Below are 56,185 nucleotides of genomic sequence, written 5' to 3' on the forward strand. Positions count from 1 at the left end.
CGAGCACTTTCCCACCATCCACGCGCGCTGCCTGGAGCTGGGCATCGATATCACCGGCGAGCCCATTCCGGTGGTGCCTGCCGCGCATTACACCTGCGGCGGCGTGGTGACCGACACCAGCGGTCGCACCGACGTGGTCAACCTGTACGCCGTCGGCGAGACCGGTTGCACCGGGCTGCACGGCGCCAATCGCCTCGCTTCGAATTCGCTGCTGGAGTGCATCGTCATCGGCCAGGCGGCGGCGGCCGACATCGCGTCGAAGGACCGGGCCGACTGCCCCGACCTGCCCCTGCCGCCCTGGGACGAAAGCCGCGTCAGCGATGCCGACGAAGAGGTGGTGGTGTCCCACAACTGGGACGAACTGCGCCGGATGATGTGGAACTACGTCGGCATCGTGCGCACCAGCAAGCGGCTGGAACGGGCCCAGCATCGGATCCGGCTGCTGCGCGAGGAGATCGCAGAGTACTACGCGCACTTCCGCGTGAGCCGCGATCTGCTCGAGCTGCGCAATCTGGTCGAGGTAGCGGCGATGATCGTCGACAGCGCCTACGCCCGTCACGAAAGCCGCGGCCTGCATTTCAGCCGAGACTACCCGCAGACGCTGCCCAAGGCCCTGCCGACGGTGCTGCAGCCGGCCGACCACCGCCGTCAGCCGGGCCGCGGCTGACGGCGTCAGCCGACGATCCGCAGCGAATAGTCGGTGGCGCGCACGTCCTTGGTCAGCGCGCCGACCGAGATGCGATCGACGCCAGTTTCGGCGAAGCGGCGAATGGTGTTGGCATTGACGCCGCCCGACACTTCCAGCACCGCCCTGCCCGCGTTGACGCGCACCGCCTCGAGCATCATCGGCTCGGTGAAATTGTCCAGCAGTACCGACACCGCACCGGCGTCGAGCGCTTCCTGCAGTTCCGTCAGCGACTCGACTTCGACCTGCACCGGCGCGCCGTTGCCCAGCGCCTGGGCCGCGCGCAGCGCCGCCGTGATGCCCCCTGCAGCGGCGATATGATTTTCCTTGATCAGGATGCCGTCGTAGAGCGCGAGCCGCTGGTTCTCGCCACCGCCCACGCGCACCGCGTACTTCTGCGCCAGCCGCAAGCCCGGCAGCGTCTTGCGGGTATCGAGCACGCGCGCGCGGGTGCCCTCGACCAGATCGGCATAGCGGCGCGTCGCCGTGGCGACGCCCGACAGCAGCTGCAGGAAATTCAGCGACGGCCGCTCCGCCGTCAGCAGCGACCGGGCCGGTCCGTCGATCTCGCACACCACCGAATCCGGCGCCATGCGCGCGCCCTCTTGCTGCCGCCAATGCACCTGCAGCGAAGGATCGACGGCATGCATGCAGGCCTCGAACCACGGCTGGCCGCACAGCACCGCTTCCTCGCGCACGATCACGCGGGCATGCGCGGTCTTGTCGGCCGGCACCAGCAGGCCGGTCAGGTCGCCGCTGCCAACGTCCTCGGCAATCGCGGCACTGACGTTCTGCTGCAGCGCGTTCACCAGCGCCGGGCCATAGCTGTCGAAGATGGGATTGACGCTCATGCCGGTCCGATTCCCTGGAACAGTGCCTGCTCTGCCGCCAGATCGGCCACCGGACGCACCCTCGCCTTCTCGCGTGCGGCGAAGTCGAGCATCCGGTCGATGCAGGTATAGGCGCGCTGCCCGATCCGCGCATCGACATGGATCTCGTTGCGGCCCGTCTCCAGCACCTCGGCGAGATTGGTCAGTGCGTTCATCGCCATCCAGGGGCAATGCGCGCAGCTCTTGCAGGTGGCGCTGTTGCCGGCCGTCGGCGCCTCGATGAAGCGCTTGCCCGGGGCGGCCATCCGCATCTTGTGCAGGATGCCGTTGTCGGTGGCGACGATGAACTCGTCGGCATCCAGCTGCTGCGCGGCGGCGATCAGCTGCGAGGTCGAGCCGACCACATCGGCCAGCGCCACCACGTTGGCCGGCGATTCCGGATGCACGAGGATCTTCGCGCGCGGATGCTCCTCGCGCAGCAGATCGAGCTCGACACCCTTGAACTCGTCATGCACCAGGCACGAGCCCTGCCACAGCAGCATGTCGGCCCCGGTCTGGCGCTGGATATAGCTGCCCAAATGCTTGTCCGGCGCCCACAGGATCTTCTCGCCCCGCGCATGCAGGTGCTCGACGATCTTCAGGCCGATGCTGGAAGTCACCATCCAGTCCGCGCGCGCCTTCACCGCGGCGCTGGTATTGGCATAGACCACCACGGTACGGTCGGGATGCGCATCGCAGAACGCGTTGAATTCGTCCGCCGGGCAACCCAGATCGAGCGAGCAGGTGGCATCCAGGTCCGGCATCAGGATGGTCTTCTCGGGGCTCAGGATCTTGGCGGTTTCGCCCATGAAGCGCACGCCCGCCACCACCAGCGTCTGCGCCGGATGGTCGCGGCCGAAACGGGCCATTTCGAGCGAATCCGACACGCAGCCGCCGGTTTCCTCGGCCAGGTCCTGCAGGTCGGCATCGACGTAATAGTGGGCCACCAGCACGGCGTTGCGCGCCTTGAGCAGCGCGCGGATGCGCTCCTTCAGCGCGGCCCGCTCGTCTGGCGTCAGCGCAGGCGGCACCTTGGCCCAGGCATGCGCGACGCAGCTTGCGCCGGCCTGTGCGGTCGCGCCCGGCTTCTCGAACTCGACGGTCTTGATCGTTTGTGGGGTCATCTCTTGGTACTCCGTGCCGCGCTATCGAGGGGTCAGGCTGGGCAGCGGCGCTGCCGGGCATGGCCATGCACGGTCATCCAGCAGTGTAACCAAAAGAAAAGCCCCGCCAAGGTACTTGGCGGGGCTTCGTGTCAGCCTTCCGGCTATCAGGCGTAGCGGCGCAGGCGCAGCGAGAACTCCTGCAGGGCCTGGATGCCGCTGGCTTCGGCACGCTGGCACCATGCCTGCAGCTGCTGCAGCAGCTGCTCGCGGGTCAGGTTGGAACGGCCCCAGATCGCGGCCAGTTCACGGCGCATTTCCACGAACGTGTTCAGCGCGGCGCTGCTGCTGACGATGGTGGCCAGCTGCTGACGCTGCGGCTCGGCCAGCTTGGCCTCGTCGCGATGCAGCCACTTGCGCGCCAGCTTGACCGTGCGGTAGTCGGCGATGCGGGTTTCCTTCAGCGTCGCCAGCTCCTGCTTGTACGCATTGCGCAGTGCCTTGCCGTAGCGGGCCATCACGTCGTAGCGGTTGGCGATGATCGCCTCCAGCGTGTTGTGGTCCACCGGACGCGCTTCCACCAGCCGCGCCTTGGGCGGGGTCTTCTTGACCTTTGCCAGGCCCACGGCCTGCATCGCCCGGATGTAGCCCCAGCCGATATCGAACTCGTACCACTTGATCGAGAACTTGGCGGAGGTCGGGTAGGTATGGTGGTTGTTGTGCAGCTCTTCACCGCCGATGATGATGCCCCACGGCGACACGTTGGTCGACGCATCCTCGCACTCGTAGTTGCGATAGCCCCACCAGTGGCCCAGGCCGTTGATGATGCCGGCGGCATGGATCGGAATCCACAGCATCTGCACGCCCCAGACGCTCAGGCCGACCACGCCGAACAGCGCCACATCGATGATCAGCATCAGGCCGACGCCCTGCCAGGTGAAACGCGAATACAGGTTGCGCTCGATCCAGTCGTTGGGCGTGCCGTGGCCGAACTTGGTGATGGTCTCCTTGTTCTTGGCCTCGGCGCGGTACAACTCCGCCCCCTCGAGCAGCACCTTGCGGATGCCGCGCGTCTGCGGGCTGTGGGGATCGTCTTCGGTTTCACACTTCGCATGGTGCTTGCGGTGGATCGCGGTCCATTCCTTGGTCACCATGCCGGTGGTCAGCCAAAGCCAGAAGCGGAAGAAGTGCGAGGCGATGGGATGCAGGTCAAGCGACCGGTGCGCCATGCAGCGATGCAGGAAGATGGTGACGCCCGCAATGGTGATGTGGGTCATCACCAGCGTGAAGATGACGATCTCCCACCAGGACCAGTTGAGGAGGCCGTTGGCGGCCCATCCAAGAATGGTGTCGAACAAACTGTTCTCCGTGCTAAGCAAAGATGTGGCTGAGGCTGCACGCATCGGGCGGCAGCACTAAACGCAGAAAAAAGACTGCAAATGGAGGATTGCGTCTGGAAGCGTCAGCCAAGGCGCGCCTTGCGCCTCTTGCGAAAGGGAGCACGACCGTCACGGTGTGCGGCTGGCTGGGCGGCCGGTGATCCCGATTCCGCAACAGCCCGCGATTCTACCGGATCGGTTCCCCGTCGGCATCCGCTTTTACCCGCTCTGCTTTCCCCTGCTGCTTTTCCCTTAAGGCAATTCTTTTCAAACCCACCCGCTGTTTTTCGCGAGTTCGAGTGTTGGACGGTTCCGGCGTGACTTCGTTCCATCACACCGCCCAATTTCCCCTATTGGATCAGGGGTTTGCGTCCGCTTGCACTGGTGTGGCGAGTTGGCCTGCGGCGACGCTCGGCTGGACCGGTTTCGTGCTCTGCAGGTCGCTTGTCGGGTAAGGCGTGGCGATTCCGTGTGCCTTCAACGCCTTCCAGATGGCGCGGTTCATGGCGGACTGCACGCCAAGCTTGCCGTTCTGCGGATCCGCGATGTGGCCGGCGACTTCGTATTCGATGCCCTTCTCCACGAACGCCACCAGGAATGCCGAAGGCTCCGGGTCCGAAAGCAGGCGTGGCAATCCTGCCACAGCTTCGGCCAGCACGCGCAGCACCGTTTCCGGATCGGTGCCGTAGTCGGCAATTACACGTGTCGCCACGCGCACATTGGTTTTCGAGAACGACTGGTTCTGCACCGCCTGGGCCACCAGTTGCTCGTTGGGCACCAGCGTCTCGCCGTCGCTGTTTCGCACCACCGTATAGCGCGTCCGGATCTGCGAGACGATGCCGCTGTATTTGTCGACGGTAATCTGGTCGCCCAGCTTGACCGAATGGTCCAGCAGGATGATGAAGCCGGACACGTAGTTGCTGGCGATCTTCTGCAGGCCAAGGCCCAGGCCGACGCCGAGCGCCCCGCCGAACACGGACAGTACCGTCAGGTCGATCCCGACCAGGGACAGGCTGAACAGCAGCGAGATCAGCAACAGCAGCGCCTTGGACAGCCGCGTCAGCACCACGCGCAGGTTGCTGTCGATGGACGCCGAGCGCATCAGCCGCTCCTCCAGCCACGAGCCGAACCAGAGCGCCGCGAGCACCGTCAGCAGGATCCACAGGCACGCCATCATCAGGTTGGCCACGCTGACGCTCTGCTTGCCCAGCGAGAAGCGGATGGAGTCGAGCCAGCCGACCACGTCCCCGAGCAGGCCCAGCACGTACAGCCCCATGCAGACCCACACGGCCGTGGTCAGCACCTTCTCGACCAGCACCAGCATCCCGTGCAGCTGGCCATTGCCCGACAGCACGCGCCGCAGCACATAGAACGCCATGTAGAGGAAGGCGATGCCGAACAGCGGCACCAGCGCCAGCCGCAGCACGCTGACCGACATCCAGGCTTCGAGTGCGAAGCGCGCCAGCAGCACCAGCAGCCAGCCGAACAGCGGGAACATGGCCCGTTCCAGGCTGCTCGCGGCGAAGCGCAGGGCAAAGCTGGAGCCGGCATAGCGCGCCTCCAGCCGGCGGGCGACATGGCGCGCCAGCGGCCAGGCGAGCGCGACGCACAGCGCCAGGACCGCCAGCTGCCAGAAGAAGCCGGGGCCGCCAGCATCGCGTAGCAGGTCGGCGACCATGCGGCCGAACATGGCACGGGTGGGATTCAGATCGGTGATGGGTTCACCTTGCATGGCGTGCAATCGTCAGCTGTTGCGCGAGCGCCCTCCCGCAGGGACGCGCGTGGAGTCATCGCTCGGCTGCAGCAGTTGAACAGAACGGGCGGTGGAGCGGATGAGCCCCGGATGCAAGGCACCCGGGGCATCGAGGATCAGACTGCTTCGTCGGACTCGGACGCGGGAGCCGGCGCGGGCTGGGCAACCCGCTCGAGCACCGCTGCGAAAAAGCCGTCGGTCTGGTGCAGGTGCGGATACAGCGCGAGCATCTGCCCGTCTCCGGGCAGATTGTCGATGCTGACCTTCTGCTCGGCCAGCACCGCGGAGGCCGGCACCAGCTGGAACGACGGATTGCGCGAGAGGAAGTCCCGCACGATCGCCTCGTTCTCCGCCTCCAGTACGCTGCAGGTCGCGTAAACCACGCGACCGCCCGGCTTGACCAGCCGCGCCGCCGATTCGAGGATCGCACTTTGCTTGGCGGTCAGCTCCAGCACGCTCTCCGGCGTCTGGCGCCACTTCAGGTCGGGATTGCGACGCAACGTGCCCAGGCCGCTACATGGCGCATCGACCAGTACCCGGTCGATCTTGCCGGCCAGACGCTTGATCTTGGCGTCCTGCTCGGAATCGATCAGCACCGGATGCACGTTCGACAGGCCGCTGCGGGCCAGGCGCGGCTTCAGGTTCGAGAGCCGCTTCTCCGACACGTCGAAGGCATAGAGCCGGCCGGTCGAGCGCATCAGGGCGCCCAGTGCGAGCGTCTTGCCGCCCGCGCCGGCGCAGAAATCGACGACCATCTCGCCACGACGCGGCGCGACCAGATGGCACAGCAGCTGGCTGCCTTCGTCCTGCACTTCGACCAGCCCGTCGGTAAAGAGCGGCAGCTGGTTCAGCGCGGGCTTGCCGGCGAGCCGGATGCCGGCCGGCGCCAGCGGCGTCGGCTCCGCGTCCAGCCCGGCGTCGGCCAGCGCCTGCAGCGCGGCTTCCCGCGAGATCTTCACGAGGTTGGCGCGCAGGTCCAGCGGGGCCGGACGCAGCCAGCTGTCGCCCAATGCGGTGACGAATTCCTCGCCATGGCGCGCCACCAGTTGCGCGTACAGCCATTCGGGCAGATTCGCCCGTACCCGCGGCGCCAGGCTGGCGCGCTCGATGGTGGTCAACCGTTCCAGCCAGGCCGCTTCATCCGGGGCCAGGAACGGCAGCAGCGCATCGCGTCCGAGCGTTGCGGCTAGCCCCAGCAGCGCCAGACGGCGCGATGCGGCGCCCGAGCCGCTCTCGGCGAACTGGGCAAACTCCACCCGCCGGCGCAACACGGCGAAGACCGCCTCGGCGATGATGCCGCGCTCCCGGTGCCCGAGCTTGGGATTCTCCCGAAAGTAGTAGCTGACCACGGCGTCTGCCGGGCGCGCAAAGCGCAGCACCTTGCCCAGCAGCCGGTCGATATGCTGGATGTGGGCGGCATGCAGGCCACCCTGCCCCAACCGTGACTGTCCATCCTCGCGCGGTCCCTGGGCGCGGCGCAGCGGGCTGCCGCCTCGCTTGTTGCCGCTGCGTGCGGGGCCGTTACCGCGTTCGCGCATGCCGGGGCGCGCACCCGATCCGTTGGCGCGGCTCATGCTGCGTCTCCCTCGGTAGTGGAAGCGGACAGCCCAATCAGCAGCTGCGGCTCCGGAGGATCGACATGCACGGCGCCGTCGTGGACGCGCAGCCGGTCCTCGACGAACCAGCGCACCGCACGCGGATAGATCTGGTGCTCGCAGGGAAGCAGGCGCTCGGCCAGCGACTGCGGCGTATCTTCCGGCGTCACCTCGATGGCGGCCTGCACGACGATCGGACCGTGGTCCAGGGCCGCGGTAACGAAATGCACGCTCGCACCGTGCACCTTGACGCCGGCGTCCAGCGCCTGGCGATGAGTATGCAGGCCCGGGAAGCTGGGCAGCAGGGAGGGATGGATATTCATCATCCGGCCGGCATACCGTTCGACGAACTCGGGCGTCAGGATGCGCATGAATCCGGCCAGCACGACCAGATCCGGCACGTGCGCGTCGATGGCCTTGGCCAGCGCAGCATCGAAGCTGGCGCGATCGCTGTACTGGGTGTGGTCGACCACGCCGACGGGAATGCCCTGCGACGCGGCGAAACGCAGCCCCGGCGCATCGGGCCGGTTCGACAGCACGGCGGCGATGCGGGCGGGCCAGGACTGACTGGCGCAGGCGCGCACGATGGCCTCCATATTGGAGCCACGTCCCGAGATAAGGATGACGATGTTTTTCATCGCGCAATTCTACCAAGGGCCACCTTGCCACCCCCAGAATTATGCGCCCGCGCCCATGCCTTGCACGTCACTTCCCATGCTGCATGGGTCGCCTTCTGCCTGTTCGCACGGATAATTTGTAACCAACACACCACCCGGAAACCCGCGCCGCCAGTGGCTTTGCGCATTGTGACGAGGAGCGCGCTCTGCTAGAGTCGCCCTATCGTCCACCTTCCGGATGGAGAAAAGCCGGAGCAAAACAAGGGCGAACTAAAAAAATTTGACGGGAAATCGCATGTCGACAGCTGCACCGACCTTGCTGGTGGTCGATGACCACCCTATGGCGCTATCGGGTACGACCGTATTCTTGGCAGAAGTGATGCCCGATATCGCCGTCCACGCGGCGGGTAGCGCCGCCGAAGCGCTCAACACGCTGGAGCACGGGCTGCGGCCGGATATCGTGCTGCTGGATATCTGGCTCAACGACGGCACCGGCTTCGATGCCATGCAGGCCCTGAAGTCCGTGGCGCCGGGCGCGCGTTTCATCTTCATGTCGGCGGAAGCGACGCCGGAAATCGTCGAGAAGGCCCGCGCGCTGTCCGCCCACGGTTTCGTCGGCAAGCATCTCGACGCCGGCGCCTTCACCGCCGCGGTGCGCCGCGTGCTGTCGGGGGAAACCGCCTTTCCGTCGGAAGAGTCACTGCACGGGCAGGCACGCTCCTTCGGCCCGACGCACGGCATCCCGGTCACGCCGGCGGAACTGGGGCTGACACCGCGTCAGGGTTCGGTGCTGGCGCTGGTGCTGGAAGGATTGCCGAACAAGGTGATCGCGCGCGAGCTGGGACTGACGGAGAACACCGTCAAGGAGCATGTCTCGGCGATCCTGCAGCGGCTGGGCGTGCGTACGCGAATGCAGGCGATGTCCCGCCTGGAGCGCTTCCGCTTGCGCCAGTAGGCCGGTCCGACCGGCCGGCGAGCGGTCGTCACCCCCCTGCCACAGCGAGATCGGTCTCCAGCCAGCGCCGCAGCAACAGCCGCAGCGCGGCCGGGTCGGCGGGCTTTTCCAGCACGAAATAGCCTGCGTCCTCGGCCGCCAGCAGCGCTTCGGACTTCATGTCGCCGGTGAGCAACGCCATGCGCGCCTGCGGCTGGGTCTCCTGCCAGCGTTCCAGCAGATCCAGACCGTTCTCCTCGCCCGGCAGCCGCAGGTCGCAGAAGATGATGTGCGGGCGCAAGCCGTCCTGCAGCAGACGCTCGGCCTGCGCGCCGTCGGCCGCGCACGAGACGTGCACGCCCCAGGCCTGCATCAGCGCGGTCCAGGCCTCCCGGACCTGCCGATCGTCGTCGACCACGAGAACGGTGCCAAGCAGCGCCTCCACCGGCGTCTGTTCCGGCCCGGCCACTGGCAGTACGGCACCCGAGGCGATCGCCTGCGCCGGCGCATGGCCGAGCGTGAACCAGAACACCGAGCCCCTGCCCGGGACCGAGCGCACGCCATAGGTGCCCCGCATCAGCCGGACGCACTCCTTGAAGATCGCCAGACCGAGCCCCAGCCCCTGGGACAGGTCGCGCTGCTGGTTGTGAACTTGGAAGTAGGGCGAGAAGATGTCCGGCAACTGCTCGGGAGGAATGCCGGCACCGGTATCCCAGACCTCGATGCGGACGTGTTCGATACGGGCCCGGGCCGCCACCAGCACCCGGCCGCGTTCCGTATAACGCAGCGCGTTCTGCACCAGATTGAACAGCGCCCGGCGCAGCAGCACGGCGTCGCCCATCGCCAGCAAGCGCCGCGGCGAGCGGGCGTCCAGCGCCAGCCCGGCCGCCTGCGCGTCCTCGGCGAACTGCCCCACCACCTCGGACACCAGCCGGGCGACGTCGCACGGCTCCAGCGTCGGCAGTACCTTGCGGCCCTCCAGCTTGGACAGGTCGAGCAGCGAGCGAAACAGCAGGTCGATGGTCTGGGTGCTGGCGGCGACCTGCTCCACCAGGGGATGCAGCGCCGCCGACTGGTTGCGCGCACGCAACGCCTCCACCAGCATGACCAGCGCATGGACGGGCTGCCGCAGATCGTGGCTGGCCGCCGCCAGGAAGCGCGACTTTTCGTCGCTTGCATGCAACGCGCGCTCCTTTTCGTCCTGGAACTGGCGTGCCAGGCGACGGCTTTCCGCTTCCAGCTGGATCGCCCGCACCAGCGTGCCGTGCAGGTTGAGCGCGTGCCGGGTCAGCATCAGCGCATAGGCCAGCAGCAGCAGCCGGACATACATGCCATGCCCGGGAAAGGCAAAGTCGGCCAGCAGCAGGTTGGGCACGAGGATCGGCAGGCCGGCATAGGCCAGATTCGACGGCGCCGGCGCCTGCGAGCTGGCGCCCCCGGCCAGCGTGCAGATGGTCAGCAGGAACAGCACCCCCGAGAACATGGTGGAGTCGGTGAACAGGTGCAGCAGCGCAGAGCTGCCCCAGGTCACCCCGCTGAGCACCACCACGCCGCGCATGTTGGCCCACCACTTGTCAGTGTGGGTCGAGCGGTTCATCGTGGCCGCATCCCCCCGGTAGCCCACGTAGAACCAGGCCCAGGCCAGCGCCTGCACCGCCATCACGCCCGTCCATGCCACCAGCGCCAGGCTGCTCGCCTCGCGCCAGAACGCCATGGCGGTCAGGGCCGGCAACGCGAGAGCGGCAACGATGGCGCTGGGGGTCACGCGGTGGATCGCAGCCAGCAGTTTGGCCTGCGTTTCCACATCGAGCGGCGGCGCCGCCGGCGGCAGGATGCGTTTGAGCAGCGCGTGCAAGGCGTTAGCGGCGGGCGCCGCGGTAATGTGAACGGCCCATATCATGCCGATCTTTGCAGGGTAGCGCCACGCATTGGGGCGTTGCATTGCAGCAGCGGGCAGGCAGCGGACCCCGTTCCCCTTATAATCTTGCCTTTACCCATCAGTCCGTCGCCGTCCTCGTGAAAGTCTTCCGCGGCCTGCCCAATGCCGAGAGCCGGACGCCATGCGCCCTGACCATCGGCAATTTCGACGGGGTCCATCGCGGCCACCAGTCGCTGCTGGCGCGCGCCCGCGCAGCCGCGGATGCTCGCGGCCTGCCGCTTTGCGTGATGACCTTCGAGCCGCATCCGCGCGAGTTCTTCACGCCGGACCGGGCGCCCACCCGTATCGCGCTGCTGCGCGACAAGCTCGAAAGCCTGCGCCGCCACGGGGTGGACCGGGTCGTGGTCGAGCACTTCAACGCCCACTTCGCCGCCCAGTCTCCCGAGGATTTCGTGCGCGACGTGCTGTGGCACGGCCTGCATGCCCGCTGGGTACTGGTAGGCGACGACTTCCGCTTCGGCGCGCGCCGTGCCGGCGACTTCGGCTATCTGCGCGAGGCCGGGCAGCGTTATGGCTTCGACGTGGAGCAGATGGGCTCGGTGTCCGAAGGCGGCGTGCGCATTTCCAGTTCGGCGGTGCGCGAGGCGCTGGCCCAGGGCGACCTGGAACACGCCCGGCGCCTGCTCGGCCATGGCTATGCCATCAGCGGCCACGTGGTGCACGGGCGCAAGCTGGGCCGCGATCTGGGCTTTCCCACGCTGAACCTGCGCATTCCCCACAAGCGGCCGGCCATCGGCGGCATCTTCATCGTCCAGGTCCATGGACTGGACGAGCAGCCCCTGCCCGGGGTGGCCAGCATCGGGGTGCGGCCGACCATCGAGGACGCGGGCCGCGTCCTGCTGGAAGTGCATCTGTTCGATTTCAACCGGCAGGTCTACGGCGAGCTGGTGCAGGTCGAATTCATCCGCAAGCTGCGCGACGAGGCGCGTTTCGATTCGCTGGACGAGCTGACCGCCGCGATCGCCCGTGACAGCGCGCAGGCCCGCGCCTTCTTCGGACTGACCGTGCCGGACGGCCATGAACTGCCCGCCGGCGGCCCGGCGGTGCGGACCACCTCGGCAACCGACCGAATTAGCTAGCGGCCGGCCATCCCCACGGGGATCGCCGGGTCGCCGCCGTATCCGAGCCCCCTTTTTGCGCCCCGGCGAGGCATCGTTGCCGCGCCGGACGCCTACCGAATCGTCCTGAAGAATCGTCATGTCCGATCCCAAGTCCAGCAAGCCCGGCAACAAGCCTGGCAAGAGCACTGAAAAGAGCAAATACCCGGTCAACCTGCTCGACACCGCCTTCCCGATGCGCGGCGACCTGCCCAGGCGCGAGCCGCTGTGGATCCAGCAGTGGCAGGAAAAGCGGATCTACCAGGCCATCCGCGCCGCCCGTCGCGGCGCGAAGAAGTTCGTGCTGCACGACGGCCCCCCGTACGCCAACGGCGACATCCACATCGGCCACGCCGTCAACAAGATCCTGAAGGACATGATCGTCAAGGCCCGTGGCCTGAGCGGCCTGGACGCGGTCTACGTACCGGGCTGGGACTGCCACGGCATGCCGATCGAGATCCAGATCGAGAAGCAGTTCGGCAAGGGCCTGCCGGTGCAGGAGGTCCAGTCGAAGGCGCGCGCCTACGCGACCGAGCAGATCGCTCGCCAGCGCCGTGACTTCGAGCGCCTGGGCGTGCTGGGCGACTGGGCCGATCCCTATCTGACGATGAACTTCAGCAACGAGGCGGACGAGCTGCGGGCGCTGAGCAAGATCCTGCAGAAGGGGTACGTCTTCCGCGGCCTGAAGCCGGTCAACTGGTGCTTCGACTGCGGCTCGGCACTGGCCGAGGCCGAGGTCGAGTACAAGGACAAGACCGATTTGTCGATCGATGTCGGTTTCCCCTTCGCCGAGCCCGAGAAGCTGGCGCAGGCATTCCGCGTGCCGCTGTCGCGCCTGCAGGGCCAGACCGGCTGGATCGTGATCTGGACTACCACGCCCTGGACCATCCCGTCCAACCAGGCGCTGAACCTGCACCCGGAAATCGAGTATGCACTGGTCGAGACGCCCCGCGGCCTGCTGATCCTGGCCAGCGAGCGCGTCGAGGAACAGCTGAAGGTGTACGAGCTCGAAGGCACCGTGATCGCGACCTGCAAGGGCGAGGCGCTGACCGAAGTGCGCTTCCACCATCCGCTGGCGAAGATGGACACGGGCTACGATCGCCTGTCCCCGGTGTACCTGGGCGACTACGTGACCACCGATACCGGCACCGGCATCGTCCACTCGGCGCCCGCCTACGGCGTGGAAGATTTCCAGTCCTGCAAGGCCCACGGCATGCCGGACGAGGACGTGATCAGCCCGGTGATGGGCGATGGCGTCTATGCCAGCACGCTGCCGCTGTTCGGCGGCCTGTCGATCTGGGACGCCAACCCGCGCATCGTCGAGACGCTGAAGGCGTCGGGCAACCTGTTCCACTCGCAGCGCTATACGCACAGCTATATGCACTGCTGGCGCCACAAGACGCCGATCATCTACCGCGCCACCTCGCAGTGGTTCGCCGGCATGGACGTGCAGCCCAACGACGACGGCCCGACCCTGCGCCAGACCGCGCTGGCCGGCATCGAGGCCACCGCCTTCTATCCGTCGTGGGGCAAGCAGCGCCTGCACAACATGATCGCCAACCGGCCGGACTGGACCCTGTCGCGCCAGCGCCAGTGGGGCGTGCCGATGGCCTTCTTCGTCCACAAGGAAACCGGCCAGCTGCATCCGCGCACGCCCGAACTGCTGGAAGCGGTGGCCCAGCGCGTCGAGCAGCAAGGCATCGAGGCCTGGCAGACGCTGGACGCGACCGCCTTCCTGACCGAGATGGGCGAGGCCGACGCCGCCATGTATGAAAAGAACCGCGACACGCTGGATGTGTGGTTCGATTCCGGCACCACCCACTGGACCGTCATCCGCGGCTCGCACCGCGACAGTCTTTACGAGCCGGAAGCCGATACGCCCGATGGCCGGCTCGCCGACCTGTACCTGGAAGGTTCGGACCAGCATCGCGGCTGGTTCCACTCCTCGCTGCTGACCGCCTCGATGCTGTACGGCAAGCCGCCGTACAAGGCGCTGCTGACACACGGCTTCACCGTCGATGGCGAAGGCCGCAAGATGTCGAAGTCGCTCGGCAACACCGTGTCGCCGCAGGAAATCGCCGACAAGATGGGCGCCGAAATCATCCGCCTGTGGGTCGCCTCGACCGACTACTCGGGCGAACTGGCCATCTCGGACGAGATCCTCAAGCGCGTGGTGGAAGGCTATCGCCGCATCCGCAATACGCTGCGCTTCCTGCTGGCCAACCTGACCGACTACGACCACGAGAAGCACGCGCTGCCGCCGGAGCAATGGCTGGAGATCGACCGCTATGCGGTCGCGCTGACGGCGCAGATGCAGAAGGAACTGCTGTCGCACTACGACGTGTACGAGTTCCACCCGGTGGTGTCGAAGCTGCAGACCTTCTGCTCGGAAGACCTCGGCGGCTTCTACCTGGACGTGCTGAAGGACCGGCTCTACACCACCGCCGCCGACTCGCGGCCGCGCCGCGCCGCACAGAACGCGCTGTTCCACATCACCCAGGCGATGCTGCGCTGGATGGCGCCGTTCCTGTCCTTCACCGCCGAGGAAGCGTGGCAGGTGTTCGCCCACGGCACCGAGCATACCGACACCATCTTCACCAGCACCTACTACGAGGTGCCGGCGATCGACCGCGCCGATGACCTGCTGCAGAAATGGCACACCTTGCGTGATGTGCGTGCGGAAGTGACGAAGCAACTGGAAGCGGTGCGGGTCGAGGGCGGCATCGGCTCGTCGCTGCAGGCCGAGGTGTCGATCCAGGCCGGCGGACCCGCGTTGCAGGCGCTGCAAAGCCTGGACAACGACCTGCGCTTCGTGCTGCTGACTTCGGCGGCCACCGTGTCGCCGGCACCGGACGGCGGCGACCTGCTGGTCACCGTCCATCCGTCGACCCACGACAAGTGCGAACGGTGCTGGCACTACCGCGCCGATGTGGGGCACGACGCCTCGCATCCGACGCTGTGCGGCCGCTGCACCAGCAACCTGTTCGGCAACGGTGAACCGAGGAGTCACGCCTGATGGCCGCCAACTCCCGCCCCGCCGCACGGCGCCGCACCGCTGCCGCCACCCGCAACGTCACGCCCTGGCTGTGGCTGTCGTTCTCGCTGCTGATCGTGCTGCTGGACCAGTTCCTGAAGATCCTGGTCGAGCGCAGCTTCAGCTACGGCGAGTCGCGCCCGGTCACCAGCTTCTTCAACCTGGTGCTGGTCTACAACAAGGGCGCTGCCTTCAGCTTCCTGGCGGATGCCGGCGGCTGGCAGCGCTGGTTCTTCACCATCCTCGGGCTGGCTGTGGGCGGCTTCATCGTCTGGCTGCTGTTCCGGCATACCGGGCAGAAGCTGTTCTGCCTGGCGGTCTCGCTGGTGATGGGCGGCGCCATCGGCAACGTGATCGACCGGATCGTCTATGGCCACGTGGTCGACTTCCTCGACTTCCATGCTGCTGGCTACCACTTCCCGGCCTTCAACCTGGCCGACTGCGCCATCACGGTCGGCGCCGTGCTGCTGATCGTGGACGAGCTGCGCCGGGTCCGGCGCCACTGATTCTTCCACCGCGACCCGCGGCCGGCGGCGGCAGAGCCGCGCCGCCGGCGCTACCATTGCTTCCCGGCCCCCTTCTTCCAAGGACCGCTTTCCAGAGGACCGCTTCATGGATCTGTCCGGCAAACACCTCGTCCTCGGCCTGACCGGCGGCATCGCCTGCTACAAGTCCGCCGAACTGGTCCGTCTGCTCACCAAGGCCGGCGCGACCGTGCAGGTGGTAATGACCGAGGCCGCGACCCAGTTCATCACGCCCGTCACGATGCAGGCCCTGTCGGGGCGCCCGGTCTACACCTCGCAGTGGGACGGCCGGATTCCCAACAACATGGCGCATATCGACCTGTCGCGCGAGGCCGACGCCATCGTCATCGCCCCGGCCTCCACCGACTTCCTGGCGCGGCTGGCCAACGGGTTGTGCGACGATCTGCTGTCCACGCTGTGCATCGCCCGCGACTGTCCGCTGCTGGTGGCGCCGGCAATGAACCGGCAGATGTGGATGGCACCGGCCACCCAGCGCAATATCGCCACGCTGCGCGGCGATGGCGTGACGATCCTCGGTCCGGGCAGTGGCGACCAGGCCTGCGGCGAAGTCGGCGACGGCCGCATGCTGGAGCCGGAGGAGCTGCTGGAGGACATCGTCGCCCACTTCCAGCCCCGGCACCTGGCGGGCCGCCGCCTGCTGATCACCGCCGGCCCCACCTTCGAGGCAATCGACCCGGTACGCGGCATCACCAACCTGTCCTCCGGCAAGATGGGATTTGCCATCGCCCGCGCGGCGCGCGAAGCCGGCGCTGACGTGGTGCTGGTGGCCGGCCCCACGGCGCTGCCCACTCCGCGCGGCGTCGCCCGGATCGACGTGGTCAGCGCCCGGCAGATGCACGACACCGTGCTGGCGCAGGTGGACCGGGCCGATGTCTTCGTCGCCGTCGCGGCAGTGGCGGACTGGCGCCCGGCGGAAGTGTCGGCGCAGAAGCTGAAGAAGACCGGCGACAGCGATACGCCCGAACTGCGCTTCGTGCAGAACCCCGATATCCTCGCCGCCGTCGCCGCGCGGCCCAATCCCCCGTACTGCGTCGGCTTTGCCGCCGAGAGCGAAGAGCTCGCCCGCCATGGCGAGGACAAGCGCCGCCGCAAGGGCGTGCCGCTGCTGGTCGGCAATATCGGCCACCATACCTTCGGCCGCGACGACAACGAGATCGTGCTGTTCGACGAGACCGGCATGACCGCCCTGCCCCGGGCAGACAAGCTGGAGCTGGCCCGCCAGCTCGTTGCCGCGATCGCGCAGCGGCTGCCGGCGAGCCTCTTTTGATGCTGCACGCCGACCGCCAACCTGACACAACCAACCGACTGACGATGACCAATTCCGCCGCCAACCCCGTGGTCGAAATCAAGGTGCTGGACCAGCGCCTGCACCAGTGGGGGCTGCCGCGCTACCAGAGCGACATGGCTGCCGCCATTGATCTGCACGCCTGCATCGACGAGCCGTTGCGGCTGGAGGCTGGCAGCCCGGCGCAGCTGGTACCGGCCGGCATTGCCGTGCATATGGGCAATCCCTACATGGCCGCCACCATCGCGCCACGCTCGGGCCTTGGCCACAAGAAGGGACTGGTACTGGGCAATTCGATCGGCGTGATCGACGCCGACTACCAGGGTCCGATCCTGGTCAGCGTCTGGAATCGCAACGCGCCAGGCACGCCGCCGATCGTGATCGAACCGGGCGAGCGCATTGCGCAGATGATGTTCGTACCGGTACTGCGGCCGGTTTTCCAGACCGTGGAGGCGTTTTCCGCCGACTCGGCGCGTGGCGCCGGCGGCTTCGGTTCGACCGGCGTGCACCACGGCGGCCAGGCCGGCTGATCCCGCAGCAGTCGAGCCCGCCCGCGGCCGGCGCCTCTGCTACGTCTCAGCTACGCCTCAGCCGCGCCGCTGCTCGAACAGCAGGGCGACGCCGGCAGCCGAGTCCGCCGGAATCAGGCTCTCGGTTGCACTCAGATCGCGGTACTCGACCCCGGCGCGGCGCCAGCCCTCGCGGGCCGCGTCGAGCGAGTCGGTGCGCAGCCGCATCGCCGCATAACCCGGCCCCTCCCTGCGAATCAGTTCGGTACCGGTCGCGGCGGACAGCGCCTGCGGTGTGGAAATCACGAGCGTCGCATCCCCCACCGCCAGGCTGCAGACGTGCTGGCTCAGCTCGGTCAACTCGGCCTGCAACAGCTCCGCATAGGCACGCCCCGTAGCGTCCACGAGCGACGGCGCCACCACCAGGAACATGGTGCTGATCGACAGCGCGCCGTTCGGATGGGCCATCCATTCGGGCCGCCATAGCAGTTCCGGCGTGCGATGCTCGCACAGGAAAAAGCGCGCACCCGGAGCGTCATCCATGGCGGTGACGACAAAGGAAGCAGGGTGCTCGCTGCCATCGTCCAGCCGAACCGGGCGCGAGAATGCGATCGGATCGGCGGTGTGCCAGCCGCCCGCGCGCAGCATCGCCGCATCGCCCGCGGCGTCCTGCGTGCGGCTGGACAAGGCGGCGCAACCGCCGCCACGCTGCTGCACGTTCCAGTAGTACTGGCGCGCCGGGCTGGCGCCCTCCACCTGCAGCAGCTCGATGTAGTTGCCGTCCAGCATCACGCAGTGATTGCGCGAGCCGAGGGTATGGAACCCCATGGGCGTCAGCGTGAAGCCCAGGCGGCGCCATTGTTCGGCCCCGGCAGCGAGATCGGGGCAAACCACGACGGCATGGTCGATCGGACGAGGCACGGTCATTCGGTCACTCTCCGTACAAGACAGCGATAGAGCGCCATCGCCTGGCGCCGGCCCAGAAAAAAGGGGGCGGCATGTTTGCCGCCCCCGCCTATTGTGACGAAGAATGGGTCGAATCACCACCCGGATTTGACGCAGCGCCGCAAAGAAGCGGCGCCTGAATCACGCTTCGGCGCGTTGCTCGCTCTCTGGCGCCTCTGGCGGCTCGGCGTCGACCTCGACAAAGTCCAGCTTGATCTGCTCCTGCTCGTCCAGGTCCACGATCACCTTGCCGCCGGACACCAGCTTGCCGAACAGCAACTCGTCGGCCAGCGCCTTGCGGATCATGTCCTGGATCAGTCGCTGCATCGGCCGCGCCCCCATCAGCGGATCGAACCCCTTGCGCGCCAGGAACTTGCGCAGGCCGTCGCTGAAATTGGCCTCGACCTTCTTCTCGTGCAGTTGCTCTTCCAGCTGCATCAGGAACTTGTCCACCACCCGCAGGATGATTTCCTCATCCAGTGCACGGAAGCTGATGATCGCGTCCAGGCGGTTGCGGAACTCCGGCGTGAACATGCGCTTGATGTCGGCCATCTCGTCGCCGCGCTGGCGCGACGACGTAAAGCCGATGGTGCCCCGGTTCATCGCCTCGGCGCCCGCGTTGGTCGTCATGATGATGACGACATTGCGGAAGTCCGCCCGCCGGCCGTTGTTGTCGGTCAGCGCGCCGTGATCCATCACCTGCAGCAGGATATTGAAGATATCCGGGTGCGCCTTCTCGATCTCGTCGAGCAGCAGCACGCAGTGCGGCTTCTTGGTGACGGCTTCGGTCAGCAGACCGCCCTGGTCGAAGCCCACGTATCCCGGCGGCGCGCCGATCAGCCGGCTGACCGCGTGGCGTTCCATGTACTCCGACATGTCGAAGCGAATCAGCTCGATGCCGAGGATGAACGCCAGTTGCTTGGCGACCTCGGTCTTGCCGACGCCCGTGGGGCCCGAGAACAGGAAGGAGCCAATCGGCTTGTCGGTCTTGCCCAGGCCGGCACGCGACATCTTGATCGCCGCGGCCAGCGCCTCGATCGCCGGGTCCTGGCCGAACACCACCGACTTCAGATCGCGGTCCAGCGTCTGCAGCTTGCTGCGGTCGTCCTGGTTGACGCTCTGCGGCGGGATGCGGGCGATACGCGACACGATTTCCTCGATCTCGCCCTTGCCGATCGTCTTCTTCTGCTTCGACTTCGGCAGGATGCGTTGCGCCGCACCGGCCTCGTCGATCACGTCGATCGCCTTGTCCGGCAGATGACGGTCGGTGATGAAGCGTGCCGACAGTTCCGCCGCGGCCGTCAATGCCGCCGCCGCGTACTTGACGCCGTGGTGCTCCTCGAAGCGCGACTTCAGGCCGCGCAGGATCTGCACGGTCTGGTCGACCGAGGGCTCCACCACATCGATCTTCTGGAAACGACGCGACAGCGCCGCATCCTTTTCAAAGATGCCGCGGTATTCGGTGAACGTGGTCGCGCCGATGCACTTGAGCTGCCCCGACGACAGCGCCGGCTTGAGCAGATTGCTCGCGTCCAGCGTGCCGCCCGACGCCGCACCGGCGCCAATCAGCGTGTGGATCTCGTCGATGAACAGGATCGCGTTCGGATTGTCCTTCAGCGACTTGAGCACGCCCTTCAGCCGCTGCTCGAAGTCGCCACGGTACTTGGTGCCGGCCAGCAGCGCGCCCATGTCGAGCGAGTACACGACTGCCTTTTCCAGGATGTCGGGCACTTCGTTCTTGGTAATGCGCCAAGCCAGGCCTTCGGCGATCGCGGTCTTGCCCACGCCGGCCTCGCCGACCAGCAGCGGATTGTTCTTGCGGCGGCGGCACAGCACCTGCACCACCCGCTCGACCTCGCTCTCGCGGCCGATCAGCGGATCGATCTTGCCGGCCTTGGCCAGTGCGTTCAGGTTCTGCGTGTATTGCTCGAGCGGGCTTTCCTTGCCGTCCGCGCCCTCGCCTTCCGCGGCTGCGTCGCCGTGCTTGGCCGGTTCCGACTGGTCCTTGCGGATGCCGTGGCTGATGAAATTGACCACGTCCAGGCGCGTGACACCCTGCTGCTGCAAATAGTACACAGCATGGGAATCCTTCTCGCCGAAGATGGCCACCAGCACATTGGCGCCGGTGACTTCCTTCTTGCCGTTCGAGGTCGACTGGACATGCATGATGGCGCGCTGAATCACGCGCTGGAAACCCAGCGTCGGTTGCGTGTCCACCTCGTCCGTGCCGGGCACGACCGGCGTGTTGTCGACGATGAAATTCTTCAGACTGGTGCGCAGATCCTCGATATTCGCTGCGCAGGCGCGAAGAACCTCGGCCGCTGTCGGGTTGTCCAGCAACGCCAACAGCAGGTGCTCCACGGTAATGAATTCGTGGCGTGCCTGCCGGGCCTCGACAAAGGCCATGTGCAGGCTGACTTCCAGTTCTTGCGCAATCATGCTTCCTCCATCACGCACTGCAGCGGATGCCCGGCCTGCCGTGCGTGCGTTGACACCAGCTCGACTTTCGTCGCCGCGATATCCCTGGTGTAGATACCGCAGACTCCCTTGCCCTCCCGATGGACGGTCAGCATGATCTGCGTCGCCGTTTCTCGGTCCCTGCCGAAATACTGCTGCAGGATCATCACGACGAACTCCATCGGCGTGTAGTCGTCGTTCAGCAGTACCACCTTGTACATCGACGGCGGCTTGAGCGCCTGCTCTTGCCGCTCGATGACAGTATCTGCATCGCGTTGTGGGACGTTCGCCAGCCGTGTAACCATGGCCTTATTCTAACCCCTTCGCTCAAGTCTGCAATTTGGGGGAAAGCCGGCCGTTTCAAGGGCCAGGCATGTGTTTGTGGGCCATGGCACGGACAGCGATGTGCCGGACACCGCCCCTCCCGTGACAGGCAACTGTCGTGACACTAGCACGAACAGTGCCGCCTCTGCCCGACCCCACACCGCGCGAGGGTGGGAAAACGCCGTCTTGACAGCGCCCGGGTTTGCCAGAAGAATCGTTCGAACATTCGGATCAGGCCCCGCGAGCCAAGCATCAGGCCGGGTTCGAGTGCTCCGTGAGCAGGGAGGCCCACGGATCCGACGGCAGCGCCCGCGAGGGCGCTTCCTTGCTTGGAAGCTGCGCCCGGCATGCCGGGTGCGGCAACACGGCAGGCCCGCGGCGCCCCCCTGCATTGAAATCTGCTTTTTCGTTGGGGGAGTTTATGGCAAGCGGTACTGTCAAATGGTTCAATGACGCCAAGGGGTTCGGGTTCATCACGCCGGACAGCGGCGAGGAAGAACTGTTTGCGCACTTTTCGGCCATCCAGATGAATGGTTTCAAGACCCTGAAAGAGGGCCAGCGCGTCTCGTTCGAGATCGTGCAAGGTCCGAAGGGCAAGCAAGCCACCAACATCCAGAACGCCGCCTGAGCGCACTGCCACTGCACCGGCCGACTAGAGCCAGCGGCGGTGGCAAGCGGATAGGCGGCGCACTCCCAGCGGGGGCGAGCAGGGATAATGCAGCAGCACCGCTTGCGGTGCAGTAGGTTTGGTACCCTGAGCGCAGTGGAGCGCGTAGCCAATTCCGGGAAAGGCCTGGCAGCAATGCCAGGCCTTTCTTATTGTCCGCGTCGTTAGTCGTTCCGACACGAGTCCCGGCACGCGCCTCTGCTGGCGAGATAATGCCTCAGCATGCCAAGCGCTTCCCGACCAAGGCCATGGGCAATTCCCAACGCATCGGGGGGTGCCTCCCGGCGCCGACCGTCCATGGGTTGAAAAGCGAAGCGCAGAAGCGCCAATACCAGCAAGGCGCCGATTGACGCCAGCACGATCAGCGGCGTGACGAACCAGGTCGCCTGATAAGTGCTCGCCGTGGTCGGACTTGCCACCCGCTCCCCCACGGTCGCCATCCATCAGAGCAGAGCAGCAAAGCAGAGGCCGATCAGAGCCCAGACGCCGTAGAAAGCAACGCGGCGGAACATGCGGAACTGCTGGCGATCCCTGATCTGCTCAGCTACCAGCGATACCACGTCGTCGCGGACATCCGCCTCCGATACGTGGAGCTCAGCCGGTAACGTGACGGCACTGTCCTGCAGGGGCAGCCGCCGCTGCACCGTTCCCAGGTCCGCTTCATTGCCGTTTGTCATGCTTCAGATCCAACCCAGTTGATCGAGCCGAACGCGCATTGCCAGGGGCGCGACACCGAAGGCCTTCGCCAGCTTGCGCAGATCGGTCTCGTTGCGGCGCATGATCAGCACCGTAATGGCGAACTCCGGCATCAGGAGTTCCGCCGCGAAGCGGTTGGCGGCCACTTCCAGGGGGTCGGAATTCGCCAGCGAGAAGCTGTCCTTACCGTCGACGAATGAGGCGCCGTGCCCCAGGGCGAAATGGCCGAGTTCGTGCGCGACGGTAAAGCGCTGTCGGAGATGGGCGTCGGTGTCGCTGATCCAGATGACCGGCAGCGGCGGTGTGCCGCTGAGGATTTCAAGTTTTCCGGCGTCACTCCCGAGGTGGGCGGCCTGAACCTGCACGCCGGCCGCGCGGGCAATGGCGACGGGGTCGACCGGCAACCGGTGATCCCAATAGCGGTCGAGCAGTGGCTGTGCGGACTTGAGCGGCATGAGGGTCCCGGGGAATGTGCGACGTCGGCAATGCGAGCCGAAGAACGGCAGCCCCGATCATTGCGGAATCCTGGCGAGCGTGCTTTCGGTTTCTGCCCGCCACCGGCAGCCGATGCCACGCTTCGGATGCCCCCCGCAAAAGAAAAACCCCGGGGAGCGACGCTCCACCGGGGTTTGGATTCGACCCGTACGGAACGGGTATCGAATTACATATTGTCGATCATGACCTGACCGAAGCCCGAGCACGACACCTGGGTCGCGCCTTCGAGCAGGCGGGCGAAGTCATAGGTGACCTTCTTCGACAGGATCGCCTTTTCCATCGACGAGATGATCAGGTCCGCGGCTTCGGTCCAGCCCATATGACGCAGCATCATTTCGGCCGACAGGATTTCCGAACCCGGGTTGACGTAGTCCTTGCCAGCGTACTTCGGCGCGGTGCCGTGGGTCGCTTCGAACATCGCCACCGAATCCGACAGGTTGGCGCCCGGAGCGATACCGATACCACCAACTTGAGCGGCCAGTGCGTCCGAAACGTAGTCGCCGTTCAGGTTCAGCGTGGCGATCACCGAGTACTCGGCCGGACGCAGCAGGATCTGCTGCAGGAACGCATCGGCGATGGCGTCCTTGACGATGATTTCCTTGCCGGTCTTCGGGTTCTTGAACTTGCACCACGGGCCGCCGTCGATCAGCTCGGCGCCGAATTCCTTCTGGGCCAGTTCGTAGCCCCAGTCACGGAAGCCACCTTCGGTGAACTTCATGATGTTGCCCTTGTGGACCAGGGTCACCGACGGCTTGTCGTTGTCGATGGCGTACTGGATGGCCTTGCGGACCAGGCGCTGGGTGCCTTCCTTCGACACCGGCTTGATGCCGATACCCGAGGTTTCCGGGAAGCGGATCTTCTTGACGCCCATTTCGTTCTGCAGGAACGCAATGACCTTCCTGGCCTGCTCGCTCTCGGCTTCCCACTCGATACCGGCGTAGATGTCTTCCGAGTTCTCGCGGAAGATCACCATGTCAGTCTTCTCCGGCTCACGGACCGGCGAAGGCACGCCCTTGAAATAACGCACCGGGCGCAGGCAGACGTACAGGTCCAGCTGCTGGCGCAGGGCCACGTTCAGCGAACGGATGCCGCCGCCAACCGGGGTGGTCAGGGGACCCTTGATCGAGACGACGTATTCCTTGAGCACGTCCAGGGTTTCGTCAGGCAGCCAGACGTCCGGGCCGTACACCTTGGTCGACTTCTCGCCGGCGTAGATTTCCATCCAGGAGATCTTGCGCTTGCCGGCATAGGCTTTTTCCACGGCGGCGTCCACCACCTTGATCATCACCGGGGTGATGTCGAAACCCGTACCGTCGCCTTCAATATAAGGAATGATCGGATTGTCCGGAACATTCAGCGAGAAATCCTGGTTGACCGTGATCTTCTCACCGGCCGGAACCTTGATGTGTTGGTACATGACGTCTCCAGTACGGAACGGGGGGTTTAGAACGGCTGCCGGGACCATTGCCGGCAGCGAAATGCAAACCTGGCGGGAGGCATTGTAGCGGCCTTGGCGCAGCGTTTCTGCTGCACTGCAAGATCAATCTGGTTTGGGTCTTATATAAGACACAAGACCGGTTTCGTATTATGCAGCAATTTTTCACGATCCGCCATTCCGACGGGGCGGTCTTTCCCGTGCGTCTGGTGCATACTGCGCGCCTGATTCCGCAGGATTTTCCCTGCGGCGCTGGCATTCCCGCTTCCTTCGCATGCTGATCGCACTGAACAAACCCTTCGGCACCATGAGCCAGTTCTCGCCGCACCCGAGCCGCCCCACGCTGGCTGAATGGGTAGCGGTGCCGGACGTCTATCCCGCCGGCCGGCTCGACGCGGACTCGGAAGGGCTGCTGCTGTTGACGGACGACGGCGCGTTGCAGGCGCGCATTGCCGATCCGGCCGGGAAACTGGCCAAGACCTATCTGGCACAGGTCGAAGGCATTCCGGATGAGGCGGCGCTTGCCAGGCTGCGTTCCGGCGTCGATCTGGGCGACTTCCGCACGCTGCCCGCGAGTGCCGCCTGCATTGCCGAACCGGACTTCCTCTGGCCGCGACATCCGCCGATCCGGTACCGCGCCGCCATTCCCACCCAATGGATGGCGCTTGTCATTCGCGAGGGCAAGAACCGGCAGGTGCGCCGGATGACGGCGGCAGTGGGATACCCGACGCTGCGCCTGGTGCGGATTGCCATCGGCGCGCTGGACCTGCGCACGCTGCAGCTGGCGCCCGGACAATGGTGCGAGATCGACCCTGCCGCGCTTGGGCTGCCGGCGGTGCGCAACCGGCCCTATCGTGGCCCGGGGCTGCGGCGCACCGCCAGATAGCCGGCTGCGCTATCCTTGGCGCTTCGCTTGCCAACGCTCACGTCATGCCGACCGATTTGAACGCGCCGACCGTCGCCGCGCCTGCCGGGCGCTTCTTCTCACTGACCCGCCTTGCCATGACATCGGCCTGCTGTGCCGTGGCCGCCGTGCTCGCCGTGCCGACGGCGCACGCCCAGTCCACGCTGCCGGTCGTCACGCTCAGTGCGGGCCTCTATGCCATCCGCGCGGAGGTCGCCGCCGATCCCGCTTCCCGCCAGCAGGGACTGATGTACCGCAAGTCGATGGCCGCGAACAGCGGCATGCTGTTCGTCTTCGAGCAGAAGGCCGGGCACTGCTTCTGGATGAAGAACACCGAGCTGCCGCTGTCGATCGCGTTCCTCGCGGATGACGGCACCATCGTCAACATCGAGGACATGAAGCCGCAAAGCGAGGACAACGTCTGCCCGAAGGCGGCAGTGCGCTACGCGCTGGAGATGAACCGGGGCTGGTTCGCGCAGAAGGGGATCGGCGCGGGCGCACGGATCGGCGGGCTGCCGGCGGCGCGGTAAGCCGCGCCGCCGCGTGGTTGCCCGGGTCCGCCGTCCCGCTCAGTCGCGGAAGTTGTTGAAGTCCAGCGGCGCTTCGGAAACGTCCTTGCGCAGCATGGCGATGACGCCCTGCAGGTCGTCGCGCTTGGTGCCCGAGACCCGCACGGCGTCGCCCTGGATGCTCGCCTGCACCTTGATCTTGCTGTCCTTGATCATGCGCACGATCTTCTTGGCGAGGTCGCCGGTGACGCCCTTCTTGATCGTGATGACCTGCTTGACCTTGTCGCCACTGATCTTCTCGGTCTTGCCATAGTCCAGGAAGCGCACGTCGACATTGCGCTTGGCCATCTTGTTGAGCAGGACATCCTTTACCTGACCGAGCTTGAAGTCGTCATCGGCGAAGGCCGTCAGTTCGCCTTCCTTCTGCTCGACCCGTGCATCCGAACCCTTGAAATCGAAACGGGTGGAGATTTCCTTGTTGGCCTGCTCGACCGCGTTCTTGACCTCGACCATATTCGCTTCGCATACCACGTCAAACGACGGCATCGCATTCTCCTTGTAGATGTTCGGGAGGCCCTGCACTGCGCAGGCTCCCTTGTCCGGTTCCGTATAATCCAGCAGCTTCGCCCCGGCACTCGCAATGACTCGCGAGAGCGCGCCTTGCCTTGCGAGGCGGCGCGTGGGAAGCCGGGGCCTCAGGGCATAACCTGTTTCGCATGGCAGACTTCCTCGAATTTTATCCGCTGCGCCCGCACAACACATTGGGATTCGATGTGACCGCGCGCTACGCCGTGCCGGTGCGCAGCGAGGACGACCTCGTGCAGGCGCTGGACGATGCGCGCGTGGCGTCACGCCCGGTGCTCGTGCTGGGAGGCGGCAGCAACGTCGTGCTGACCGGCGACCTCGATGCGGCGGTACTGCTGATGCAGATCCCGGGCTACCGGGTCGACACGGTCAGCGACGGCGAGGCGTCGCTGGTGACGGTGGGCGCCGGCGAGAACTGGCATGCGACCGTACTGCGCACGATCGCCGATGGCCTGCCGGGGCTGGAGAATCTGGCGCTGATCCCGGGCACGGTGGGCGCCGCGCCGATCCAGAACATCGGCGCCTATGGCGTGGAGCTGCGCGAGCGCTTCCATGCGCTGCGGGCCTGGGATCGGCAAACGCGCCGATTCGTCACGCTCGACGCCGAGCAATGCGCGTTCGGCTATCGCGACAGCCTGTTCAAGCAGGCCGGGCGAGACCGCTTCGTGATTACCGCCGTCACGCTGCGGCTGCCGCGCCGCTGGCAACCGGCGCTCGGCTATGCGGAACTGGCGCGTGGGGTGGCGCATCTGCCCGCCCCCCGTCCCGAGGATATCCGCGATGCGGTGATCGCGATCCGCAGCGCAAAGCTGCCGGATCCCGCCCACCTTGGCAATGCCGGCAGCTTCTTCAAGAATCCGGTGGTCAGCGCGCCGTTGCGCGATGCGCTGCTGCGCGAACACCCCTCGCTGGTGAGCCACCAGCAGGCCGATGGCAGCTACAAGCTGGCGGCGGGATGGCTGATCGATCAGTGCGGCTTCAAGGGTTGGCGCGAAGGCTGTGTGGGCGTGCACGACCGCCAGGCGCTGGTTCTGGTGCACCATGGCGGCGGCAGCGGCAACGACCTGATGGCGCTGGCGGCGCGCATTGCGGATACGGTGGCGCAGCGGTTCGGGGTAAGGATCGAGCCGGAGCCGGTGGTGATTTGAGGCTGGAGGGGGGCCGCGGTTCGCTCCCTCTCCCCGGCCCTCTCCCGCAAGCGGGAGAGGGAGAACACCGATGGTTCGCTACCCTCCCGCAAGCGGGAGAGGGAGAACACCGATGGTTCGCTACCCTCGCCCGCTTGCGGGAGAGGGGTCGGGGGAGAGAGCAGCAGACCTCGGCCAACAGCGGCCGCTACAACGGCTGGTCCAGCAGGAATTCCTTGCGGATATCCACCGTTGCGCGCTCGCCGACCGCGTCGAAATGCTGCTCGATCCAGGCCCGGGCCGTTTCACGCCCGCGCTCGCGCAGCATCAGCAGGAAGTTCCAGTCGGTCACCAGTTTGGTGGACGACGACAGATCCGCCAGCGCCTCGTCGGCGCGAATGGAATGCAGCAGGATGTATTTGAGCCGGTCGCGGTATTCGGGCTTGAGCCATTCCTCGTCCAGCAGCTTCTGCACGAAGGCGATCGCGCGCATCTCCCGCAGCAGCGATGCATTGAAGGTGATCTCGTTGAGCCGCTCCATCACCTCCTGCGGCTGGGTCGGGACGTCGGTCCGCGCAATCGGGTTGATATGGACCACCAGGATGTCGCGGGTGCCGGTCAGATAGAAGAACGGAAACAGCACCGGGTTGCCCATATAGCCGCCGTCCCAGTAGTGCTTGCCGTCGATTTCGACCGCCGGATACAGATAGGGCAGGCAGGCGGAGGCAAGCACGACGTCGACGGTCAGCTCGCGCGTCCGGAAGACGCGCACATTGCCGCTGTTGACGTCGGTCGCCGCGACGAACAGCTTGGCCCCGCCGTGGCGGCGCAGGCGATCGAAGTCGACCTGGTTCTCCAGCAAACCGCGCAGCGGATTGTATTGCCGGCCCTGCGAGGAGGCGGCCCACCAGCCGGCCCACATCCGCATCCAGTCCTGCATCGGCCAATTGCCGCCGCCGTTGCCGGTCAGCCAGTTGGCCGCCTGCTGGCCCAGCGTGGAGAACGGCGAGCCGATGCGCGACACGCCGAACCAGAAGTCGTGCAGCTTCTCCCGGGCGCGCTCGGCACCGCCCTCGGCCAGTCCGTCCAGCATGACGACCGCATTCATGGTGCCGGCGCTGGTGCCGCTGATGCCGTCGAAATGCAGCCGGCCGTCTTCCAGCAGCGCGTCGAGCACGCCCCAGCCGAAGGCGCCATGCGCGCCGCCGCCCTGCAGGGCAAGGTTGATCGACTTCGAATGGTTCGCCATGGTCCGCGCCTCGATCGGGAAATGCCAGGTGCGTCAGGGAGTCCGGCAGGTTCGCCGCCGGACTGGCTTGGAAAGGATCAGCGGCCGATGCTCAACCGAAATGACAGACGTAGTCCAGCGTCTGTTGCACGTCGATCTCGAAGCTGCTGTCGCCCGGGATGCTGAACTGCTGCCCGGCACCGTATTGCTTCCACTCGTCGGAGCCGGACAGCTTCACGCGGCACGAGCCGGCGTTGATCTCCATGATCTCCGGGGCGCCGGTATTGAAGGTCAGCGTGGCCGGGAAGATCACGCCCAGCGTCTTGCGCGTACCGTCCGGAAACAGCACCGTATGGCTGACGCACTTGCCGTCGAAATACAGGTTGGCTTGCTTAAGGACCGAGACGTTGTCGAACTGGCTCATGATGTCGTTGTGCAGAGTAGCGGGAGAGAGGAAAGACAAGAGACTGGAGGCGGCCGAGTGCGGATCCGAGCCCGCGCCCATGTGAAAAGAGGGGCCTGGAGGCCCCTCTTCGTGATGCGCGCAATGCGTGGCGGTTCGCCCTCGCGAATTACTTGCCGCGCTGACGGCGCGCGTTTTCGGCGATGCGCATGCGCAGCGCGTTCAGCTTGATGAAGCCGCCGGCATCCGCCTGGTTGTAGGCGCCGAAGTCGTCGTCGAAGGTGGCGATGGTCTTGTCGAACAGCGTGTCCTTCGAATCGCGGGCGAGCACGATCACGTTGCCCTTGTACAGCTTGACCCGCACCCAGCCGTTGACGTTCTGCTGGGTATGGTCGATCAGCACCTGCAGGGCCTTGCGCTCGGGGCTCCACCAGTAGCCGTTGTAGACCAGGCTGGCGTAGCGCGGCATCAGGTCGTCCTTCAGGTGGGCGACTTCGCGGTCCAGCGTGATCGATTCGATGGCGCGGTGCGCGCGCAGCAGGATCGTGCCGCCCGGCGTTTCATAGCAGCCGCGGCTCTTCATGCCGACGTAGCGGTTCTCGACCAGGTCCAGACGGCCGATGCCGTGCTTGCCGCCCAGGCGGTTCAATTCGGTCAGCACTTCGGCCGGCGTCATGCGCTTGCCGTTCAGGCCGACGATGTCGCCCTGCTCGAACTCGATGTCGAGGAACTCGGGTTGGTCCGGCGCCTGCTCCGGCGACACGGTCCAGCGCCACATGTCTTCCTCGGCCTCGGCCTTGGGGTCTTCCAGGTGGCGGCCTTCGAACGAGATGTGCAGCAGGTTGGCGTCCATCGAATACGGCGCGCCGCCCTTCTTGTGCTTCATGTCGATGTCGATGCCGGCCTTCTCGGCGTAGGCCAGCAGTTTCTCGCGCGACAGCAGGTCCCACTCGCGCCACGGGGCGATGACCTTGACGCCCGGCTCCAGGCCGTAATAGCCCAGTTCGAAGCGGACCTGGTCGTTGCCCTTGCCGGTGGCGCCGTGCGACACGGCGTCGGCGCCGGTGCTGCGCAGGATTTCGATCTGGCGCTTGGCGATCAGCGGACGGGCGATCGAGGTGCCCAGCAGGTATTCGCCTTCGTAGACCGCGTTGGTGCGGAACATCGGGAAGACGAAATCGCGCACGAATTCTTCGCGCAGGTCGTCGATGAAGATGTTTTCGGGCTTGATGCCGAACTTGAGCGCCTTCTGGCGGGCCGGCTCGAGCTCCTCGCCCTGGCCGATGTCGGCGGTGAAGGTCACCACCTCGCACTGATAGGTGTCCTGCAGCCACTTCAGGATCACCGAAGTGTCCAGCCCGCCGGAATAGGCGAGCACGACTTTCTTGATATCGCTCATGTTCGACTCGATGCGAAAAAAGGGCGGACCAGCCGGTGCGACGGCCCGCATACCAGATTAGGAAATGCGAAAGCCGCTATTCTGACATGCCGGCCCGGGCTTGGGCGCCACTTGCCGGCAAGCGTGTCAGTAGCGGCCGCAGAGCAGGTATTCCATCAGCGCCTTCTGCACATGCAGGCGGTTCTCGGCTTCGTCCCAGACCACGCTCTTCGGCCCGTCGATCACCTCCGCCTCGACCTCCTCGCCGCGGTGCGCCGGCAGGCAATGCATGAACACCGCGTCGTCGCGGGCCCGGTCCATCATCGCCGTGGTGACCATCCACTTCTGGAAGGCGCGCTTGCGCTCCTCGTTCTCGGCTTCGAATCCCATGCTGGTCCACACGTCGGTGGTGACCAGATCGGCACCGGCGCAGGCTTGCAGCGGATCGTCGAAGACCTTGACGAGGCCGGCTGCGGTAGCGGGCACCATGGCCGGATCCAGCTGGTAGCCCGGCGGCGCGGAGAAGTGGAAGGTGAAACCGAGGCGCTCGGCCGCCTGGATCCAGGTGTACGCCATGTTGTTGGCGTCACCGATCCAGGCCACGGTCTTGCCGCGGATGCTGCCGCGGTGCTCGATATAGGTGAAGACGTCGGCGAGTACCTGGCAGGGGTGATATTCGTTGGTCAGCCCGTTGATGACGGGCACCCGCGAGTGCGCGGCAAAGCGTTCGATGATCTCCTGGCCGAAGGTGCGGATCATGATGATGTCCACCATGCGGGAGATCACCTGCGCGGCGTCCTCGATCGGTTCGCCGCGGCCGAGTTGCGAATCGCGCGTGCTGAGGAAGACCGCGTGGCCGCCCAGCTGGTGGATGCCGGCCTCGAACGACAGGCGCGTGCGGGTCGAGTTCTTCTCGAAGATCATCGCCAGCGTGCGGTCGTGCAGAGGGTGCCAGGTTTCGTAGTTCTTGAACTTGGCCTTCAGGATCCGCGCGCGGTCCAGCAGGTACTCGTACTCTTCGGCACCGAGATCGCTGAACTGCAGGTAATGCTTGATCGGAGTTGGGCTCATAAAACAAAGAAGGCGGCTCGATGGGGACACCGTCCATGAAATCGTCATGAAATCCGGTGCCGCGGAGCCGCCTTTCGCGTCGCTTGCGCAATGTGAGTGACAGGAATCATAAGGGATTATTCCGGCTTTGGCGAGCCTGCGCCCCTGTCATCCCGGCGCCACGCCGCCCGGGCGAGCTTATGCGGCAGTCTTATATAAGATATAATACTCGCTGATTCACGCGGGGCCCGGCAGACCTTGCCTGCGCCCGCATCCGGCATCAAAAGTGCCCCCGCTCCCCGTCGCCCCACCAGCGATCCGATGTGCGAACCCTTCGCCGCCGGGCGCGTCCAACGGGCGCCCCGTCGCGGGTTTCCCGTCGAGTCACAAGCGCAGTCTCCATGAATTCCAACGTTCGCCAGTACTTCATCCAGGGCATCACCAAGGAAGGCCGGACCTTCCGTCCGAGCGACTGGGCTGAACGGCTGTGCGGCGTGATGGCGCAATTTCGTCCGAAGGGAGACACCGGCGACCCTCGCCTGACGTACTCCCCCTATGTCCGCCCGGTGATGTCCGGCGGCGTCAAATGCGTGGTGGTCGATGCACGGCTGCGCGACATCGAGCCCAAGGCGCTGGACTTCGTGCTGAACTTCGCCCGCGACAACAACCTGCAGCTGGTCGAGGCCTGCTCGCTGGAGTAAGACTTCGCGAACGATCGGTCGCTGGATCAGGGCGGAACAAGCGCCCGGACCAAAGCAAAAAGCCCGTCGCGAGGACGGGCTTTTTGTCTGTTCACCGCCGGCCAAGGCCAGCGGCGAACGAGCCGAAACTCAGGCGGCCATTGCCTTGATCGCGGCCGACAGGCGCGACTTGTGGCGAGCGGCCTTGTTCTTGTGAACGATCTTCTTGTCGGCAATGCTGTCGATCACGCATTGCGACTGCTTGAAGATCTCGGCTGCGGCAGCCTTGTCGCCAGCGTCGATGGCCTTGCGGACTGCCTTGACGGCGGTGCGCAGACGCGAGCGCAGGCTGGAGTTATGAGCGTTCTGGGCGACGGCTTGGCGCGCGCGCTTGCGAGCTTGTGCGGAATTTGCCATTTTGAAATCCTGAATTCAGATGCGGTGCGTGCAGTTGCACATCGAGCGACCCGGCATGCACTGGCACACGAATCCGGAACGCAACTATCCTTTGGAACCGGCGATTATACACACAGAAAGATCGCCGGTGCAAGACAGGGATGTAGGGGGCCGGCAACGCCGGTTCATCCTGCTGGCGGGAGGCGCGGCGAAGCCACATCCGTATAATCCCGGCTGATTCCCCTGCGCCGTTCGGCCACCCGCGACCGCTGACAACGCTGCGCGGTCCCGGCCGCCCCGGCTGACCAGTGGGCGCAATCATATCCGACCGAGTGCCAGGTTCGCCATGCCGGCTGCAACTTTGCAAGGCATGTGGCGTCTGACCGCCACCCGGCACCGCGGTCCCGAACCCTCCCCGACCTTGAACCTGCTCAAAGCGCTCTTCACCATCAGCGGCCTGACCCTGCTGTCGCGCATCACCGGACTGATCCGCGAGATCCTGATCGCCCGCACCTTCGGCGCCTCGGAGATGACCGATGCGTTCAACGTCGCCTTCCGCATCCCCAACATGCTGCGACGGATCTTTGGCGAAGGCGCGTTCGCGCAAGCCTTCGTGCCGATCCTCGGCGAGTACCACGGCAAGCGCGGCGACGAGCAGACGCGCCGACTGGTGGATGCGGTGGCGACCGTCATGGCGTGGACGCTGGCGGCCGTGTCGCTGCTCGGCGTACTGGGCGCGCCGGTGATCATGACGGTGGTGGCGACGGGCTTTCGCAGCGAGGGCGACACCTACGACGCGGCGGTCTTCATGACGCGCGTGATGTTCCCCTATATCGGGCTGATCTCGATGGTGGCCCTCACCTCGGGGGTGCTCAACACGTGGCGGCGCTTTGCCGTGCCGGCCTTTACGCCGGTGCTGCTGAACCTGTCGTTCATCGGCGCGGCGATGTTCGTCGCGCCGCGGATGGAGCAACCGATCTACGGCCTGGCCTGGGGCGTGCTGGTCGGCGGCGTGCTGCAGTTGCTGCTGCAGATTCCCGCGCTGATGCGCATCGGCATGGTGCCGCGCATCGGCGTCAACCTGCGCGCGGCATGGCGCGAACCGGGCGTGCGGCGCGTGCTCAAGCAGATGGCGCCGGCCCTGCTCGGCGTATCGGTCGCGCAGATCAGCCTGATCATCAATACCAATATCGCGTCGCGGCTGGGCACCGGCGCGGTCTCCTTCATTACCTACGCCGATCGGCTGATGGAGTTCCCGACCGCGCTGCTGGGCGTGGCGCTGGGGACCATCCTGCTGCCCAGCCTGTCCAAGTCGATGGCGCGCGAGGACACGGCCGAATTCTCGGCGCTGCTGGACTGGGGCCTGCGGCTGACCTTCCTGCTGGCGCTGCCCAGCGCGATCGGCCTGTTCGTGTTCGGCACGCCGCTGACCGCGGTGCTGTTCCACTACGGCAGGTTCGACGCGCACGATGTCGACATGACGCGGCTGGCGGTGATGGCGTACGGCGTCGGCCTGCTCGGACAGATCCTGATCAAGATCCTGGCGCCGGGCTTCTATGCGCGTCAGGACATCCGCACGCCGGTCAGGATCGCCATCGCCATCCTGATCATGACGCAGCTGGCCAACCTCGTCTTCGTTCCGTGGATCGGCCACGCGGGCCTGGCGCTGTCGATCAGCGTGGGCGCGACGCTGAATGCGGCGCTGCTGTTCCACGGCCTGTGGCGCGGCGGGTTCTACCGGCCGGCGCCGGGCTGGGGGCTGTTTCTGGCGCAGGTGGCTGCGGCGGTGACGCTGCTGGCCGGCGTGCTGCTGTGGTTCGCCCGCAGCTTCGACTGGGTCGCGATGGGCACGACGCCGGGGCTGCGCATTGCGCTGATGGCGTCCTGCCTCGTGCTTGCGGCGGTGGTGTACTTCGGTACACTGTGGCTGGCGGGCTTGCGCTATGCTGCCTTCAAACGCCGCGCCGGCTAAGGCAGCCGACATGGCGCGGGCCGGGGCCGCACCGGCGGATCCGGATCGGCTGGGGGCGATGGCGCAAGGTTTGCTTGCAGCGCCATGAAGCCTTGGCGCGGCAACGTGACCGACGCAGCGCCGTGAGGCCGCTTCGCAGCTTTACCCAGGCTGGCACCCCAGGGTGCCCCTCGACACCGCGCCCTCCGCTCGTGTCGGCGGCCCCATGCCGGCCGCAACCAGGAACCGCTATGCCTTCCACCAAAATCCTGGACTACTTCGCCGCCCTGGTGGCGGACGACGACGCGATTCCCCTGACCGAAACCGCATTGTCGATCGCGCAGGACGCCTATCCGGATCTCGATCTGCAGGCGGAACTGGCGGCCATCGATGTGCTCGCCCTGCGGCTGCGGCGCCGGATTGCCGAAGGCACCCCCGCCATCCAGCGCCTGCGGCTGCTCAACCATTTCTTCTACCGCGATCTGGGCTTCGGGCCAAACGCCAACGATTACTACGATCCGGACAATTCCTACCTGAACGTGGTGCTGCGGCAGCGGCGCGGCATCCCCATCTCGCTGGCGGTGCTCTATATGGAGCTGGGCCAGCAGATTGGCCTGCCGCTGAAGGGCGTCTCGTTTCCCAATCACTTCCTGCTGCGCATGTCGATTCCCGCCGGCGAGGTGGTGATCGACCCGCTGACCGGCGAAACGCTATCGAAAGAGCAGCTGCAGGAGATGCTCGACCCGTATCTGGAACGCGAGGGTGTGGAGGACACCAACGACGTGCCGCTGGGCCTGTTCCTGCGTACCGCAAGCCATCGGGAGATCGTCGCGCGGATGCTGCGCAACCTGAAGGCGATCTATCTGCAGGAGTCGCGCTGGCAGCGGTTGCTGGCGGTGCAGAACCGGCTGGTGATCCTGCTGCCGGATTCGATCGAGGAAGTGCGCGACCGCGGCCTGGCGTATGCCAACCTGGAGTGCTTCCGCCCTGCCCTGGAAGATCTCGAGGCGTACGTCAGCGCGCGGCCGGACGCGGCCGATTCGACGCAGATCCGCGACCGCATGCCGGCATTGCGGATGATGAGCCGCAGCCCGGGCTGAACCGCGCTGGAGTGCGCGCCCTTGCCAGCGCCGTGGCAAGGGCGGCTGCCCTCAGGAAAGCTTGCGATTGCGCGGCTTGCCCCGCACCAGCTTCCACAGCCCGCCGAGCACCAGCGGCACGATGGCGGCGCTGATGCCGACCAGCACGATCAGATTCAGGTACTGCTTGACGAACGGCAGGTTGCCGAAGAAGTAGCCGGCGAAGACCAGGCCAAACACCCAGATCACTGCGCCAAGCACGTTGTAGAGCTGGAAGCGCGCGAAGGTCATCTGCGACACGCCGGCGACGAACGGCGCGAAGGTGCGCACGATCGGCACGAAGCGGGCGATCACCAGCGTCTTGCCGCCATGGCGCTCGTAGAAGTCGTGCGTCCTGCGCAGCGCATCCTGGTCCAGGAAGCGGAAGCGGCGGTGTTCGAACACCTTGGGTCCGATCCAGCTGCCAATCATGTAGTTGACCGTATTGCCGCCAATTGCCGCCACCAGCAGCAGGCCGATCAGCACCCATTCGTTCATCGCGCCGGTTGCGCAAAAGGCACCGGCGATGAACAACAGCGAATCGCCGGGCAGGAAGGGCATCACGACGAGGCCGGTTTCCGCGAACACGATGGCAAACAGAATGGCGTAGACCCAGACGCCGTACTGCTGGATCACGGTGCCGAGATACTTGTCGACATGCAGCAGCATGTCGATGAATTGCATGGCGATTTCCAAGGCATTCCCCATCGGTGTTCAGCCCGACATCATACAAGAGGCTGGTGGCCAAACGGCGGTTTGGCAGCGTATTGCGCGGCAAATCCGTGCGGGCTGGCCCACGTATAATCGGCGCATGTCCGCGCAAGCTCCTACCGCACTCTCCGCCTCCCCTGCCGCCCGCGCCGCGACGGCGCGACCTATTCGCCCCCTGCCCGATCAGCTGATCAGCCAGATCGCCGCGGGCGAGGTGGTGGAGCGGCCGGCCTCGGTGGTCAAGGAGCTGCTGGAAAACGCGCTGGATGCGGGCGCGACGCAGATCGGCGTGCGGCTGGAGGAAGGCGGGGTGCGCCGTATCGTCATCAGCGACAACGGCCGCGGCATCCCCGCCGACGAATTGCCGGTGGCGCTGATGCGGCATGCCACCAGCAAGATCGCTTCCCTCGAAGAGCTCGAGTCGGTGCTGACGCTCGGTTTTCGCGGCGAGGCGCTGGCGTCGATCGCCTCGGTGTCGCAGCTGACGCTGACCAGCCGCACGGCGAGTTGCCCGCACGCCAGCCAGATCAGCGCGGAGTCCGGCGCGCTGCAGCCGGCATCGGGCGGCGTCGGCACGACCGTCGACGTGCAGCACCTTTACTTCAACACGCCGGCGCGCCGCAAGTTCCTCAAGAGCGAGCAGACCGAACTGGGGCATTGCCTGGAGATGGTGCGACGCGCCGCGCTGGCGCGGCCCGACGTCACCGTCTCCGTCCACCATAACGGCAAGCCGCTGGAGCACTGGAATGCGGGCGACGTGGCCACGCGCACGGCGCAGGTGCTCGGCGGCGAGTTCGCGCGGGCCCGGCTCGCGCTGGACGAACAAGCCGACGCGCTGCACCTGTATGGCTTCGCCGGCCTGCCGACGGCGTCGCGGGGGCGGCCGGACCAGCAGTTCTTCTTCGTCAACGGCCGCTTCGTGCGCGACAAACTGCTGACGCATGCGGTGCGCAGCGCCTACCAGGATGTGCTGCACGGCGACCGCTTCCCCTCCTACGTGCTGTGCCTGGACCTGCCGCCCGAACTGGTCGACGTCAACGTGCATCCGTCCAAGATCGAGGTGCGCTTTCGCGAATCGCGGGCGGTGCACCAGTTCGTCTATCACGCCGTGCAGCGTTGCCTGGCGCGGCAGGCGGGCGAGAACGGCGACAGCCTGCATACCGAAGGCGCCCGCGCGGATGCCGCGGGCATGCCGGTGCCCGGGGCGGGCGTGCGGATCGCGGCGACCAGTCCCGCGCAGCCCGGCCGGCAGTGGATCGACTACACCGCCGCCGCGCGGCAGACCGACCTTGGCATCGCGCAACCGCGCCAGGCATATCTGGGCATGGTTCGCGACGCGCTGAGCCCGCGCACCGGCGTGCAGCCATCGAGCGGTTTCGTGCCCGCCAGCCGGCCGCCGGCGTGGCTGGCCGATGCGCAGGCGGCACGCGGCGCCGAACCGCCATCGCTGCTCGATGCGGGCACTGGCGCCGCACCGACGCAGCCCGCTGCGGATGACGGCTCCCACCCGCTGGGTTATGCGCTGGCGCAGCTGCATGGCATCTACGTGCTGGCGCAAAACGCGCGCGGCCTGGTGCTGGTGGACATGCACGCCGCGCACGAGCGCATCCTCTACGAGCAGATCAAGCAGGCGCTGGACACGCGGCAGATGACCGTGCAGCCGCTGCTGATCCCGGTGACGCTGCCCGCCACGCCGGTGGAGATCGGCGCCGCCGAGGAGCATCGGCAAACCCTGACGCTGCTGGGCTTCGACATCGCGCCGGTGTCGCCCACCACGCTGGCGGTGCGGGCGATTCCGGCGCTGCTCAAACAGGCCGACGCCGAGGCGCTGGCGCGTGACGTGCTGCGCGACCTGCAAGCCTATGGCGGCTCGCGCGTATTGGCCGAACGGCAGAACGAACTGCTGGCGACGCTGGCCTGCCATAGCGCCGTGCGCGCCAACCGCCGGCTGACCATCGAGGAAATGAACGCGCTGCTGCGGCAGATGGAACAGACCGAGCGCGCCGACCAGTGCAACCACGGCCGGCCCACCTGGGTGCAACTGAGCGTGACCGAACTGGACCGCCTGTTCCTGCGCGGCCAGTGACCATGGCCGCTTCCCCGCACCACACCGCGCCGGTGGTCTGCCTGCTCGGGCCGACGGCATCGGGCAAGACCGCCGCGGCGCTCGCGCTGGCCGCGCGCGCCCCGATCGAGATCATCAGCATGGATTCCGCGCTGGTCTATCGCCAGATGGACATCGGCACGGCCAAGCCCAGCGCGGACGAGCTGGCCGCGGTGCCGCACCACCTGATCGATATCCGCGATCCGCGCGACAGTTATTCGGCGGCGATGTTTGCCGCGGACACGGAAGCGCTGATCGCGCAGATCCGTGCACGCGGGCGCGAGCCGCTGATCGTCGGCGGCACCATGCTGTACTACAAGGCGCTGACCCAGGGGCTGAACGACCTGCCGCAGGCGGACCCCGCCGTGCGCGCGCAGATCGATGCGCTGGCCGCGCGAGAGGGCTGGCCGGCCTTGCATGCGCTGCTGGCGCAGGTGGATCCGGTGACCGCCGCGCGCCTGGCACCGAACGATGCCCAGCGCATCCAGCGCGCGCTGGAAATCCATCGCCTGACCGGGCAACCGATGTCAGCCCTGCTGGCCAGGCAGGGCGAAGCGCGCGCGTTCGAGGGCCAGGCGGGCGCGCGTTTTCGCGCGATTGCGCTGGAGCCGTCCGACCGCGCCGTCCTGCATCGACGCATTGCCGCGCGCTTCGATGCGATGCTGGCGGGCGGGCTGATCGAGGAAGTCGAGCGGCTGCGCGCCCGCGGCGACCTGCACGCTGGCCTGCCCTCGATCCGCTGCGTGGGATACCGTCAGGTCTGGGAGTATCTGGACGGCGAGTGCGACCGCGACACCATGCGCGAACGCGGCATCGCCGCTACCCGTCAACTGTGCAAGCGTCAGCTGACCTGGCTGCGCTCCACGCCGGAGCGGCTGGTCGTCGATTGCCTGGCACCCGATTATGTGGACCAGGTGGCGCGGCTGGCGCAGGTCGGCGAATCGCCCGATCGACGGCCTTCCACGACGACATCATGAGCGAACCCACTTCCACCGCAAACACCGCATTCACCCTTCGTGCCGCCACCGAGCAGGACTGCGAGACACTGCTGCGCCTGATCCGCGAGCTGGCCGACTACGAGAAGTTGACGCATCTGGTCGAGGCGACGCCGGCGCGCCTGCGCGAGGCGCTGTTTGGCGAGCGGCGTCATGCCGAGGCGGTGCTGGCGGAGGTCCCGGCCGAAGCGGGCTCGTCGCGCGGCGCGCACGCGGTGGGCTTTGCGCTGTTCTTCCACAATTTCTCGACCTTCCTGGCCAAGCCGGGCCTGTATCTGGAAGACCTGTACGTCGAGCCGCGATGGCGCGGGCACGGCATCGGCAAGGCCCTGCTGCAGCACCTTGCCGCGCTGGCGGTTGCGCGCGATTGCGGGCGCTTCGAGTGGTGCGTGCTGGACTGGAATACGCCGTCGATCGAGTTCTATCGGGCGATGGGGGCGGACGTGCTGCCCGACTGGCGCATCTGCCGGGTGACGGGTGCCGCGCTGCAAGCCATGGCGGCTGCCCGGGATTGATCCGTTCCGGCCTCGCCTGCCATGCCCGGGGCGGCGTGGCAGGTGAGCGCAGGGCAGCCAGGACTGGCGCTGCCCTTCGGCACGGTTATCGCGATTCCGTCCCCAGATTGGCCGTATCCGAACTGAGCGCCGGCTGGTCGATCATTTCGGCCCCACTCCCCTCGGGAAGCGCGTCCCCGCTCGTCGCCTCGTCGCCTTGCTGGCCGGCACGCGAGCTGATCTTTTCCTTCAGGCCGCGCGCCTTGTCCAGCGTGCGGTTCGCCTGGGTCTGCGCGTAATCGCTGACCTCGCGCCGCCGCGCCGCCGCCTTGTCCCGCAGTTGCGCACGCCGCCGTTCCCCCTGGTCAGGGTCGAACAGGTACATGAGGGCGGCCCCCGCTGCGGCCGCCACTGCGAAGTCCACCAGGTCCCGCGTTCCGATATGCATTTTCGCCTCCTGTCGATGTTCCGTGGATCGGTCCTGCGGCTGCGGCCGCCAGGTGTAGGCGGCATTGCATCGGCTGTGCCTGACCGGGATGGGAAGGGAGCGGCACTGCGTTCCGGACACAGAGGGCTGGCGCGGGATGACGCCGCTGCATTCTTACAGCGGGTTGTAAAACGGCGTGCGGGCGGGGGGAGATTCGTCGCAAAGGCAAGCGCTCTTTGCGTGAATGCCCTGCAAAACCCTTGGTGTTGCTTCCCTTTCCCGCGCGCGGGAAAGGGAAGCAAGTCCGATCAGACCACCACGGTCTGCGGCTGGCCTTCCTCGCGTTCGCGGATCTCGCCGATCTGCCAGACTGCCTCGCCGGCCGCCTGCAGATGACGCACGGCGCGCTCGGCATCCTCGCGCGAGACGATGACCGCCATGCCGATGCCGCAGTTGAAGACGCGATGCATTTCGTCGTCGGCGACGCGGCCTTGCGCCTGCAGCCACTGGAACAGCGGCGGCAGCGTCCAGGCGTCCCGTTGCAGCACGGCGGCAACGTTCTCGGGCAGCACGCGCGGCACGTTCTCGGTCAGGCCCCCGCCGGTGATATGCGCCATGCCCTTGACCGGCAAGGATTCGATCAGCGACAGCAGCGGCTTCACGTAGATCCGGGTCGGCGCCATGATGGCATCCTGCAGCCGCTGCCCGTGGAAGTCTGCGTTCAGGTCCGGCTTTGCCACGTCCAGGATCTTGCGCACCAGCGAGTAGCCGTTCGAATGCGCGCCCGACGATGCCAGGCCCAGCACCACGTCGCCCGGCACGATGGTGGTGCCGTCGATGATGTTGCTCTTCTCGACCGCGCCGACCGCAAAGCCGGCCAGGTCGTACTCGCCGTCCGGGTACATGCTCGGCATCTCGGCGGTTTCGCCGCCGATCAGCGCGCAGCCGGCCAGTTCGCAGCCATGGGCGATGCCCTGGATCACGGTCGCCGCGGTATCGACGTCCAGCTTGCCGCAGGCGAAGTAGTCGAGGAAAAACAGCGGTTCCGCGCCCTGCACCAGGATGTCGTTGACGCTCATCGCCACCAGATCCTGGCCGACGGTGTCATGGCGGTTCAGCTGGAACGCCAGCTTCAGCTTGGTGCCGACGCCGTCGGTGCCGGACACCAGCACCGGCTCCTTGAACTTGCGGGACAGCTCGAACAGCGCGCCGAAGCCCCCGATACCGGCCATCACTCCCTCGCGCATCGTGCGCTTGGCGAACGGCTTGATGCGGTCGACCAGCGCGTCGCCCGCGTCGATATCGACACCGGCGTCGCGGTAGGAAAGGCCTGCCTGGCCGGTGGTGGAGGATGCGCTCATGGGAATCTGCAGATCAAGGTAAATGTCGGCACTTGCGCCGGGCCGGCGGCCGGCCGGTCGGGCGAGTGAGGATTGCGGCTCTCGAGCAGCGGGTAGCAGCCCGCCCGAGTCCAGTAGAATCGCGATTTTAACGGATACAGGCTCCCGGCTTCCAGATTCTCCCGGCGGCGTGCCCGCTGCCCCTTTCGATGCCGTCTCCTCCCTCCCCGATGAACGCCCCTTTGCTGTCGCGCGAGGCCAAGCGAATCCTGCTCTGGACCACGCTGGGCATCGCGCTGTTCGCCGCGCTGCTGGCGCTGGCACCGGTGCTGACGCCCTTCCTGTTCGCGTTCATCTTCGCCTACATCCTGAACCCGGGGGTGGACTGGCTGCAACGCCACAAGGTGCCGCGAGTACTCGGCGTGACGCTGATGATCCTGCTGCTGATCGTGGTGTTCATCCTGCTGGCGCTGCTGCTGATCGCCGTGCTGCAGCACGAGATCCCGCAGCTGCGCGAACGGCTGCCGGTGCTGCTGCAGAAGCTCAATGCCGTGGTGTCGCCGCGCCTGGCGGACTTCGGCATCCGCGTGCGCTTCGACTTCCCGGGGCTGCGCCGGATGATGTCCGAGCGCTTCGCCGCCAGCCCGGAAGACATGTGGGCGGTCCTGCTGACCTATGTGCGGGTGTCGAGCTCGGCGCTGCTGACCGTCGGCGGGTTCGTGTTCCTGATCCCCATCGTGATGTTCTACCTGCTGATGGACTGGCACATGCTGATGCGCCGGATCGAGAGCGTGGTGCCGCGGCGCTGGGTGCCGAAGGTGCGGGAACTGAGCGGGGAGACCGATGCGCTGCTTTCCCAATACCTGCGCGGCCAGATCCTGGTGATGATGATCCTGGCCACGCTGTATTCCGTCGGGCTGTGGATCGCCGGGTTCGACCTGGCGATTCCGGTGGGCATCTTCACCGGACTGGCGGTCTTCATCCCGTATATCGGCTTCGGCATGGGCCTTGCGCTGGCCATCGTGGCGGCGCTGCTGCAGTTCGGCGACTGGTATGGACTGATCGCGGTGGCGATCGTCTATGGCATCGGGCAGTTCGTCGAGAGCTTCTACCTGACGCCGCGGCTGGTGGGCGAGCGCATTGGCCTGCACCCACTGGTGGTGATCTTCGCGCTGCTGGCGTTCGGGCAGATGTTCGGCTTCTTCGGCGTACTGCTGGCGCTGCCCACCTGCGCGGTGCTGCTGGTCGGCGCACGGCAGCTGCGCCGGCTGTACCTGACCAGCGACCTCTACCGCAAGTAGGGCAACCCTCCGAGAGACATCGCGCATAGCAGGCGAATCCATGTCATACCGCCCGAAGCAACTGTCGCTGGAGCTGGGCAGCCCGCCCCCGTCGACGTTCGAGAACTTCGTCATCGCGGCCAATCGCGAGGCCGTGCAGCGCCTGCGCGAACTGCCACAGGCGATGCTGGGGGAGCAGGCGTCGGACCGGCTGCTCTATCTGTGGGGCGAGACCGGCTCCGGGCGCACGCATCTGCTGCATGCGCTGTGCGACGCCGGCATGCAGGCCGGGCTGCAATGCCGCTACCTGAGCCCGCACCACGCGCTGGCCGACTACGTGTTCGACCCGGCCTGCCAGCTTTACACCGTGGACGATGTCGAACTGCTGGACGAGGCGCGCCAGATCGGCGTGTTCTCGCTGATCAACGAAGTGCGCGCGCATGGGCGCACCGCCATCGTCAGCGCCGGGGCGTTCGCGCCGCTGTCGATGCCGGTGCGCGAGGACGTGCGCACGCGGCTGGGCTGGGGCCTGGTCTACCAGCTGGCCCCGCTGTCGGACGACGACAAGATGGCGGCGGTGCTGCAGGCGGCCCGTGAGCGAGGGCTGCAATTCTCGCCGGAAATCACCCACTGGCTGGTGACCCGGCATTACCGGGACATGCCCAGCCTGATGGCGCTGCTGGACGCGCTGGACACCTATTCCCTCGAAAAGAAGCGGCCGGTGACGCTGCCGCTGCTGCGCCAGATGTTTGCCGAACTGCGCGAATAACCGCGCCGCGCCCCGGCATGCAGCCCGCTGCCTGCAGGCAACGCAGGCAGCGCGCTGGCGCTGCGCGAGGCGGGCACCGGCTCGCTGCAATCCCTTAAGGTAAAATCGCCGCCCATGAATCTGGCATTGTTCGATCTCGACCACACCCTGCTGCCGACCGACAGCGGCCACCAATGGGGCCGCTTCCTGGTCCGGCATGGTGTCGTCGACGAGGAAAGCTTCCTGCGCAGGAACGAGGAGTTCTTCGGCCAATACAAGGCCGGCGTCCTCGACATCCATGCGTTTCTGCGCTTTGCGCTGGCGCCGCTCGCCGCGCATCCGCGCGCGCAGCTGGAGCAGTGGCGCGACGCCTACATGCGCGAGGCCATCGAGCCGGCCATGACGCCGCAGGCGCGCGCCTTGGTCAGGAAGCACCTGGACGCCGGCGACCTGTGCGCGCTGGTGACGGCAACCAACAGCTTCATCACCGCGCCGATCTGCGCCGCCTTCGGCATCAAGCATCTGATCGCCACGGAGCCGGCCACCGCCGACGGCACGCCGGGCGGTCAGTTCACCGGCGAGGTGGCCGGGCTGCCGAGCTTTCGCGAAGGCAAGATAGACCGGGTGCACAGCTGGCTGAAGGGGCTCGGCACCCGCCTGGACGACTTCGCCACCACCACGTTCTACAGCGACTCCATCAACGACCTGCCGCTGCTGGAGAAGGTCAGCGACCCGATCGCCACCAACCCTGACGATCGTCTCCGCCACCATGCCGCCGCGGCAGGCTGGCGCATCATGGACCTGTTCTGACGTGATCAAGAAACTCATCAACCGCCTGCTGGGCAAACCCGGGCCCAGGCTGCGCCGCGCCGGCCGCGCACACACTCCCCGCATCTACACGGCCGACCAACACCAGATCGACCCGACCCTGCTGTCGCGCAACGCGGTCAAGGTCACCAGCACGCTGCAGCAGGCGGGTTTCCAGGCCTTCGTGGTCGGTGGCGCGGTGCGCGACCTGCTGCTGGGGATCAAGCCGAAGGACTTCGACGTGGCGACCAACGCCACGCCGGAGCAGGTGCAGGCGCTGTTCCGCCGCTCGCGGATCATCGGCCGGCGCTTCCAGATCGTGCATGTGACCTTCTACGGCGGGCGCGAGCAGGAGATCATCGAGGTTTCGACCTTCCGCGCGCTGGTCGACGCGATCGCCAGCGAAACGCTGCCGGAAGGCCGGCGCTACAAGCGCGCCGAGCTGGACACCAAGACGCATGCGATCGACGCCTCGGGCCGCGTGCTGCGCGACAACGTGTGGGGATCGCAGGCCGAAGACGCGGAGCGCCGCGACTTCACCATCAACGCGATGTACTACGATCCGGCCGAGCAGACCGTCCATGACTACCACCATGGCATGGACGACATGCGCGCGCGCACGCTGCGCATGATCGGCGACCCGGTGGTGCGCTACCGCGAAGACCCGGTGCGGATGCTGCGCGTGGTGCGCTTTGCCGCCAAGACCGGTTTCGATATCGACGAGGCCACGCGCCAGCCGATCGCCGACCTCGCCTCGCTGATCCACAACGTACCGAGCGCGCGGCTGTTCGACGAGATGCTCAAGCTGCTGATGTCCGGGCACGCCTGGGCCTCGCTGCAGGAGCTGCGCAAGGCAGGGCTGCACAAGGGCCTGCTGCCGCTGCTGGACGTGGCGCTGGAGCAGCCGATGGGACAGCGCTTCGTGCAACTGGCGCTGGACAATACCGACCGCCGGGTCAAGGCCGGCAAGCCGGTCTCGCCGGGCTTCCTGTTCGCCGCACTGCTGTGGCACCACGTGCTGGAGCAGTGGAAGACGCTGCGCGACATCGGCGACCATCCGATCGCGGCGCTGAACTCGGCGATGGACACCGTGCTGGAGCGCCAGACCGGCCAGCTGGCGATCCAGCGGCGCTTCGTCACCGACATGCGGGATATCTGGGGCATGCAGCCGCGCTTCGAGAAGCGCGTCGGCCGCATGCCCTACCGGCTGCTGGAGTCGCCGCGGTTCCGCGCCGGCTACGACTTCCTGGTGCTGCGCTGCGAGGCCGGCGAGCTGCCGGGCGAGATGGCCAGCTGGTGGCAGGACTTCCAGAATGCCGACTCGGAAGGGCGCGAGCAGCTGATCGAAGCCGCCCGGGAGGCCGAGCGCGCGGCCGGCGGCCCGGCCAGTGGCGACGGTGCCGGGCGCAAGAAGCGCCGTCGGCGGCCGTCGCGGAAATCGGATAAAGTCTCCCCCCGGGACGAGAACGACGCGGCCTCCGGGGAATCCGGCGGGCCTCGCGGGCAGCCGGAGGAAACCGAATGACACTTGCCTTCATTGGCATCGGCGCGAACCTGGGGGACGCCAGGCAGGCCGTCAAGGACGCCATCGTGTGCCTGGCCCAGCAGGTCGGCATCACCATCCTTGCGCGATCGTCGCTGTATCGCAGCGCGCCCGTCGATGCCGGCGGCGACGATTACTACAACGCGGTGGTCAAGCTCGACACGAGCCTGAGCGCCAGCCAGCTGCTGTGCGTCTGCCACCATATCGAGGATCAGTTCGGCCGCGAACGCCCGTTTCGCAATGCGCCCCGTACACTCGATCTCGATCTGCTGCTGTTCGGCAGCGAAGTGCATGACAACGCCGACCTGATGGTGCCGCATCCGCGCGTGGCGGAGCGGGCCTTCACGCTGGTGCCCCTGCTCGAACTGGACCCGGAACTGACGATTCCCGGGCTGGGACGCGCCGCCGATCACCTGGCCCGGGTGGCGGCCCAGCGGATCGACAAGGTCTCCTACTGCCAATGTACGCGCCAAGCGGAATCTCGCCTTTCTTCCTGACCGCCGGCCTGCTGGCCCTGTCCAATGTCTTCATGACCTTCGCGTGGTACGGCCACCTGAAGGACCTGGCGAGCCGGCCCTGGTATATCGCCGCCATCGTCAGCTGGGGCATCGCGCTGTTCGAGTACCTGCTGCAGGTGCCGGCCAACCGCATCGGCTTCCAGAGCGGCATCTCGCTGGCGCAGCTCAAGATCCTGCAGGAAGCGATCACGCTGACGGTATTCGTGCCGTTCTCGCTGCTGTACATGGGCCAGCCGTTCAAGCTCGACTATGTCTGGGCGGCGCTGTGCATGGTCGGCGCGGTCTACTTCATCTTCCGCAGCTAGCGCCGCATGGGGCACAATGCGGTCGCCCGGCGATCGCATCGCCGCAAGCTCGCCGCAGGCTCCCGCAAGACGGCAGGCGCTCGCATCTTCCCCCCCATCACCACAAGCCAGAGGCACGCCATGAGCTATCTGCTCGATCCTTCCCGCAAGACAGTCACCGTTCCGCGCCTGCAGGCGATGCGCGCGGCCGGCGAGAAGATCGCCATGCTGACCGCCTATGACGCCAGCTTTGCCGCGCTGCTGGACTACTGCGGCGTGGATGCGATCCTCGTCGGCGATTCGCTGGGCAATGTCATCCAGGGCCAGACCACGACCCTGCCGGTGACGCTGGAGCAGCTGGCTTACCACACCGAGTGCGTGGCGCGCGGCAACCAGACCGCGCTGCTGCTGGCCGACCTGCCGTTCGGCACCTATGGCACGCCGGAGATGGCGTTCCAGAGCGCGGTGACGCTGATGCGCGCCGGCGCGCAGATGGTCAAGCTCGAAGGCGGCGAGTGGCTGGCACCGACGGTGCGCTTCCTGGTCGAGCGCAGCATCCCGGTGTGCGCCCACATCGGCCTGACGCCGCAGTCGGTGCACGCCTTTGGCGGCTTCAAGGTGCAGGGCAAGACCGACGAAGGCGCCGCGCAGCTGCGGCGCGATGCGATGGCGCTGCAGGAAGCCGGCGCCCAGGTGGTGCTGATGGAAGCGGTGCCCGCCGCGCTGGCCTCGACAGTGACCCAGCAGCTGGCGGTGCCGACCATCGGTATCGGCGCGGGGGCCGACTGTTCCGGCCAGGTGCTGGTGCTGCAGGACATGCTGAATGTCTACCCGGGCCGCAAGGCGAAGTTCGTGCGCAATTTCATGGAGGGCCAGACCTCCATCGAAGGGGCGATCCGGGCCTATGTGGCGGCGGTCAAGGACGGCAGCTTCCCGGCGATCGAGCACACCTTCTCCGCCTGATTCCGGCATGGATATCGGCGCGGCTACCATGGCCGCCTTCGTGCTGCTGGCCAGCGGCGACCCGGCGCTGTGGCAGATCGTGCAGACCTCGCTGACCGTGGCGCTCGCAGGACTGGCGCTGGCCACCCCGCCCGCCATCGCCGCCGCCTATCTGATCGCCACGCACCGCTTCCCGGGCCGCCGGGTGCTGGTGGTGGTGGCGCAGGCCTTCCTGTCCTTTCCGACCGTACTGGTCGGCCTGATCCTCTATCTGCTGATGACGCGGCAGGGGCCGCTGGGCGAGCTGCAGCTGCTGTTCACGCCGACCGGCATGGTGATCGGCCAGGCCGTGATCGGCTTGCCCGTGGTGCTCGCCTTCGCGCTCGCCACCATGCAGAGTGCCGACCCACGGCTGGTGGAAACGGCGCGCGTGCTGGGCGCGGGCCCGTGGCGCACGTTCCTCACGGTGCTGCGCGAGCTGCGCTTCGGCCTGATGGCGGCGGTGGTCGCCGGCTTTGGCCGTGTCATCGCCGAGGTCGGCTCGGCGCTGATGATCGGCGGCAACATCGAGGGCTCGACCCGCACCATCACCACCGCCATCGCGCTGGAAACCAGCAAGGGCGAGTTCGCGCAGGGCATCGCGCTGGGCATCGTGCTGGTGGTGCTGGCGCTGCTGGTCAACATCCTGCTGGCATGGCTGCAGGGCGCGGGAGGCTTTCGTCGATGACACCGGCATCCCCCGCCCCGGCCACCGATGCGCTGCTGACGGTGCGCGGATTGCAGCGGCGCATCGGCGCGCGCGCCCTGTTCGATATCGACACCCTCCCCTTTCCGCGGGCCACCGCGGTGGTGCTGACCGGCGTGAACGGCGCGGGCAAGACCACGCTGCTGCGGATGGTCGCAGGCCTGGAGCCGGCCCGGGGCGCGACGGTGGAATGGACCGGGGACGACGGCCGGCCGCAACGCGCGCCGCTGGACCCGCTGCCGCCGGCGCTGCGCCGTCGCATCGCCTACATGCACCAGCACCCCTACCTGTTCCGCACGTCGGTGCGGGAGAACATCGCCTATGGGTTGCGCGCGCGCGGCATGCACGCCGGGCAGATCGAACGTCGGGTGGACGCGGCGCTGGCATGGGCCGGCATCGAGCATGTGCAGGACACCGAGCCGCAGAAGCTGTCGGGCGGGGAGATCCAGCGCGTCGCACTGGCACGCGCCAAGGTGCTGGAGCCGGACCTGCTGCTGCTGGACGAGCCGACTTCGAACCTGGACGGACGCGCGCGCGAGCAGGTGATCGCGCTGGTCAGCGAACTGGCCGCGGAAGGCCGCACCGTGGTGATGATCTGCCACGACCGCGACCTGATCAACCTGCCTGGCGTGGTGCGCTGGAAGCTGGGCGACGGGCGCCTCGACACCCACCACCGCTGAAGCCGGGGCGCGTCAGTCCGCGAGCAAGCGGGCGTGCAGCACACCGCGCAGCGAGTTGGCCAGCACCAGTCGGTCTGCGCGGCGAAGCATCGGCACGGTGATGGTCGCTTCCCGCACCGGCCCGCCCAGCCAGTGCAACGGGTCCCGCAGCACCTCGCCCCGCATCACGCCGGGCAGGATGTCGGCGTCCAGCGGCGGGGTCAGCCAATGGCCGTCCACGCGGGCGAAGACCGAACTGCGGCCGCCTTCGAGCAATTCCCCTCTGGTGTTGAAGAACAGGCTGTCGAACGCGCCAGCCCGTTCGGCCGCCTGCCAGCCGCGATCATAGGCGGCGCGATGGGTGGTCTTGTGGCGGCGCAGCGGGTCGGCCGGCGGCAATGTCTCGGTGGCCAGCGTGACGCCGACCGGACCAGTGGGCAGGGCGGCAAGGGCTGCGCCGGTGATGCCCAGCGTGCCCGACTTGTCCAGCGTCAGCCGCAGGCGCGCGCCGCCCTCGCGACAGGCACGGGCGGCCTGCTGCAATCGAGCGCGGGCAGCGTCGATATCGACAGGGAAGCCCAGCGCCGCCGCGGATGCGGCGAGCCGGGCCAGATGCGCCTCCAGCCGAAGGCACTGCCCGCTCTCCACCCGCAGCGTTTCGATCAGCGAGACGCCCGGATCGTGCTCCGTCAGGAAACGCGCCTTCCAGCCGCACTCGGCAAATTCCTGCGCCGCCACGCTGTCATGGACAATCCCCGACCCCACGCCCATCTCGCCCGCGCGAAGGCCGCGGTCCGTGAGCGGGCCGAGCACCAGCGTGCGTATCGCCACCGACAACGCGCCGCGGCCCAGGCGCTCGCCGGGTGCCGGCGCATCCATCCAGCCGATGCTGCCGGTATAGAGGCCGCGCGGAGACGATTCGAGCTCGGCAATGATCTCCATCGTCCGGCGCTTGGGCGCCCCGGTGATCGAGCCGCAGGGAAACAGGGCGTCCAGCAGGGACCCGGTTGTGGTCGCGGCCGTGGCCTGCGCGGTCACCGTGGACGTCATCTGCAGCACGGCACCGAACGGCCGGACCTCGAACAGCGCGGGGACCTTGACCGTCCCCGGCACTGCCACCCGGCCGAGGTCGTTGCGCAGCAGGTCCACGATCATCACGTTTTCCGCGCGATTCTTCGGATCGGCGGCAAGCGCGGCCGCCGCGGCGGCATCCGCCTGTGCATCGCCGGTCAAGGGTGCGGTGCCTTTCATCGGCCGGGCCACGAGGGTGCCTGCGCCCTCGTGGCGCACGAACAATTCCGGCGACAGCGACAAGACCCAGCTGTCGTCGGGCATCCGTGCCACAGCACCGTAAGGGACCGGTTGCGCTGCGCGAAGCCGGGCATACAGCGCGAGCGGGTCGCCGAAGACATCGAAGCGCAAGCGCTGGGTGTAGTTGACCTGGTAGGTATGCCCGGCGCGGATCCACTGATGAATGCGTCCAACCGCGTCGGCGAATGCCGGCGCCCCGGTGTCGCTGGTCAGGTGCAGGATGCCCGTGGGCTGGGCCGGTTGCAGGCATTGGCTCTCCAGCCACTGCTTCACCCCGCCGGCATCGAGCCGGGTCAGGGAGCGGAACCATAGCAGCCTCGCCGCGCCGCCATGGAACGGGAGCGTGCGATCCGGCGGGTGATGGACGGCGCCGGCCACCGGCGTGCCAACCAGCGGCGCGCCGAATTCATACGGGATGAAGACGCAGACATGCCAGCCGGCATCCCAGCCTTGCTGCAAGCAGCGCGTCAGGGTGTCGAGGTCGCCTGCCGCCACGTCGTTCTGACGAACGAAATCGGTGTAGAGCCGGGACGCCGGTTCGCCCGGGGCTGCCGTGGCGTCGTCGAGCAACACGAACGGTGGAAGCGGCTCGATGCCGCTCGCCAGCGGCCCGGCCGGCGGGGACCACGGGGACGGATCGAACGAAGACGGGGAGGACGACAGGGAAGACATCGGCTGCAGGTGGGAAGGCAACCGGCAGCATACCGGGGTTGGCCGGTCCAGGCGAGCGGTCCACGGCAGGACGCTGCCCTCTCCCCCGGCCCCTCTCCCGCAGGGCGGGAGAGGGGAGCAAACCCGGAGCGTTGGATGGGCTGCCGGTTTTCTCCCCTCTCCTGCGGGGCGGGAGAGGGGAGCAACCCTGGGCGATGGAATCGCCGGCGGTGCTCAGCTGAAGAAGCTCTTGACCTTGTCCAGCCAGGATTGCTCCTGCGGGCTGTGGCGGGAGCCGCCTTCATGCACCGAGCGGTCGAACTGGCGCAGCAGTTCCTTCTGCGCCTCGGTCAGCTTGACCGGCGTCTCGACGTTGACATGGACATAGAGATCGCCCGGCAGGCCGGAGCGCACACCCTTGATGCCCTTGCCGCGCAGCCGGAAGGTACGGCCGGTCTGGGTGCCCTCGGGCACCGGGAAGCTGGCCTTGCCGTCCAGCGTCGGCACCTGCAGGTCGCCGCCCAGCGCCGCGGTGGCGTACGAGATCGGCATGGTGCAATGCAGGTCGTCGCCGTCGCGCTCGAATACCGGGTGCGGCTTGATATGGACTTCGACGTACAGGTCGCCCGGCGGGCCGCCGTTGATGCCCGGCTCGCCGTTGCCGGTCGAGCGGATGCGCATGCCTTCGTCGATGCCGGCCGGGATCTTCACCTCCAGCGTCTTCTGCGACTTCAGCTTGCCCTGGCCGTGGCACTTTACGCACGGCTTGGGAATGTACTTGCCGCTGCCGTGGCACTTCGGGCAAGTCTGCTGCATGGTGAAGAAGCCCTGCGAGACGCGGACCTGGCCGACGCCCTTGCAGGTCGGGCAGGTTTCGACCGACGAACCCGGCTCGGCGCCGTCGCCGTGGCAGTGGTCGCAGTCGTCCCAGTGCGGCACGCGGATCTGCGCTTCGTGGCCATGCGCGGCCTGCTCCAGCGAGATTTCCATGCTGTAGCGCAGGTCGGCGCCACGGTAGACCTGCGGACCGCCGCGCTGGCGGCCGGCGGCCTGGCCGAAGATGTCGCCGAAGATATCGCCGAACGCCTCGGCGAACCCGCCGTACCCCTGGCCACCGCCGAAGCCGCCCGCCATGTTCGGATCCACGCCGGCATGGCCATACTGGTCGTAGGCCGCCTTCTTCTCGGGATCGGAGAGCATCTCGTAGGCCTCTTTGACCTCCTTGAACTTCTCTTCCGCTTCCTTGTTGTCCGGATTGCGGTCCGGGTGGTACTTCATCGCGAGCTTGCGATAGGCCTTCTTGACCTCGTCGTCGCTCGCGTTCTTGCCCACCCCGAGCACTTCGTAGTAGTCACGTTTTGCCATGGTGGCTCAAACCCCAGATGCCCGGCCGCACCCTTGCCTGGCGTGCGGCCGGCGAATAGCAGACAAACAGCAAAAAAGCCGAGCGGGGATTCCGACGGCGACGGCCCCGCAGGTCCGCGCTTGTCCGATATCCGCCGCCCGGCGTCGGGACTGGCCTTCGGTGCGCCGGCGGCTTGCGCCCGCGCACCGGCCGTCCGTCGCATTACTTCTTGTCGTTCACTTCCTTGAACTCGGCATCGACGACGTTGTCGTCCTGCGGCGCCGACTGCTGGGCACCGCCTGCCGCGCCCGTGGCACCGGCACCCGCCGCACCGGCAGCGCCAGCGGCAGCGCCGGCGTCGCCCGCGTTCTGCTGCATGTCGGCGTAGACCTTCTCGCCCAGCTTCTGGCTGGCCTCGGACAGCGCCTGCACCTTGGCGTCGATCTCGGCCTTGTCGCCACCGCGAGCGGCGTCTTCCAGGTCCTTGATGGCCGCCTCGATCTTCTCCTTCTCGCCGCCTTCCAGCTTGTCGCCGTACTCGGTCAGCGCCTTGCGGGTGGAGTGGATCAGCGCGTCGGCCTGGTTGCGGGCGTCAGCCAGTTCGCGGGCCTTGCGGTCTTCCTCGGCATTCGCTTCCGCGTCCTTGACCATGCGCTGGATCTCGTCTTCCGACAGACCCGAGTTGGCCTTGATCGTGATGCGGTTTTCCTTGCCGGTCGCCTTGTCCTTCGCGCCCACATGCAGGATGCCGTTGGCGTCGATGTCGAACGACACCTCGATCTGCGGCATGCCACGCGGCGCCGGCGCGATGCCTTCCAGGTTGAACTCGCCCAGCAGCTTGTTGCCGCTGGCCATCTCGCGTTCGCCCTGGTAGACCTTGATCGTCACCGCCGGCTGGTTGTCCTCGGCGGTCGAGAACACCTGCGCATGCTTGGTCGGGATCGTGGTGTTCTTGCTGATCATCTTGGTCATCACGCCGCCCAGCGTCTCGATACCGAGCGACAGCGGGGTGACGTCCAGCAGCAGCACGTCGGTACGGTCACCGGCCAGCACCGAGCCCTGGATCGCCGCGCCGACGGCCACGGCTTCGTCCGGGTTCACGTCCTTGCGGGCTTCGCGGCCGAAGAACTCGCGCACCTGCTCCTGCACCTTCGGCATGCGGGTCATGCCGCCGACCAGGATCACGTCGTCGATGTCGCTGACCTTGACGCCCGCGTCCTTGATCGCGGTACGGCACGGCTCGATCGTGCGGGTGATCAGCTCTTCCACCAGCGATTCGAACTTGGCGCGGGTAATCTTCAGGTTCAAGTGCTTCGGACCCGAGGCGTCGGCCGTGATGTACGGCAGGTTGATCTCGGTCTGCTGCGAGCTGGACAGTTCGATCTTGGCCTTTTCGGCGGCTTCCTTCAGACGCTGCAGCGCGAGCACGTCCTTCGAGAGGTCCACGCCCTGGTCCTTCTTGAACTCGCCGATGATGTAGTCGATCAGGCGCTGGTCGAAGTCCTCGCCACCGAGGAAGGTGTCGCCGTTGGTCGACAGCACTTCGAACTGCTTCTCGCCGTCCACATCCGCGATCTCGATGATCGAGATGTCGAAGGTACCGCCGCCCAGGTCATAGACGGCGATCTTGCGGTCGCCCTTCTCGCTCTTGTCCATGCCGAACGCCAGCGCGGCCGCGGTCGGCTCGTTGATGATGCGCTTGACTTCCAGGCCGGCGATGCGGCCAGCGTCCTTGGTGGCCTGGCGCTGGGCGTCGTTGAAGTAGGCGGGCACCGTGATCACGGCTTCGGTGACCGGCTCGCCGAGATAGTCCTCGGCGGTCTTCTTCATCTTGCGCAGCACTTCGGCCGACACCTGCGGCGGCGCCAGCTTCTGGTCGCGCGCGGACACCCATGCGTCGCCGTTGTCGGCCTTGACGATGGAGTACGGCATCAGGCCGATGTCCTTCTGGACTTCCTTCTCGTCGAACTTGCGGCCGATCAGGCGCTTGACGGCATACAGCGTGTTGCGGGGATTGGTCACCGCCTGCCGCTTGGCGGGCGCGCCCACCAGGATCTCGCCGTCTTCCATGTAGGCGATGATGGAGGGCGTGGTACGCGCGCCCTCGGAGTTCTCGATCACCTTGGGGGTCTTGCCCTCCATGATCGCGACGCAGCTGTTGGTGGTACCGAGGTCGATACCGATGATCTTACCCATTATTCTCTCCTCTTGAGCCATCGCTATCCGCGCGGCTTCAACTCAACCTGAGCCCGAAGTGTGGCCGGCCGGCACCTTTTCAAGGGCAGAATCGGCAAATCCGACTAATTTTGTCGGGTATGACGGCAAACGCACCGCGGATTCGCGCCAGGCGGGTGCGGTCACTCACTTCCGCCCGCCTGCCGTCCGCGCTGCCACAGCACGTCGCCGCTGCCGGCCTCCCGGTTCAGCACGCGGGCCAGCACGAACAGCAGGTCGGACAGCCTGTTCAGGTACTGCCGCGGCGCCTGGTTGACCGGCTCGGCGGCCCCCAGCGCGACCAGCGAGCGCTCGGCACGGCGGCAGACCGTGCGCCCGACATGCGCCAGGGCTGCGGCGCGGCTGCCGCCAGGCAGGATGAACTCGGCCAGCGGCGGCAGCGCCGCGTTGTATTGCGCCAGCCAGCCATCCAGGCGAGCGACCTGGGCCGGCTGCAGCAGCGCGTGACCGGGAATCGACACTTCGCCGCCCAGGTCGAACAGATCATGCTGGATCTCCAGCAGCACGGCCGCGACGCCCTCGGGCAGCGGCTCGGCGAGCAGCACGCCGAGATGCGAATTCAGTTCGTCGATATCGCCAATGGCGGCGATGCGCAGGCTGTCCTTGCCGGTGCGGCTGCCGTCGCCCAGCCCGGTGGATCCGGCATCGCCGGTACGGGTGGCGATGCGGCTAAGGCGGTTGCCCATGGCGGCTTCTCCCTCTGTAGTGCCTTCTCGTGCCTTGCCTGGCCTCTCCGGCCTTGACCTGCGCCGGCGCCCCTCTGCCCGGCAGTCCTGCCGGGCAGTATGGCGGGCCCGGCACGCGGCGTAGAATACCGTCATCGATCAAGCCGCACCACGCCTTGCCGTACCGCATCCGGATTGCCTCGCCGCACCGGCGTGCCGCGGGGCGCAGCGCCCAAGCCGGAGACCACGATGAATCATCCCACGCCCCACGCCGCGCTGGAGCGCCGCCCCCTGCCCCCGACCGTCGCCGATGCGCTGCAGGCCCGCTTCGGCGAGCGTTTCACCACCTCCGCCGGCATGCGCGAGCACCATGGTCGCGACGAGTCGCCCTTCCCGCCGGCGCTGCCCGATGCCGTGGTCTTTGCGCGCAGCACCGAGGAGGTCGCCGAAGTCGCGCGGCTGTGCCACGCCCATGACGTGCCGCTGATCCCCTACGGCGCCGGCTCCTCGCTGGAAGGCCACCTGCTGGCCGTGGCCGGCGGCATCAGCCTCGATCTGTCCCAGATGAACGGCGTGCTGGCGGTGCGTACCGAGGACCTGACGGTGACCGTGCAGGCCGGCGTCACACGCAAGCAGCTGAACCAGGAGATCAAGGACACCGGGCTGTTCTTCCCCATCGACCCGGGCGC

The 56,185-nt window shown here is 66.9% G+C and carries 53 protein-coding genes (2 of these 53 only partly in view); 27 read left to right on the forward strand and 26 right to left on the reverse strand.

Features of this window, described 5'->3' with window-relative positions; all coding sequences use genetic code 11:
• On the forward strand, window positions 1-667 hold the 3' portion of the coding sequence (nadB, locus tag K6V06_RS09670) for an L-aspartate oxidase (protein WP_222242671.1). 938 nt of this gene lie to the left of the window's left edge; 667 of the gene's 1,605 nt are visible here — the last part of the coding sequence; its start codon lies beyond the left edge, outside the window; it ends in the stop codon at window positions 665-667.
• Window positions 668-672: 5 nt separating this feature from the next.
• Here the strand turns inward: nadB and nadC are convergent, their stop codons facing one another.
• The 6 genes from nadC to purN form a co-directional block, all read right to left on the reverse strand.
• Window positions 673-1,536 carry a carboxylating nicotinate-nucleotide diphosphorylase gene (gene nadC / locus K6V06_RS09675; RefSeq protein ID WP_222242673.1) on the reverse strand — a complete coding sequence of 288 codons (864 nt, stop codon included), beginning with the start codon at window positions 1,534-1,536 and terminating at the stop codon, window positions 673-675.
• Window positions 1,533-2,678 (reverse strand): quinolinate synthase NadA, encoded by a 1,146-nt coding sequence (gene nadA, locus K6V06_RS09680; protein WP_222242675.1) that lies wholly within the window; start codon window positions 2,676-2,678, stop codon window positions 1,533-1,535. Before nadA ends, nadC begins: the two co-directional genes overlap by 4 nt.
• A gap of 146 nt (window positions 2,679-2,824) precedes the next feature.
• Window positions 2,825-4,015 carry an acyl-CoA desaturase gene (locus K6V06_RS09685; protein ID WP_222242677.1) on the reverse strand — a complete coding sequence of 397 codons (1,191 nt, stop codon included), beginning with the start codon at window positions 4,013-4,015 and terminating at the stop codon, window positions 2,825-2,827.
• A gap of 379 nt (window positions 4,016-4,394) precedes the next feature.
• On the reverse strand, window positions 4,395-5,768 hold the full coding sequence (locus K6V06_RS09690; RefSeq protein WP_222242679.1) for a mechanosensitive ion channel family protein: 1,374 nt from the start codon (window positions 5,766-5,768) through the stop codon (window positions 4,395-4,397).
• A 137-nt stretch (window positions 5,769-5,905) separates the two neighbouring features.
• On the reverse strand, window positions 5,906-7,327 hold the full coding sequence (locus K6V06_RS09695; RefSeq protein ID WP_255581749.1) for an RsmB/NOP family class I SAM-dependent RNA methyltransferase: 1,422 nt from the start codon (window positions 7,325-7,327) through the stop codon (window positions 5,906-5,908).
• 32 nt (window positions 7,328-7,359) lie between these two features.
• Window positions 7,360-8,022, reverse strand: coding sequence for a phosphoribosylglycinamide formyltransferase (purN, locus tag K6V06_RS09700; protein WP_222242683.1), 663 nt, complete (start codon window positions 8,020-8,022; stop codon window positions 7,360-7,362).
• Window positions 8,023-8,296: 274 nt separating this feature from the next.
• Here purN and K6V06_RS09705 point away from each other — a divergent pair, with 274 nt between their 5' ends.
• Complete coding sequence (locus tag K6V06_RS09705) at window positions 8,297-8,956, forward strand: response regulator transcription factor (RefSeq protein WP_222242685.1); 660 nt, start codon at window positions 8,297-8,299, stop codon at window positions 8,954-8,956.
• Between the two features lie 28 nt (window positions 8,957-8,984).
• Here K6V06_RS09705 and K6V06_RS09710 read toward each other — a convergent pair whose 3' ends face one another.
• Window positions 8,985-10,835: a hybrid sensor histidine kinase/response regulator gene (locus K6V06_RS09710; protein WP_222242687.1), complete on the reverse strand. Its 1,851-nt coding sequence runs from the start codon at window positions 10,833-10,835 to the stop codon at window positions 8,985-8,987.
• A 116-nt stretch (window positions 10,836-10,951) separates the two neighbouring features.
• Here K6V06_RS09710 and K6V06_RS09715 point away from each other — a divergent pair, with 116 nt between their 5' ends.
• The 5 genes from K6V06_RS09715 (at window position 10,952) to dut (ending at window position 17,365) form a co-directional block, all read left to right on the forward strand.
• Entirely contained in the window at window positions 10,952-11,953 is a 1,002-nt protein-coding gene (locus tag K6V06_RS09715; RefSeq protein ID WP_222242689.1) for a bifunctional riboflavin kinase/FAD synthetase, read from the forward strand.
• A 118-nt stretch (window positions 11,954-12,071) separates the two neighbouring features.
• Window positions 12,072-14,987 carry an isoleucine--tRNA ligase gene (ileS, locus tag K6V06_RS09720; RefSeq protein ID WP_222242691.1) on the forward strand — a complete coding sequence of 972 codons (2,916 nt, stop codon included), beginning with the start codon at window positions 12,072-12,074 and terminating at the stop codon, window positions 14,985-14,987.
• On the forward strand, window positions 14,987-15,511 hold the full coding sequence (lspA, locus tag K6V06_RS09725) for a signal peptidase II (RefSeq protein ID WP_222242693.1): 525 nt from the start codon (window positions 14,987-14,989) through the stop codon (window positions 15,509-15,511). Before ileS ends, lspA begins: the two co-directional genes overlap by 1 nt.
• 106 nt (window positions 15,512-15,617) lie before the next feature.
• On the forward strand, window positions 15,618-16,817 hold the full coding sequence (coaBC, locus tag K6V06_RS09730; protein WP_222242695.1) for a bifunctional phosphopantothenoylcysteine decarboxylase/phosphopantothenate--cysteine ligase CoaBC: 1,200 nt from the start codon (window positions 15,618-15,620) through the stop codon (window positions 16,815-16,817).
• Between the two features lie 44 nt (window positions 16,818-16,861).
• A complete protein-coding gene (dut, locus tag K6V06_RS09735) occupies window positions 16,862-17,365 on the forward strand; it encodes a dUTP diphosphatase (RefSeq protein WP_222242697.1) in 504 nt (167 codons plus the stop codon).
• Between the two features lie 57 nt (window positions 17,366-17,422).
• Here dut and K6V06_RS09740 read toward each other — a convergent pair whose 3' ends face one another.
• The 3 genes from K6V06_RS09740 to clpS all read right to left on the reverse strand — a co-directional run bounded on the left by K6V06_RS09740 (window position 17,423) and on the right by clpS (window position 21,051).
• Window positions 17,423-18,271, reverse strand: a complete 849-nt coding sequence (locus K6V06_RS09740; RefSeq protein ID WP_222242699.1) for a VOC family protein — start codon at window positions 18,269-18,271, stop codon at window positions 17,423-17,425.
• Window positions 18,272-18,430: 159 nt separating this feature from the next.
• Entirely contained in the window at window positions 18,431-20,728 is a 2,298-nt protein-coding gene (clpA, locus tag K6V06_RS09745) for an ATP-dependent Clp protease ATP-binding subunit ClpA (RefSeq protein WP_222242701.1), read from the reverse strand.
• Entirely contained in the window at window positions 20,725-21,051 is a 327-nt protein-coding gene (clpS, locus tag K6V06_RS09750) for an ATP-dependent Clp protease adapter ClpS (protein WP_222242704.1), read from the reverse strand. The genes clpA and clpS overlap by 4 nt, the downstream gene beginning before the upstream one ends.
• 440 nt (window positions 21,052-21,491) lie before the next feature.
• Between clpS and K6V06_RS09755 the strand changes: the two genes are divergently transcribed.
• On the forward strand, window positions 21,492-21,698 hold the full coding sequence (locus K6V06_RS09755; protein WP_222243070.1) for a cold-shock protein: 207 nt from the start codon (window positions 21,492-21,494) through the stop codon (window positions 21,696-21,698).
• Between the two features lie 482 nt (window positions 21,699-22,180).
• Here K6V06_RS09755 and K6V06_RS09760 read toward each other — a convergent pair whose 3' ends face one another.
• The 3 genes from K6V06_RS09760 to icd form a co-directional block, all read right to left on the reverse strand.
• Entirely contained in the window at window positions 22,181-22,414 is a 234-nt protein-coding gene (locus K6V06_RS09760; RefSeq protein ID WP_222242706.1) for a hypothetical protein, read from the reverse strand.
• Between the two features lie 3 nt (window positions 22,415-22,417).
• A complete protein-coding gene (locus K6V06_RS09765; protein ID WP_222242708.1) occupies window positions 22,418-22,888 on the reverse strand; it encodes an ImmA/IrrE family metallo-endopeptidase in 471 nt (156 codons plus the stop codon).
• Window positions 22,889-23,094: 206 nt separating this feature from the next.
• The gene (gene icd / locus K6V06_RS09770; protein WP_222242710.1) at window positions 23,095-24,345 is read right to left on the reverse strand and encodes an NADP-dependent isocitrate dehydrogenase; all 1,251 of its coding nucleotides are present in this window, start codon (window positions 24,343-24,345) and stop codon (window positions 23,095-23,097) included.
• A 292-nt stretch (window positions 24,346-24,637) separates the two neighbouring features.
• Between icd and K6V06_RS09775 the strand changes: the two genes are divergently transcribed.
• Entirely contained in the window at window positions 24,638-25,249 is a 612-nt protein-coding gene (locus K6V06_RS09775; protein WP_222242712.1) for a pseudouridine synthase, read from the forward strand.
• Window positions 25,250-25,365: 116 nt separating this feature from the next.
• Complete coding sequence (locus tag K6V06_RS09780) at window positions 25,366-25,797, forward strand: DUF192 domain-containing protein (RefSeq protein WP_222243072.1); 432 nt, start codon at window positions 25,366-25,368, stop codon at window positions 25,795-25,797.
• Window positions 25,798-25,836: 39 nt separating this feature from the next.
• Here K6V06_RS09780 and K6V06_RS09785 read toward each other — a convergent pair whose 3' ends face one another.
• Window positions 25,837-26,322 carry a YajQ family cyclic di-GMP-binding protein gene (locus K6V06_RS09785; protein ID WP_222242714.1) on the reverse strand — a complete coding sequence of 162 codons (486 nt, stop codon included), beginning with the start codon at window positions 26,320-26,322 and terminating at the stop codon, window positions 25,837-25,839.
• Between the two features lie 170 nt (window positions 26,323-26,492).
• Here K6V06_RS09785 and murB point away from each other — a divergent pair, with 170 nt between their 5' ends.
• Window positions 26,493-27,509 carry a UDP-N-acetylmuramate dehydrogenase gene (gene murB, locus K6V06_RS09790; RefSeq protein ID WP_222242716.1) on the forward strand — a complete coding sequence of 339 codons (1,017 nt, stop codon included), beginning with the start codon at window positions 26,493-26,495 and terminating at the stop codon, window positions 27,507-27,509.
• Window positions 27,510-27,696: 187 nt separating this feature from the next.
• On the opposite strand, the gene K6V06_RS09795 is transcribed toward murB, so the two are convergent.
• The 4 genes from K6V06_RS09795 to argF form a co-directional block, all read right to left on the reverse strand.
• A complete protein-coding gene (locus K6V06_RS09795) occupies window positions 27,697-28,737 on the reverse strand; it encodes a patatin-like phospholipase family protein (RefSeq protein WP_222242718.1) in 1,041 nt (346 codons plus the stop codon).
• 91 nt (window positions 28,738-28,828) lie between these two features.
• Window positions 28,829-29,140, reverse strand: coding sequence for a pyrimidine/purine nucleoside phosphorylase (locus tag K6V06_RS09800; RefSeq protein ID WP_222242720.1), 312 nt, complete (start codon window positions 29,138-29,140; stop codon window positions 28,829-28,831).
• A gap of 148 nt (window positions 29,141-29,288) precedes the next feature.
• Window positions 29,289-30,518, reverse strand: a complete 1,230-nt coding sequence (locus K6V06_RS09805; protein WP_222242722.1) for an argininosuccinate synthase — start codon at window positions 30,516-30,518, stop codon at window positions 29,289-29,291.
• Between the two features lie 126 nt (window positions 30,519-30,644).
• Window positions 30,645-31,568: an ornithine carbamoyltransferase gene (gene argF / locus K6V06_RS09810; protein ID WP_222242733.1), complete on the reverse strand. Its 924-nt coding sequence runs from the start codon at window positions 31,566-31,568 to the stop codon at window positions 30,645-30,647.
• 380 nt (window positions 31,569-31,948) lie between these two features.
• On the opposite strand from argF, the gene K6V06_RS09815 reads away from it, so the two are divergent.
• The gene (locus K6V06_RS09815) at window positions 31,949-32,248 is read left to right on the forward strand and encodes a DUF3579 domain-containing protein (protein ID WP_222242735.1); all 300 of its coding nucleotides are present in this window, start codon (window positions 31,949-31,951) and stop codon (window positions 32,246-32,248) included.
• A 129-nt stretch (window positions 32,249-32,377) separates the two neighbouring features.
• Here K6V06_RS09815 and rpsT read toward each other — a convergent pair whose 3' ends face one another.
• Window positions 32,378-32,644: a 30S ribosomal protein S20 gene (gene rpsT, locus K6V06_RS09820; RefSeq protein WP_222242737.1), complete on the reverse strand. Its 267-nt coding sequence runs from the start codon at window positions 32,642-32,644 to the stop codon at window positions 32,378-32,380.
• A 400-nt stretch (window positions 32,645-33,044) separates the two neighbouring features.
• Between rpsT and murJ the strand changes: the two genes are divergently transcribed.
• Window positions 33,045-34,595, forward strand: coding sequence for a murein biosynthesis integral membrane protein MurJ (murJ, locus tag K6V06_RS09825; protein WP_222242739.1), 1,551 nt, complete (start codon window positions 33,045-33,047; stop codon window positions 34,593-34,595).
• A 230-nt stretch (window positions 34,596-34,825) separates the two neighbouring features.
• Window positions 34,826-35,674 (forward strand): SirB1 family protein, encoded by an 849-nt coding sequence (locus tag K6V06_RS09830; protein ID WP_222242741.1) that lies wholly within the window; start codon window positions 34,826-34,828, stop codon window positions 35,672-35,674.
• A 51-nt stretch (window positions 35,675-35,725) separates the two neighbouring features.
• On the opposite strand, the gene K6V06_RS09835 is transcribed toward K6V06_RS09830, so the two are convergent.
• The gene (locus tag K6V06_RS09835) at window positions 35,726-36,376 is read right to left on the reverse strand and encodes a DedA family protein (protein ID WP_222242743.1); all 651 of its coding nucleotides are present in this window, start codon (window positions 36,374-36,376) and stop codon (window positions 35,726-35,728) included.
• Window positions 36,377-36,503: 127 nt separating this feature from the next.
• On the opposite strand from K6V06_RS09835, the gene mutL reads away from it, so the two are divergent.
• From mutL to K6V06_RS09850, 3 genes are read left to right on the forward strand one after another with little or no spacing between them, the layout of a single operon-like run.
• Window positions 36,504-38,489 (forward strand): DNA mismatch repair endonuclease MutL, encoded by a 1,986-nt coding sequence (gene mutL / locus K6V06_RS09840; protein ID WP_222242745.1) that lies wholly within the window; start codon window positions 36,504-36,506, stop codon window positions 38,487-38,489.
• Between the two features lie 2 nt (window positions 38,490-38,491).
• Window positions 38,492-39,484 (forward strand): tRNA (adenosine(37)-N6)-dimethylallyltransferase MiaA, encoded by a 993-nt coding sequence (miaA, locus tag K6V06_RS09845; protein ID WP_222242747.1) that lies wholly within the window; start codon window positions 38,492-38,494, stop codon window positions 39,482-39,484.
• Window positions 39,481-40,017 (forward strand): GNAT family N-acetyltransferase, encoded by a 537-nt coding sequence (locus K6V06_RS09850; protein WP_222242749.1) that lies wholly within the window; start codon window positions 39,481-39,483, stop codon window positions 40,015-40,017. Before miaA ends, K6V06_RS09850 begins: the two co-directional genes overlap by 4 nt.
• A gap of 85 nt (window positions 40,018-40,102) precedes the next feature.
• On the opposite strand, the gene K6V06_RS09855 is transcribed toward K6V06_RS09850, so the two are convergent.
• Together K6V06_RS09855 and purM are read right to left on the reverse strand one after the other, a co-directional pair.
• On the reverse strand, window positions 40,103-40,444 hold the full coding sequence (locus K6V06_RS09855) for a YtxH domain-containing protein (RefSeq protein ID WP_222242751.1): 342 nt from the start codon (window positions 40,442-40,444) through the stop codon (window positions 40,103-40,105).
• A gap of 287 nt (window positions 40,445-40,731) precedes the next feature.
• Window positions 40,732-41,784 (reverse strand): phosphoribosylformylglycinamidine cyclo-ligase, encoded by a 1,053-nt coding sequence (gene purM / locus K6V06_RS09860; RefSeq protein ID WP_222242753.1) that lies wholly within the window; start codon window positions 41,782-41,784, stop codon window positions 40,732-40,734.
• A gap of 209 nt (window positions 41,785-41,993) precedes the next feature.
• Between purM and K6V06_RS09865 the strand changes: the two genes are divergently transcribed.
• The 9 genes from K6V06_RS09865 (at window position 41,994) to K6V06_RS09905 (ending at window position 49,310) form a co-directional block, all read left to right on the forward strand.
• Window positions 41,994-43,064: an AI-2E family transporter gene (locus tag K6V06_RS09865; RefSeq protein ID WP_222242755.1), complete on the forward strand. Its 1,071-nt coding sequence runs from the start codon at window positions 41,994-41,996 to the stop codon at window positions 43,062-43,064.
• Between the two features lie 40 nt (window positions 43,065-43,104).
• Window positions 43,105-43,812: a DnaA regulatory inactivator Hda gene (gene hda, locus K6V06_RS09870; protein ID WP_222242757.1), complete on the forward strand. Its 708-nt coding sequence runs from the start codon at window positions 43,105-43,107 to the stop codon at window positions 43,810-43,812.
• Between the two features lie 114 nt (window positions 43,813-43,926).
• Complete coding sequence (locus K6V06_RS09875) at window positions 43,927-44,601, forward strand: HAD family phosphatase (RefSeq protein WP_222242759.1); 675 nt, start codon at window positions 43,927-43,929, stop codon at window positions 44,599-44,601.
• 1 nt (window position 44,602) lies between these two features.
• Complete coding sequence (pcnB, locus tag K6V06_RS09880) at window positions 44,603-46,123, forward strand: polynucleotide adenylyltransferase PcnB (protein ID WP_222242761.1); 1,521 nt, start codon at window positions 44,603-44,605, stop codon at window positions 46,121-46,123.
• Complete coding sequence (folK, locus tag K6V06_RS09885) at window positions 46,120-46,638, forward strand: 2-amino-4-hydroxy-6-hydroxymethyldihydropteridine diphosphokinase (protein ID WP_222242763.1); 519 nt, start codon at window positions 46,120-46,122, stop codon at window positions 46,636-46,638. Before pcnB ends, folK begins: the two co-directional genes overlap by 4 nt.
• On the forward strand, window positions 46,602-46,964 hold the full coding sequence (locus K6V06_RS09890; protein WP_222242765.1) for a DMT family protein: 363 nt from the start codon (window positions 46,602-46,604) through the stop codon (window positions 46,962-46,964). The genes folK and K6V06_RS09890 overlap by 37 nt, the downstream gene beginning before the upstream one ends.
• 120 nt (window positions 46,965-47,084) lie before the next feature.
• On the forward strand, window positions 47,085-47,906 hold the full coding sequence (gene panB / locus K6V06_RS09895) for a 3-methyl-2-oxobutanoate hydroxymethyltransferase (protein WP_222242767.1): 822 nt from the start codon (window positions 47,085-47,087) through the stop codon (window positions 47,904-47,906).
• Between the two features lie 7 nt (window positions 47,907-47,913).
• Window positions 47,914-48,612, forward strand: coding sequence for an ABC transporter permease (locus K6V06_RS09900; RefSeq protein ID WP_222242769.1), 699 nt, complete (start codon window positions 47,914-47,916; stop codon window positions 48,610-48,612).
• Window positions 48,609-49,310 carry an energy-coupling factor ABC transporter ATP-binding protein gene (locus tag K6V06_RS09905; protein ID WP_222242771.1) on the forward strand — a complete coding sequence of 234 codons (702 nt, stop codon included), beginning with the start codon at window positions 48,609-48,611 and terminating at the stop codon, window positions 49,308-49,310. Before K6V06_RS09900 ends, K6V06_RS09905 begins: the two co-directional genes overlap by 4 nt.
• A 12-nt stretch (window positions 49,311-49,322) precedes the next feature.
• Here K6V06_RS09905 and K6V06_RS09910 read toward each other — a convergent pair whose 3' ends face one another.
• The 4 genes from K6V06_RS09910 to K6V06_RS09925 form a co-directional block, all read right to left on the reverse strand.
• Entirely contained in the window at window positions 49,323-51,272 is a 1,950-nt protein-coding gene (locus tag K6V06_RS09910) for a chorismate-binding protein (RefSeq protein WP_222242781.1), read from the reverse strand.
• A gap of 213 nt (window positions 51,273-51,485) precedes the next feature.
• Complete coding sequence (gene dnaJ / locus K6V06_RS09915; RefSeq protein ID WP_222242783.1) at window positions 51,486-52,616, reverse strand: molecular chaperone DnaJ; 1,131 nt, start codon at window positions 52,614-52,616, stop codon at window positions 51,486-51,488.
• Window positions 52,617-52,818: 202 nt separating this feature from the next.
• Window positions 52,819-54,792 (reverse strand): molecular chaperone DnaK, encoded by a 1,974-nt coding sequence (gene dnaK / locus K6V06_RS09920; protein ID WP_222242785.1) that lies wholly within the window; start codon window positions 54,790-54,792, stop codon window positions 52,819-52,821.
• A gap of 161 nt (window positions 54,793-54,953) precedes the next feature.
• Window positions 54,954-55,517, reverse strand: a complete 564-nt coding sequence (locus K6V06_RS09925) for a cob(I)yrinic acid a,c-diamide adenosyltransferase (RefSeq protein ID WP_222242787.1) — start codon at window positions 55,515-55,517, stop codon at window positions 54,954-54,956.
• Window positions 55,518-55,745: 228 nt separating this feature from the next.
• Between K6V06_RS09925 and K6V06_RS09930 the strand changes: the two genes are divergently transcribed.
• Window positions 55,746-56,185: the 5' portion of an FAD-binding oxidoreductase gene (locus K6V06_RS09930; protein ID WP_222242789.1), read on the forward strand. 979 nt of this gene lie beyond the right edge of the window; the window shows 440 of its 1,419 coding nt (coding positions 1-440); it begins with the start codon at window positions 55,746-55,748; its stop codon lies beyond the right edge, outside the window.

Origin of the sequence: Cupriavidus sp. AU9028 (genome assembly GCF_019795295.1) — a bacterium.
In the GTDB taxonomy this organism is placed as follows: Bacteria; Pseudomonadota; Gammaproteobacteria; order Burkholderiales; family Burkholderiaceae; genus Cupriavidus.

Coding starts and splice junctions, on each gene's coding strand:
- K6V06_RS09890 (WP_222242765.1), top strand. CDS start 46,602: ATGTACGCGCCAAGCGGAATCTCGCCTTTCTTCCTGACCGCCGGCCTG.
- ileS (WP_222242691.1), top strand. CDS start 12,072: ATGTCCGATCCCAAGTCCAGCAAGCCCGGCAACAAGCCTGGCAAGAGC.
- icd (WP_222242710.1), bottom strand. CDS start 24,345: ATGTACCAACACATCAAGGTTCCGGCCGGTGAGAAGATCACGGTCAAC.
- K6V06_RS09835 (WP_222242743.1), bottom strand. CDS start 36,376: ATGCAATTCATCGACATGCTGCTGCATGTCGACAAGTATCTCGGCACC.
- miaA (WP_222242747.1), top strand. CDS start 38,492: ATGGCCGCTTCCCCGCACCACACCGCGCCGGTGGTCTGCCTGCTCGGG.
- nadA (WP_222242675.1), bottom strand. CDS start 2,678: ATGACCCCACAAACGATCAAGACCGTCGAGTTCGAGAAGCCGGGCGCG.
- K6V06_RS09740 (WP_222242699.1), bottom strand. CDS start 18,271: ATGACCGTGCCTCGTCCGATCGACCATGCCGTCGTGGTTTGCCCCGAT.
- folK (WP_222242763.1), top strand. CDS start 46,120: ATGACACTTGCCTTCATTGGCATCGGCGCGAACCTGGGGGACGCCAGG.
- K6V06_RS09705 (WP_222242685.1), top strand. CDS start 8,297: ATGTCGACAGCTGCACCGACCTTGCTGGTGGTCGATGACCACCCTATG.
- K6V06_RS09795 (WP_222242718.1), bottom strand. CDS start 28,737: ATGGCGAACCATTCGAAGTCGATCAACCTTGCCCTGCAGGGCGGCGGC.
- nadC (WP_222242673.1), bottom strand. CDS start 1,536: ATGAGCGTCAATCCCATCTTCGACAGCTATGGCCCGGCGCTGGTGAAC.
- K6V06_RS09925 (WP_222242787.1), bottom strand. CDS start 55,517: ATGGGCAACCGCCTTAGCCGCATCGCCACCCGTACCGGCGATGCCGGA.
- mutL (WP_222242745.1), top strand. CDS start 36,504: ATGTCCGCGCAAGCTCCTACCGCACTCTCCGCCTCCCCTGCCGCCCGC.
- argF (WP_222242733.1), bottom strand. CDS start 31,568: ATGAGCCCAACTCCGATCAAGCATTACCTGCAGTTCAGCGATCTCGGT.
- K6V06_RS09780 (WP_222243072.1), top strand. CDS start 25,366: ATGACATCGGCCTGCTGTGCCGTGGCCGCCGTGCTCGCCGTGCCGACG.
- coaBC (WP_222242695.1), top strand. CDS start 15,618: ATGGATCTGTCCGGCAAACACCTCGTCCTCGGCCTGACCGGCGGCATC.
- purN (WP_222242683.1), bottom strand. CDS start 8,022: ATGAAAAACATCGTCATCCTTATCTCGGGACGTGGCTCCAATATGGAG.
- K6V06_RS09800 (WP_222242720.1), bottom strand. CDS start 29,140: ATGAGCCAGTTCGACAACGTCTCGGTCCTTAAGCAAGCCAACCTGTAT.
- K6V06_RS09830 (WP_222242741.1), top strand. CDS start 34,826: ATGCCTTCCACCAAAATCCTGGACTACTTCGCCGCCCTGGTGGCGGAC.
- hda (WP_222242757.1), top strand. CDS start 43,105: ATGTCATACCGCCCGAAGCAACTGTCGCTGGAGCTGGGCAGCCCGCCC.
- K6V06_RS09755 (WP_222243070.1), top strand. CDS start 21,492: ATGGCAAGCGGTACTGTCAAATGGTTCAATGACGCCAAGGGGTTCGGG.
- K6V06_RS09775 (WP_222242712.1), top strand. CDS start 24,638: ATGCTGATCGCACTGAACAAACCCTTCGGCACCATGAGCCAGTTCTCG.
- K6V06_RS09865 (WP_222242755.1), top strand. CDS start 41,994: ATGAACGCCCCTTTGCTGTCGCGCGAGGCCAAGCGAATCCTGCTCTGG.
- lspA (WP_222242693.1), top strand. CDS start 14,987: ATGGCCGCCAACTCCCGCCCCGCCGCACGGCGCCGCACCGCTGCCGCC.
- purM (WP_222242753.1), bottom strand. CDS start 41,784: ATGAGCGCATCCTCCACCACCGGCCAGGCAGGCCTTTCCTACCGCGAC.
- K6V06_RS09695 (WP_255581749.1), bottom strand. CDS start 7,327: ATGCGCGAACGCGGTAACGGCCCCGCACGCAGCGGCAACAAGCGAGGC.
- K6V06_RS09815 (WP_222242735.1), top strand. CDS start 31,949: ATGAATTCCAACGTTCGCCAGTACTTCATCCAGGGCATCACCAAGGAA.
- K6V06_RS09805 (WP_222242722.1), bottom strand. CDS start 30,518: ATGAGCGATATCAAGAAAGTCGTGCTCGCCTATTCCGGCGGGCTGGAC.
- clpA (WP_222242701.1), bottom strand. CDS start 20,728: ATGATTGCGCAAGAACTGGAAGTCAGCCTGCACATGGCCTTTGTCGAG.
- K6V06_RS09690 (WP_222242679.1), bottom strand. CDS start 5,768: ATGCAAGGTGAACCCATCACCGATCTGAATCCCACCCGTGCCATGTTC.
- clpS (WP_222242704.1), bottom strand. CDS start 21,051: ATGGTTACACGGCTGGCGAACGTCCCACAACGCGATGCAGATACTGTC.
- K6V06_RS09785 (WP_222242714.1), bottom strand. CDS start 26,322: ATGCCGTCGTTTGACGTGGTATGCGAAGCGAATATGGTCGAGGTCAAG.
- rpsT (WP_222242737.1), bottom strand. CDS start 32,644: ATGGCAAATTCCGCACAAGCTCGCAAGCGCGCGCGCCAAGCCGTCGCC.
- murB (WP_222242716.1), top strand. CDS start 26,493: ATGGCAGACTTCCTCGAATTTTATCCGCTGCGCCCGCACAACACATTG.
- K6V06_RS09855 (WP_222242751.1), bottom strand. CDS start 40,444: ATGCATATCGGAACGCGGGACCTGGTGGACTTCGCAGTGGCGGCCGCA.
- K6V06_RS09905 (WP_222242771.1), top strand. CDS start 48,609: ATGACACCGGCATCCCCCGCCCCGGCCACCGATGCGCTGCTGACGGTG.
- K6V06_RS09900 (WP_222242769.1), top strand. CDS start 47,914: ATGGATATCGGCGCGGCTACCATGGCCGCCTTCGTGCTGCTGGCCAGC.
- dut (WP_222242697.1), top strand. CDS start 16,862: ATGACCAATTCCGCCGCCAACCCCGTGGTCGAAATCAAGGTGCTGGAC.
- K6V06_RS09760 (WP_222242706.1), bottom strand. CDS start 22,414: ATGACAAACGGCAATGAAGCGGACCTGGGAACGGTGCAGCGGCGGCTG.
- K6V06_RS09850 (WP_222242749.1), top strand. CDS start 39,481: ATGAGCGAACCCACTTCCACCGCAAACACCGCATTCACCCTTCGTGCC.
- dnaJ (WP_222242783.1), bottom strand. CDS start 52,616: ATGGCAAAACGTGACTACTACGAAGTGCTCGGGGTGGGCAAGAACGCG.
- K6V06_RS09875 (WP_222242759.1), top strand. CDS start 43,927: ATGAATCTGGCATTGTTCGATCTCGACCACACCCTGCTGCCGACCGAC.
- K6V06_RS09910 (WP_222242781.1), bottom strand. CDS start 51,272: ATGTCTTCCCTGTCGTCCTCCCCGTCTTCGTTCGATCCGTCCCCGTGG.
- panB (WP_222242767.1), top strand. CDS start 47,085: ATGAGCTATCTGCTCGATCCTTCCCGCAAGACAGTCACCGTTCCGCGC.
- K6V06_RS09765 (WP_222242708.1), bottom strand. CDS start 22,888: ATGCCGCTCAAGTCCGCACAGCCACTGCTCGACCGCTATTGGGATCAC.
- dnaK (WP_222242785.1), bottom strand. CDS start 54,792: ATGGGTAAGATCATCGGTATCGACCTCGGTACCACCAACAGCTGCGTC.
- K6V06_RS09710 (WP_222242687.1), bottom strand. CDS start 10,835: ATGATATGGGCCGTTCACATTACCGCGGCGCCCGCCGCTAACGCCTTG.